General features: G+C 46.9%; 46 protein-coding genes (1 of these 46 running past the window's edge). 28 read left to right on the top strand and 18 right to left on the bottom strand.

The features are described from left to right. From HZF10_RS04280 to HZF10_RS04255, 6 genes are all read left to right on the top strand, one after another. Positions 1-1,857 carry the 3' portion of a DUF4175 family protein gene (locus HZF10_RS04280; protein WP_176004951.1) on the top strand. 1,557 nt of this gene lie to the left of the window's left edge, so 1,857 of the gene's 3,414 nt are visible here — the last part of the coding sequence; its start codon lies off the left edge, out of view; the stop codon is at positions 1,855-1,857. Then, positions 1,844-2,263, top strand: coding sequence for an rRNA maturation RNase YbeY (gene ybeY / locus HZF10_RS04275; RefSeq protein WP_176004950.1), 420 nt, complete (start codon positions 1,844-1,846; stop codon positions 2,261-2,263). The genes HZF10_RS04280 and ybeY overlap by 14 nt, the downstream gene beginning before the upstream one ends. A gap of 45 nt (positions 2,264-2,308) precedes the next feature. Beyond that, positions 2,309-4,180 carry a tRNA uridine-5-carboxymethylaminomethyl(34) synthesis enzyme MnmG gene (mnmG, locus tag HZF10_RS04270; RefSeq protein WP_176004949.1) on the top strand — a complete coding sequence of 624 codons (1,872 nt, stop codon included), beginning with the start codon at positions 2,309-2,311 and terminating at the stop codon, positions 4,178-4,180. 84 nt (positions 4,181-4,264) lie between these two features. Beyond that, entirely contained in the window at positions 4,265-5,113 is an 849-nt protein-coding gene (locus HZF10_RS04265; RefSeq protein ID WP_176004948.1) for a class I SAM-dependent methyltransferase, read from the top strand. 94 nt (positions 5,114-5,207) lie between these two features. Next, the gene (locus HZF10_RS04260; RefSeq protein ID WP_176004947.1) at positions 5,208-5,810 is read left to right on the top strand and encodes an OmpH/Skp family outer membrane protein; all 603 of its coding nucleotides are present in this window, start codon (positions 5,208-5,210) and stop codon (positions 5,808-5,810) included. Positions 5,811-5,921: 111 nt separating this feature from the next. Beyond that, positions 5,922-8,204 (top strand): helix-turn-helix domain-containing protein, encoded by a 2,283-nt coding sequence (locus HZF10_RS04255; protein WP_176004946.1) that lies wholly within the window; start codon positions 5,922-5,924, stop codon positions 8,202-8,204. Here the strand turns inward: HZF10_RS04255 and HZF10_RS04250 are convergent. Together HZF10_RS04250 and HZF10_RS04245 are read right to left on the bottom strand one after the other, a co-directional pair. After that, the gene (locus HZF10_RS04250; protein WP_176004945.1) at positions 8,179-8,559 is read right to left on the bottom strand and encodes a DoxX family membrane protein; all 381 of its coding nucleotides are present in this window, start codon (positions 8,557-8,559) and stop codon (positions 8,179-8,181) included. The two genes, HZF10_RS04255 and HZF10_RS04250, sit on opposite strands and share 26 nt — an antisense overlap. A gap of 4 nt (positions 8,560-8,563) precedes the next feature. Further along, the gene (locus tag HZF10_RS04245; protein ID WP_176004944.1) at positions 8,564-9,712 is read right to left on the bottom strand and encodes a DNA polymerase III subunit; all 1,149 of its coding nucleotides are present in this window, start codon (positions 9,710-9,712) and stop codon (positions 8,564-8,566) included. Positions 9,713-9,838: 126 nt separating this feature from the next. Between HZF10_RS04245 and HZF10_RS04240 the strand changes: the two genes are divergently transcribed. The 6 genes from HZF10_RS04240 (at position 9,839) to HZF10_RS04215 (ending at position 16,869) form a co-directional block, all read left to right on the top strand. Further along, positions 9,839-10,927: a sensor histidine kinase gene (locus tag HZF10_RS04240; RefSeq protein WP_176004943.1), complete on the top strand. Its 1,089-nt coding sequence runs from the start codon at positions 9,839-9,841 to the stop codon at positions 10,925-10,927. After that, the gene (locus HZF10_RS04235; protein ID WP_176004942.1) at positions 10,924-11,625 is read left to right on the top strand and encodes a LytR/AlgR family response regulator transcription factor; all 702 of its coding nucleotides are present in this window, start codon (positions 10,924-10,926) and stop codon (positions 11,623-11,625) included. The genes HZF10_RS04240 and HZF10_RS04235 overlap by 4 nt, the downstream gene beginning before the upstream one ends. Before the next feature lie 266 nt (positions 11,626-11,891). Then, positions 11,892-13,079: a phosphoglycerate kinase gene (locus HZF10_RS04230; protein ID WP_176004941.1), complete on the top strand. Its 1,188-nt coding sequence runs from the start codon at positions 11,892-11,894 to the stop codon at positions 13,077-13,079. 284 nt (positions 13,080-13,363) lie between these two features. After that, positions 13,364-15,412 (top strand): LysM peptidoglycan-binding domain-containing protein, encoded by a 2,049-nt coding sequence (locus tag HZF10_RS04225; protein WP_176004940.1) that lies wholly within the window; start codon positions 13,364-13,366, stop codon positions 15,410-15,412. Positions 15,413-15,451: 39 nt separating this feature from the next. After that, positions 15,452-16,420, top strand: a complete 969-nt coding sequence (locus HZF10_RS04220; protein ID WP_176004939.1) for a DUF4837 family protein — start codon at positions 15,452-15,454, stop codon at positions 16,418-16,420. A gap of 2 nt (positions 16,421-16,422) precedes the next feature. After that, positions 16,423-16,869, top strand: coding sequence for a GNAT family N-acetyltransferase (locus HZF10_RS04215; RefSeq protein WP_176004938.1), 447 nt, complete (start codon positions 16,423-16,425; stop codon positions 16,867-16,869). On the opposite strand, the gene HZF10_RS04210 is transcribed toward HZF10_RS04215, so the two are convergent. The 4 genes from HZF10_RS04210 to rnpA are packed head-to-tail and all read right to left on the bottom strand — an operon-like array spanning position 16,870 to position 20,641. Then, on the bottom strand, positions 16,870-17,688 hold the full coding sequence (locus HZF10_RS04210) for an OmpA family protein (RefSeq protein ID WP_176004937.1): 819 nt from the start codon (positions 17,686-17,688) through the stop codon (positions 16,870-16,872). Position 17,689: 1 nt separating this feature from the next. After that, on the bottom strand, positions 17,690-19,327 hold the full coding sequence (locus tag HZF10_RS04205; protein WP_176004936.1) for a S41 family peptidase: 1,638 nt from the start codon (positions 19,325-19,327) through the stop codon (positions 17,690-17,692). Between the two features lie 3 nt (positions 19,328-19,330). Further along, on the bottom strand, positions 19,331-20,200 hold the full coding sequence (locus HZF10_RS04200) for a DUF4349 domain-containing protein (protein ID WP_176004935.1): 870 nt from the start codon (positions 20,198-20,200) through the stop codon (positions 19,331-19,333). A 60-nt stretch (positions 20,201-20,260) separates the two neighbouring features. Continuing rightward, positions 20,261-20,641: a ribonuclease P protein component gene (gene rnpA / locus HZF10_RS04195; protein ID WP_176004934.1), complete on the bottom strand. Its 381-nt coding sequence runs from the start codon at positions 20,639-20,641 to the stop codon at positions 20,261-20,263. Between the two features lie 247 nt (positions 20,642-20,888). Between rnpA and HZF10_RS04190 the strand changes: the two genes are divergently transcribed. Then, positions 20,889-21,140: a hypothetical protein gene (locus HZF10_RS04190; RefSeq protein WP_176004933.1), complete on the top strand. Its 252-nt coding sequence runs from the start codon at positions 20,889-20,891 to the stop codon at positions 21,138-21,140. A gap of 380 nt (positions 21,141-21,520) precedes the next feature. Here HZF10_RS04190 and HZF10_RS04185 read toward each other — a convergent pair whose 3' ends face one another. The 5 genes from HZF10_RS04185 to HZF10_RS04165 form a co-directional block, all read right to left on the bottom strand. Next, positions 21,521-22,762, bottom strand: a complete 1,242-nt coding sequence (locus HZF10_RS04185; protein WP_176004932.1) for a WG repeat-containing protein — start codon at positions 22,760-22,762, stop codon at positions 21,521-21,523. Between the two features lie 42 nt (positions 22,763-22,804). Next, positions 22,805-23,842 carry a patatin-like phospholipase family protein gene (locus HZF10_RS04180; protein WP_176004931.1) on the bottom strand — a complete coding sequence of 346 codons (1,038 nt, stop codon included), beginning with the start codon at positions 23,840-23,842 and terminating at the stop codon, positions 22,805-22,807. 138 nt (positions 23,843-23,980) lie between these two features. Further along, a complete protein-coding gene (locus HZF10_RS04175) occupies positions 23,981-24,289 on the bottom strand; it encodes a hypothetical protein (RefSeq protein ID WP_176004930.1) in 309 nt (102 codons plus the stop codon). Further along, positions 24,286-26,574 (bottom strand): zincin-like metallopeptidase toxin domain-containing protein, encoded by a 2,289-nt coding sequence (locus tag HZF10_RS04170; protein WP_176004929.1) that lies wholly within the window; start codon positions 26,572-26,574, stop codon positions 24,286-24,288. The genes HZF10_RS04175 and HZF10_RS04170 overlap by 4 nt, the downstream gene beginning before the upstream one ends. Positions 26,575-26,622: 48 nt before the next feature. Then, complete coding sequence (locus tag HZF10_RS04165; protein ID WP_176004928.1) at positions 26,623-30,249, bottom strand: hypothetical protein; 3,627 nt, start codon at positions 30,247-30,249, stop codon at positions 26,623-26,625. Between the two features lie 305 nt (positions 30,250-30,554). On the opposite strand from HZF10_RS04165, the gene HZF10_RS04160 reads away from it, so the two are divergent. Then, positions 30,555-31,253 (top strand): S24 family peptidase, encoded by a 699-nt coding sequence (locus HZF10_RS04160; protein ID WP_176004927.1) that lies wholly within the window; start codon positions 30,555-30,557, stop codon positions 31,251-31,253. Here HZF10_RS04160 and HZF10_RS04155 read toward each other — a convergent pair whose 3' ends face one another. The 4 genes from HZF10_RS04155 to HZF10_RS04140 all read right to left on the bottom strand — a co-directional run bounded on the left by HZF10_RS04155 (position 31,254) and on the right by HZF10_RS04140 (position 36,495). Then, complete coding sequence (locus HZF10_RS04155; RefSeq protein WP_176004926.1) at positions 31,254-31,970, bottom strand: hypothetical protein; 717 nt, start codon at positions 31,968-31,970, stop codon at positions 31,254-31,256. A 52-nt stretch (positions 31,971-32,022) separates the two neighbouring features. Beyond that, entirely contained in the window at positions 32,023-33,888 is a 1,866-nt protein-coding gene (locus HZF10_RS04150; RefSeq protein ID WP_176004925.1) for a M1 family metallopeptidase, read from the bottom strand. A gap of 60 nt (positions 33,889-33,948) precedes the next feature. After that, the gene (locus tag HZF10_RS04145; RefSeq protein ID WP_176004924.1) at positions 33,949-35,550 is read right to left on the bottom strand and encodes a S8 family peptidase; all 1,602 of its coding nucleotides are present in this window, start codon (positions 35,548-35,550) and stop codon (positions 33,949-33,951) included. An 87-nt stretch (positions 35,551-35,637) separates the two neighbouring features. After that, the gene (locus tag HZF10_RS04140; protein WP_176004923.1) at positions 35,638-36,495 is read right to left on the bottom strand and encodes an MBL fold metallo-hydrolase; all 858 of its coding nucleotides are present in this window, start codon (positions 36,493-36,495) and stop codon (positions 35,638-35,640) included. Positions 36,496-36,697: 202 nt separating this feature from the next. Here HZF10_RS04140 and HZF10_RS04135 point away from each other — a divergent pair, with 202 nt between their 5' ends. Genes HZF10_RS04135 through sufD form a run of 5 tightly spaced genes read left to right on the top strand, consistent with a single transcriptional unit; the run spans position 36,698 to position 41,014 of the window. After that, on the top strand, positions 36,698-37,027 hold the full coding sequence (locus HZF10_RS04135) for a HesB/IscA family protein (protein WP_176004922.1): 330 nt from the start codon (positions 36,698-36,700) through the stop codon (positions 37,025-37,027). Between the two features lie 37 nt (positions 37,028-37,064). Then, positions 37,065-38,513, top strand: coding sequence for a Fe-S cluster assembly protein SufB (gene sufB / locus HZF10_RS04130; protein ID WP_176004921.1), 1,449 nt, complete (start codon positions 37,065-37,067; stop codon positions 38,511-38,513). 35 nt (positions 38,514-38,548) lie between these two features. After that, entirely contained in the window at positions 38,549-38,899 is a 351-nt protein-coding gene (locus tag HZF10_RS04125; protein WP_176004920.1) for a four helix bundle protein, read from the top strand. Between the two features lie 50 nt (positions 38,900-38,949). Further along, entirely contained in the window at positions 38,950-39,696 is a 747-nt protein-coding gene (gene sufC, locus HZF10_RS04120) for a Fe-S cluster assembly ATPase SufC (RefSeq protein ID WP_176004919.1), read from the top strand. Position 39,697: 1 nt separating this feature from the next. After that, on the top strand, positions 39,698-41,014 hold the full coding sequence (gene sufD, locus HZF10_RS04115; protein ID WP_176004918.1) for a Fe-S cluster assembly protein SufD: 1,317 nt from the start codon (positions 39,698-39,700) through the stop codon (positions 41,012-41,014). 73 nt (positions 41,015-41,087) lie between these two features. On the opposite strand, the gene HZF10_RS04110 is transcribed toward sufD, so the two are convergent. Together HZF10_RS04110 and HZF10_RS04105 are read right to left on the bottom strand one after the other, a co-directional pair. Further along, a complete protein-coding gene (locus tag HZF10_RS04110; protein WP_176004917.1) occupies positions 41,088-42,524 on the bottom strand; it encodes a serine hydrolase in 1,437 nt (478 codons plus the stop codon). 14 nt (positions 42,525-42,538) lie between these two features. Next, complete coding sequence (locus tag HZF10_RS04105) at positions 42,539-43,879, bottom strand: serine hydrolase domain-containing protein (RefSeq protein ID WP_176004916.1); 1,341 nt, start codon at positions 43,877-43,879, stop codon at positions 42,539-42,541. A gap of 210 nt (positions 43,880-44,089) precedes the next feature. Here HZF10_RS04105 and HZF10_RS04100 point away from each other — a divergent pair, with 210 nt between their 5' ends. The 8 genes from HZF10_RS04100 (at position 44,090) to HZF10_RS04065 (ending at position 50,178) form a co-directional block, all read left to right on the top strand. Further along, positions 44,090-45,073 (top strand): DUF2157 domain-containing protein, encoded by a 984-nt coding sequence (locus HZF10_RS04100; RefSeq protein ID WP_176004915.1) that lies wholly within the window; start codon positions 44,090-44,092, stop codon positions 45,071-45,073. Beyond that, complete coding sequence (locus HZF10_RS04095) at positions 45,070-46,221, top strand: hypothetical protein (protein WP_176004914.1); 1,152 nt, start codon at positions 45,070-45,072, stop codon at positions 46,219-46,221. The genes HZF10_RS04100 and HZF10_RS04095 overlap by 4 nt, the downstream gene beginning before the upstream one ends. 89 nt (positions 46,222-46,310) lie before the next feature. Continuing rightward, the gene (locus HZF10_RS04090; protein ID WP_176004913.1) at positions 46,311-47,525 is read left to right on the top strand and encodes an aminotransferase class V-fold PLP-dependent enzyme; all 1,215 of its coding nucleotides are present in this window, start codon (positions 46,311-46,313) and stop codon (positions 47,523-47,525) included. Positions 47,526-47,536: 11 nt separating this feature from the next. Next, positions 47,537-47,971 (top strand): hypothetical protein, encoded by a 435-nt coding sequence (locus HZF10_RS04085; protein ID WP_176004912.1) that lies wholly within the window; start codon positions 47,537-47,539, stop codon positions 47,969-47,971. Further along, positions 47,971-48,396, top strand: coding sequence for a SufE family protein (locus HZF10_RS04080; RefSeq protein WP_176004911.1), 426 nt, complete (start codon positions 47,971-47,973; stop codon positions 48,394-48,396). Before HZF10_RS04085 ends, HZF10_RS04080 begins: the two co-directional genes overlap by 1 nt. A gap of 1 nt (position 48,397) precedes the next feature. After that, positions 48,398-48,721 carry an SUF system Fe-S cluster assembly protein gene (locus HZF10_RS04075; RefSeq protein WP_176004910.1) on the top strand — a complete coding sequence of 108 codons (324 nt, stop codon included), beginning with the start codon at positions 48,398-48,400 and terminating at the stop codon, positions 48,719-48,721. A 1-nt stretch (position 48,722) separates the two neighbouring features. Then, positions 48,723-49,232 carry a DUF2480 family protein gene (locus HZF10_RS04070; RefSeq protein WP_176004909.1) on the top strand — a complete coding sequence of 170 codons (510 nt, stop codon included), beginning with the start codon at positions 48,723-48,725 and terminating at the stop codon, positions 49,230-49,232. Positions 49,233-49,293: 61 nt separating this feature from the next. Next, the gene (locus HZF10_RS04065; protein ID WP_176004908.1) at positions 49,294-50,178 is read left to right on the top strand and encodes a DUF3078 domain-containing protein; all 885 of its coding nucleotides are present in this window, start codon (positions 49,294-49,296) and stop codon (positions 50,176-50,178) included. An 85-nt stretch (positions 50,179-50,263) separates the two neighbouring features. Here the strand turns inward: HZF10_RS04065 and hflX are convergent, their stop codons facing one another. Further along, positions 50,264-51,487 carry a GTPase HflX gene (gene hflX, locus HZF10_RS04060; RefSeq protein ID WP_176004907.1) on the bottom strand — a complete coding sequence of 408 codons (1,224 nt, stop codon included), beginning with the start codon at positions 51,485-51,487 and terminating at the stop codon, positions 50,264-50,266. Positions 51,488-51,669: 182 nt separating this feature from the next. Here hflX and HZF10_RS04055 point away from each other — a divergent pair. Next, the coding region (locus HZF10_RS04055) for a choice-of-anchor L domain-containing protein (RefSeq protein WP_176004906.1) at positions 51,670-57,671 on the top strand (6,002 nt) is incomplete at its 3' end.

Here is a 57,671-nt window from a genome sequence, read left to right as displayed (position 1 = left end):
GAGCTCGATAAGCTACGCAATACGGGCAGGGAAAAGGACGACCTTGAATTCAAGGATCAGCAGAAAGTGAACGAGTTCATCAAACGTCAAAAGCAACAGGACGAAATGATGAAAGAGTTTACGAAGAAGCTCGAGGACAATCTCGAGAAGTTCAAATCTGATAAGAAAGACGAGTTCAAAGAAGAGTTGCAACGCCGCTTGGAGAATCAGGAAAAAGAGATGGAGAAGAACCAAAAACTTCTTGATGAACTAAAAGAACTCAACGACAAAATCAATAAAGAAGAATTGTTCGAAAAGATGGATCAATTCAAGCAAAATGCTAAGAATCAGTCTAAAAACCTCGAACAGCTTGTCGAATTGACCAAGCGTTATTATGTCGAGAAAAAGGCAGAGCAAATTGCTGATAAACTTGAAAAATTGGCAGAAAAGCAAGACAAGCTTTCAGAAAACGAGCAACAAAACAAGCAGGACAAGCAAGAAGAAATCAATAAAGAATTCGATAAGATTCAGGAAGAGCTTAAAGATCTTCAAAAAGACAATCAGGAGTTGAAAGCTCCAATGGATATTCCGAAGACCGAGAACCAGGAAAAGAGTATTGAAGACGATCTGAAGAAAGCCTCGGATGAACTCCAAAAAGGAAGTCAGAAAGGCGCTAAACCCAAACAAAAAAGTGCTTCCAAAAAAATGGAGGAAATGGGCAACAACATCATGCAAAGTATGGGCGGAGGCCAAATGGAGCAGATGGAAGAAGATGTGAAAATGCTACGTCAGATCTTGGATAATTTGCTTGCTTTTTCTTTTTCGGAAGAGAGTTTGATGAAGGATTTCAAAAACCTCAAACGCAACGCGCCTTCGTACAACAAGAACCTCAAATTGCAACAGGATTTGAAATTGCAATTCAAGCATGTCGATGACAGCCTTTTTGCGATGTCGCTCCGCAATCCGAAAATCACAGAAAATGTGACCAACGAGATTGGCAATGTGCATTACAACATGGATAAGTCGTTGGACGCATTCGTTGAAGCACAAGTAGCAAAAGGAACTTCCCATCAGCAATACGCGGTTTCGTCTGCAAACAAATTGGCCGATTTTCTAAGTGAAATCATGAACAGTATGCAAATGCAGATGTCGATGCCAGGATCGGGTGGAAATGGAAAACCGTCACCGGGTCAAGGACAAGGAATGCAGTTGCCGGATATTATCCAAAAACAGCAAGGCCTCGGACAAAAGATGAAAGAAGGTATGAAGGACGGTGAAAACCCCGGTGACAAAGAAGGAAATGGCGAAAAACCCGGAGAGAAAGGCAAACCCGGTCAAAAAGGCCAGCAAGGAAAAGGCCAAGGGCAAGATGGTAAAGGCCAGCAAGGCGACAAAGGCAAAAGCGGAAACGGCGGGAAAAGCAATGGTCAGGGTGAAGGTTCACAAGGTGACGACGGTGAAGGAGACGCACGCGAAATAATGGAGATTTACAAAGAGCAACGCCAATTGCGCGAAGCCTTGCAAAACGAATTGAACAAACAAGGATTGGGCGGACAAGGCCAGAATGCCATCGACCAAATGAAACAGATCGAAAAGCAATTGCTCAACAAAGGGTTTAATAACGAGACGTTGCAGAAAATCCTGAATTTGAAATATGAGTTGCTCAAGTTGGATAAGGCCGTTCAGCAGCAAGGCGAGGAGAAGAAACGTCAGTCTGAAACCAATAAAAAGGAGTTTAATAATCAATCGAATGCGCTTCCTAAGACTTTGCAGGATTATTTGAACAGCATTGAGATATTAAACAGACAAAGCTTACCTTTGCGCTCCAATTATAACCAGAAGGTTCAGGAATATTTTAAAGGCAATGATAAGCTTTAACTACGAGACCGAATTCGAAATCGACAACGAAATTGCTTATGAGAAGTGGATTTCGAGCATCATCGTTTCCGAAGGAAAAAGAGAAGGTGACATTAATTATATTTTTTGCGATGATGAATATCTGCTCGAAATCAACCAAAAGTATTTGGATCACGACACGTTGACCGACATTATCAGCTTTGATTACAGTGTAGGAAACGAATTACATGGTGATATTTTCATATCAATCGAGCGAGTGAAGGATAATGCACTAGATTTCAACGTCGATTTCGATATAGAATTGAAACGTGTGATGGCTCACGGCGTTCTGCATTATTGCGGATACAAAGACAAATCGGAAGCCGATGAAGTTGTCATGAGAACCAAAGAGGAAGAAAAGATGCGAATGTTCCACGTGGAACCTTAAACATCTGAATGTAGAATTTGAATTACGTGTTTCACGTGGAACATTATGTTTGAAAATGTTTATGATGTTATAGTGGTCGGCGCGGGCCACGCAGGATCTGAAGCAGCGGCGGCTGCAGCCAACATGGGCTGCAAGACGCTTTTGGTCACGATGAGCTTGCAAAACATAGCGCAGATGTCGTGCAATCCGGCTATGGGCGGAATCGCGAAAGGCCAAATCGTGCGCGAAATCGATGCTTTGGGCGGGTATTCAGGAATTGTTTCAGACAATACCGCAATCCAGTTCAAAATGTTGAACAAGTCGAAAGGACCGGCCATGTGGTCGCCTCGTGTCCAAAGCGACCGTATGCGATTTGCAGAAGAATGGCGTCTCATGCTCGAAGCAACCCCGAATCTCGATTTCTATCAAGAGATGGTTCGCGGTCTGATAATCGAGAACGGAAAAATTGAGGGAATCAAAACTTCTCTCGGTGTCGAGATCAAAGCGAAAACCGTCGTGCTCACGAACGGAACTTTTTTGAACGGGTTGATCCACATCGGAGAAAAACAATTCGGTGGCGGAAGGGCAGGCGAGAGTGCCGCATTCGGAATCACCGAAGATTTGGCCAAAGCCGGATTTGAAGCCGGACGTATGAAAACCGGAACGCCACCACGCGTAGACGGCCGCTCGCTCGACTATTCTAAAATGAATGAAGAGAAAGGCGACGCAAACCCACAAAAATTTTCATATTCCGATATGACAAAGCCGTTGACAGTTCAACGGTCATGTTATATGACCTACACATCGCCCGAAGTCCACGATATTTTGCGTGAAGGGTTTGATCGTTCGCCCATGTTCAACGGAAGGATTAAAAGCCTAGGGCCGAGATATTGTCCATCAATCGAAGATAAAATCAATCGTTTTGCGGATAAGGAGAGACATCAGATTTTTGTCGAACCCGAAGGATGGAATACGGTCGAAGTATACGTGAACGGATTTTCGACATCACTTCCAGAAGATATTCAATACAAAGCCCTTAAAACGGTTGCCGGATTCGAGAATGTCAAATTCTTTCGTCCAGGTTATGCAATCGAATACGATTATTTTCCGCCGACACAACTCAAACACACTCTTGAAACAAAATTAGTCGAAGGATTGTACTTTGCTGGTCAGATTAACGGGACGACGGGTTACGAAGAAGCCGCTTCCCAAGGATTGATGGCGGGAATCAATGCAGCGTTAAAAGTAAAGCAGCAAGATCCGTTTATTTTGAAACGCGACGAGGCTTACATCGGTGTCTTGATCGACGACTTGATTACCAAAGGAACCGAAGAACCGTATCGCATGTTTACCTCAAGAGCGGAATATCGTACGTTGCTTCGCCAGGATAATGCCGATTTCCGTCTTACACCAAAATCACACGCCATCGGATTGGCTTCAAACGAACGTATGCAACGAATGGAGCATAAGTTCAACGAGAGCGAAAAGATGGTGAATTTCTTCAAACAGACGAGTGTGTCTGTTGAGGAAGCAAATCCGATTCTGCAAGAAAAGGAAAGCGCACTCATGAGCCAGTCCGATAAAATGTTCAAGGTTTTCTCGCGACCGCAAATCGAATTGGAGGATGTTCTTAAATTCGACAAGGTAAAAGAATACATTGCCGAGAACGATCTCGACATGGAAATCATCGAGCAAGCCGAAATCCAGGTGAAATATTCGGGCTATATAGAAAAAGAACGCAATAATGCCGATAAGCTGACGCGTTTGGAAGATGTCAAGATTCCCGAAAATTTCGATTATGAGAAAATCAAATCGATGTCTATTGAAGCAAAACAGAAACTTTCGGCAATCCGCCCGATAAATATTTCTCAAGCATCGAGAATAAGTGGCGTTTCTCCAAGCGATATTTCGGTGTTATTGGTTCACATGGGCAGATGAGTTTCACGTGGAACGAATGTCGGAAAGCCTTATAAATAAAGAGATTGCTGTGTTTTTCACGGCAATTTTGTTTTAAAAACAAGTATGAATTCAACTGAAAAAAAAGCATTTTTGACCGTTAAAGATCATTCGGTGTCTAAAGAAACTTTCCAATTACTCAAAGATGAGCGGTTAGATTTGCTTTACACATTTCCAAAACCCGAAGGAGAGAAACTCGCGGCTTATTACGAAAGCGACGATTATATTTCGCATACCGACGGAAAACGTTCGCTTTTTGAAAAAGTTTATCAGTTTATTAAAAAAATAGCGCTCAAAAACAAGTTGAATCTTGTAAACACGCTTCAACCGTCAAAAGGACGTCTTTTGGATATCGGGGCGGGAACTGGCGATTTTTTGTCGGTTGCAAAAGAAAATGGCTGGAATGTTTCGGCGATAGAACCTAGCACTAAGGCAAGATCGATTGCAGAAGCAAAAGGAATCCAATTTTCAAATGGAACTGAAGATTTTGAAAACGGTTCATTCGACGCCATCACCATGTGGCATGTTTTGGAACACGTTCCCGATCCGTCGGCTCAACTTTTGGAATTGAACCGCCTTCTTAAACCAAATGGCGTCATCATAATAGCTGTTCCTAACTTCAAATCGCACGATGCGGAATTGTATGGGGAATTTTGGGCAGCTTACGACGTGCCACGACATTTGTGGCATTTCTCGAAGTCAGCCATTGCAAAATTGAGCGAAAATGCAGGTTTGAAGCTCGTCGACACACGGCCGATGCCGTTCGATGCGTTTTATGTCAGCTTGTTGTCTGAAAAATACCGTTCGGGTGCGATGAATCCGATAAAAGCGTTTCTTAACGGTTTGAAATCCAACAATAAAGCTAAAAAAACGGGCGAATATTCGTCTTTGATTTACATAATCAAGAAAGCATAAACCATCAGAGCCCGAAATTTGGGACAAAACTTCTGCGCTCGCCTAATTTTTATACTTTTACGCAAACTTTAAAAAACCGAAATACAGATACAGAATGAAAAAGACGCTGGCAATATTGGCAATCGCAATCACTTTCGCTTCGTGCAACAAATCGGCCGAGCAAGCACAGTTCAAAACCGCTTACGTAGACACCGAGCAACTCATGAAGGATTACACCGAAATGAAAGACCTCGAAGCGAAATACAAAGCAAAAGGCGAAGAAATGGGCAAGGAATTGAAAGCCGAAACCGATCGCTGGAAGCGCGATGCCGAAGCTTTCCAACAAAAAGCACGCGCGCTGGGCGAAATCTGGGCGCAACAAAACAGCGGGCCGCTTGCCCAAAGACAACAGCAGTTGCAATATGCACAACAAGCGTTACTTCGTCAATTGCAGGAAGAGAGCGGAGTGGAGCAGGATTCTGTAGTGACTAAAGTCGAGAAATTCCTAAAAGATTACGGAAAAGAAAAAGGCTACGATTATATTTTCGGAACAGGCGCTTCTGCTTCTGTGCTTTACGCGAAAGACCAATATGATATCACCAAAGATGTGGTAAAGGCCATGAACGAGAAGTACGAAAAAGAAGGCAAAAAAGAGACCGCTAAGCCAGAGGCGAACGATCAGGCGAAAGCCGAAACTGCTCCGGCCGAGAAAAAATAAGTCGAATGAAATGCCATGAAAAATGCTTTCCATACGGGAGGCATTTTTTATTTATGTGCGCTGATTTTTAACGAATTAATTTGTATTTTTCCGAATCCAATACACGCCAAAATGATACTGTCTGAAGCCGCATCCTACGTTTTGCGATTCATCAACCAAACGAATCGCTCGATCTTCCTCACCGGAAAAGCCGGTACCGGAAAAACCACACTCCTTCGCGAAATCATCCGGACCACACACAAAAATACCGTCGTGGTCGCACCAACGGGAATTGCTGCCCTGAATGCGGGCGGCGTCACGATCCATTCGATGTTTCAGTTGCCGTTCGGGGCTTTTATTCCCGATTATTCCACGCCGACGTTTTCCGATTCTGTAAAATTCGAGACGCGCGACAGCCTAAGACGCCATTTCAAGATGAATGCGGTAAAACGCAGCGTCATCCGGAACATGGAATTGCTGATCATAGACGAAGTCAGTATGTTGCGTGCCGATTTACTAGATGCGGTCGATTTCATGATGCAGTCCGTGCGCAAGAAAAGCGCTCCATTTGGCGGCGTACAAGTTTTGTTTATCGGTGATTTGCTGCAACTTCCACCTGTGGTCAAGAACGAGGAATGGGATACGCTCCGCAAATATTACCGCGGCAAGTTCTTTTTCCATTCGCATGTCGTGCAGCAGCATCCGCCTTTGTACATAGAGCTTACCAAGATTTTCCGCCAGACAGACGACGTTTTCATCAACATCCTCAACAATCTGCGCAACAACATTGTTTCACGTGAAGACGTACAAGCTTTGAACGCTCATGTGAAACCCGATTTCAACCTGCGCGACAATCCCGGTTTCATCACGCTGACGACGCACAATGCCAAGGCCGATGCGATCAATTTCGCGGCTTTGGAGGTTTTGGACCAAAGAACGTTCGAATATTCGCCCGAAATCACCGATGATTTTCCCGAAAAGATTTATCCGATCGAAGAAAAACTGCGGCTCAAAGTCGGGGCGCAGATCATGTTCGTGAAAAATGATTTGTCGGCCGAGAAATTGTTTTATAACGGAAAAACCGGAACTGTGGCGGCTTTGTCACAACAGGAAATCCTCGTCCACTTTCCCGAGGAAAACAAAACTATCCCTGTAGAGCGATACGAATGGCAAAACATCCGCTATGTCGTGAATCCGAATACGAAAGAGATTACCGAAGAGGTTTTGGGTACGTTCGTGCATTACCCGATCAAGCTTGCGTGGGCAATTACCGTCCATAAAAGCCAGGGATTGACGTTCGACAAAGCTGCGCTTGACGTAAGCCATATTTTCCAGCCCGGACAAGCCTATGTCGCTTTTTCGCGACTTCGTTCGTTAGACGGCCTTATTTTGCTTTCTCCGCTAAAGATGAATGGCCTCGAGAACGATCCCGATGTCATGCAGTACGCCGAAAACCGAGCCGATTTTGACATTCTCGAACATTCTTTAAAACGCGAGAGCCAAGGTTTTGTGCGCAACGTTTTGAAAAACAGCTTCGAATGGCAGGAATTGGCACAGCAATGGCGCAACCACAAATTCAGTTACACGCAAGAAACCGCGAGAAGCGAGAAAGGAAAACACAAAACCTGGGCCGACGAACAATACGCAACCCTTGAGAAACTGCTCGATCCGGCCGCGAAATTCATGATGCAACTCGACCGGCTATTTGATTCTGAAACTACTGATATCCAATTCATTTCGGAGCGCATAGAGGCGGCGATCAATTATTTCCTGCATCCGATGGATAAACTCGTAGGAGAACTTCTGCTTAAGATAGAAGAGGTGAGACGCGTCAAAAAAACCAAGGAATTTTACTCGGAACTTATAGAGCTTGAGGAAGAACAGACCAAAGCCGTACTGCAATTGCTGCGCATGAAACGCTTTATGGAAGTGGTCGCTTCAGGAGCGGAAATTTCCAAAGAAAGCCTTTCGACTGTCGCGGCCAAAAATTATCGCGACGACAAAATCCGCGAAATCCGCGAACTGTTCACGCAAAAATTCGGCGAAGTTATTCCGGATGACGCGCCAATCGGACGCACCTCATCCAAAAAACAGAAAAAAGAGCCGAAGAAACACACCGTTCAAGAGACGTACGAATTGTGGCAACAGCAAATGTCGGTCAAGGAAATAGCCGCGCATCGAAAGCTTACCAAGCAAACGATTTATACGCATTTGGCAAAGCTGATCGAGAACCAATCAATCCTGATTTCAGATGTTTTGCCGCAGGATAGATTGGATGCACTTGCCGAAATCTTCATCGGATTTAATCCGGAAGATGCCGTCGGAACTTTAAAAGAGAAACACGGAGACGAATTCACCTGGGACGAACTCAAGCTCTACCGCGCCACGCTTAGCCTAGCCAATACACAGCCATGACCGCGGGAATAAAGTAAATCGCAATGGTGCGCGCGCCGTCATAATCTTTGGCGATGCGTTGCCCGAACAAAAGGAAAATCAACGTGATGCACGCGAAAACCGCTCCGTAGAAACCGTAATTGCGTTCGCCGTTCGTTAAGAGCTGTATGCTTCCGACGACGCAAAAAATACCGGCCACGAGTTCTAGCGCCAAAATGATGAACAAAGCCAAAGGCACGCTGTTGCGCAACAAAGTCTGGGCGAAATGTTCCTTGAGCCAGCCTACGTTGCCTTTCCAATCGGAGACTTTGTCGTAGCCCGATTGAATGAAAGTCACGGCCAAAAACAGCAAGATCAGTATGGATGCGTAGTTCATGGGGTTATTTTTTGTGGATGAGACGTGTGAGTTTTATCGATAGGTCGGTCAATACGATTTTCGCGTTCCCGTTGCGTTCGATGTGATAGATCGCGTCCGAAAGTTCGGCAAAAATTTCCGAAATGTTCTTGTCGTTCACAAAAGGCGCGAAGTTCTCGAGTTTGAACTTATCGACTTTCGGTTCGAAATAAACCAACGGTGTCGCCTGGTAATTGAGCAACAGCGCCTGGCGGAAAATATCGATGCAGAAATTCAGGAATTTTTTCTGTGTTTCGCGCCCCAAGCCGGCAATCGTCTCGCTCCAGACGATCAGGTCGGTTATCGCGGCCGCATTTCCTTTCGCTCGAAAAGCGGCACGTACCCATTGCACGAACCATTCCTCGAAAGGCGTATCTTCTCCGTCTTCGTGCAGCAAATGCAACGCTTTGTTGAAATTTCCCTGTGCCTGTCTGGCCAAGCGCAACGCATCGCGCGGCACCATATTTTCACGGGAAACCAATGCTTCGGCGATCACTTTTTCGGGCAACGCGTTGAATTGCAATACCTGGCAACGCGAATGTATGGTTTGCAAAATATCTTCCTCGTTTTCGGTAATCAGGATGAAAACGGTTTGCGGTTCTGGTTCTTCCAGCAGTTTGAGGATTTTGTTCGACGCCTCGGTGTTGAGTTTGTCGGCCATCCAGATGATCATGATCTTGTAACCGCCTTCGAACGATTTGAGTGCGAGCGATTTGAGGATTTCCTTCGCATCTTCAACCCGAATCTCGCCTTGCTTATTTTTCACACCGAGCATTTGATACCAATCGAAAAGGCTCGCATACGGATTCGTTTTGAGGAAGTCGCGCCAATCCGTCAAAAAATCGACGCTTTTCGGTTTGGTCTTGACGTCTTCGGTGGTCACCGTCGGATACACGAAATGCAAATCCGGATGCGCAAAATGATCAAATTTGAGGTTGCAGGCTTCGTTTCCGCCCGAATTTTCGGTTCCGGAATTGTTGCAGAGGATGAACTGCGCATACGCGATCGCCATCGGCAAAGTTCCGCTTCCTTCAGGTCCGACGAAAAGTTGGGCATGCGGAATGCGTCCCGAAGAAGCACTTTTTATCAGATGGCTCTTGAGATGTTCCTGGCCTAGGATTTCGGAAAACTGCATGTGGCAAATATAGCGTATTCGGCCAAAGCGACAAGCCGTGAAGCGCCATGTTTGAGCCAACTCCGCAGGAAATGTTTAATTTACCGCTTTAATTTCCGTCAGGTTTCACCAAACCGTACTTTCGCCATGAGAATGGGATATTTCGCCAAAATGAACTTCGCTTTTTATGCGACGCATGCGTGTTTGTGTGTGGCATTTTTGCTGCTTCCGTATATTTTTACGGCAGAAGGCGGGTTCATGCGCAGCCCGAACCTTTCGTGGAACGGGCACGACCGCACGTACTTTGGCGTGTATGTGTTCCTGCTGCTTTTCTTTTACCTGAATTATTATTTCCTGATCCCGAAATTGTATTTCGCACAGAAAAGGACGTTGTATTTCTTTATCGTTTTCCTGTTTTTGTGCTTCTTCCTGGCGATGGCGTTCTTGTTCGACAGGCCCGAAGTCTCGATATTGGGCGATGGTCCGAAATTCGGTCCGCCGCCCGGAATGCTTCACAATTTGCCGCCGCCTCCCGATTTCGAACCCGGATTCGGTCCGCCGATGATGAAACCCAACCAGAACGCGCACACGATCCTGATTTTCCTCACGGGTGTTCTGGCGAGTCTTTTCCTGTCGATAAGCCGCCGTCTGCAAGCCTCGGAACGCGATCGCATGGAAGCCGAACTTTCGCTGTTGAAAGCCCAGATCAACCCGCATTTTTTGTTCAATACGCTCAACAGTATTTACGCGCTGGCCATCCGAAAGGACGACAAGACCGCCGATTCGGTCGTGCAATTGTCCGAACTCATGCGGTATATCATGAACAATGCGAACAATAACGTGATCGGGCTCGACAAGGAAATCAACTACATCGACAATTTCATCGCGCTTCAAAGATCGCGTCTCGGCGATACGGTGAAGATCGATTATGTGTGCGTCGGCACGCCTTTCGGAAAACAGATTACGCCTTTGATCCTGATTTCGTTCATCGAAAATGCGTTCAAGCACGGTGTGAATCCCGATGAAAATTCCGAAATTCAAATCAGCATCGAAATCCTTGGCGATAAACTGAGGCTTTTCGTGTCGAACAGAAAAGTACATTCGGTGCATAATGAAGGTGGAATCGGCGTGGCGAATACACGCGAAAGGCTCGAAATGTTATACGCCGGACGTCATACCATCGATATCAAGGAAGACGAAGAGCATTATTCCGTAACGCTAACACTCGAATTATGATCCGCGCGATCGCTCTTGACGACGAACCGCCTGCGCTCGAAGTGCTTAAAGCTTTGTGCGACCAGGTCGATTATGTCGCTTTGCAGAAAACCTTCAACAAGGCCGATGAAGCGATGAAGCATTTGCGCAAGTATCCGGTCGATCTGCTTTTTCTCGACATCAACATGCCGTCAATTTCAGGTATCGATTTTTATCGGAATCTGCCGCACAAGACAATGGTGATTTTCACGACTGCTTATTCCGAATATGCCGTGGAAGGCTTCAACCTCAACGCCGTCGATTATATCATGAAGCCGTTTTCGCTGTCGAGGTTTACACAAGCCGTCGAAAAAGTGAAGACGCAATACAAGTACCAAAACCAGAATGCCGAACAGCAATTCTTGTTCATCCGCGCCGATTATAGCCTGATCAAGATTCCGATCGCCGATATTTTGTTCATCGAAGGGCTCGACGATTATCTCAAAATCCACATCCAAAATCAAAAAACGGTCGTGGCGCGCATGACGATGAAAGCGATTTTGGAAAAATTGCCGTCTTCGGGATTCATTCGCGTGCACCGTTCGTTTATCGTATCGATCCCGAAAATCGAGAAAGTCCGCAACAAAATTGTGCACATAGGCGAGGAGGAAATCCCGATTTCGGCGAGTTACGAAAAAGAATTCCTCGCGGCGATCAACAAGGACGAACAAAACGTCTGAAATCTGCGCTTTACGAAATCGATTGCGTTGAAAATCCACCTCAATATTTTTCGAATTTACCTCTTTAAGTTTCAGACTGTGTGGCTTTTGCGTTCATTTGTGACGGACTGTGATGCGATGCGAAAACAGTCCGACCGACTCAATTTTTACCTGTTTTACGAAAAAACCTCTTTTGTCTGCGCCTACTAGGACAATCGAGGTTTTTTGTTGGGTTTTCGGGTCGTCGGAAAAACCTATATTTGTGCTTCTCTTAAAATCAGACACGAATGAAAACCGTAGACAATTTCGATTTCAAAAATAAAAAAGCCTTGATCCGCGTGGATTTCAACGTTCCTTTGGACGACAATTTCAACGTGACCGACGACACGCGCATCGAAGCCGCAAAACCGACCATCGACAAAATCCTCAAAGACGGCGGAAGCGTCATTTTGATGTCGCATTTGGGTCGTCCGAAAGGCAAAGAAGAAAAATATTCGCTTAAGCACATTTTGGATAAAACGTCTGAAATTCTTGGCGTTAAGGTGAAATTCGCCGAAGATTCGAGAGGTGAAGTCGCCAAAAAAGCGTCCGAAGATTTGAAACCCGGAGAAGTGCTGATGCTCGAGAACCTGCGTTTTTACAGCGAGGAAGAAGCCGGAGACGAAACGTATGCGAAAGAACTTGCGTCTTTGGGCGACATTTACGTGAACGACGCGTTCGGAACGGCTCACCGCGCGCATGCCTCGACGACGATCATCGCGAAATTCTTCCCGAACGACAAATGTTTCGGGTACTTGCTCGCCAAGGAAATCGACAGTCTCAACAAAGTTTTGAAAGACAGCAAAAAACCGGTAACCGCGGTTCTTGGCGGATCGAAAGTTTCGACCAAAATCACCGTAATCGAAAACATCCTCGACAAAGTCGACCACATGATTTTGGGCGGCGGGATGACTTTCACGTTCATCAAAGCGCAAGGTGGCGAAGTCGGCGATTCGATCTGCGAAAACGACAAACTCGACCTGGCGCTTGAAATCCTTGAAAAGGCCAAACAAAAAGGCGTCCAGATCCATATTCCCGTAGATGTGGTTGCCGCGGATTCGTTTTCGAACGATGCCAAAACGCAAATCATTGACGTGACTAAAATCCCGGCGGGCTGGCAAGGGCTTGACGCGGGTCCGAAATCTTTAGAGAATTTCAGGAAAGTGATCCTCGAATCAAAAACAATCCTTTGGAACGGGCCGCTTGGCGTTTTCGAGATGGAAAATTTCGCAAACGGAACGATCGAACTCGGAAATTACATTGCCGAATCGACCAAAAACGGTGCATTTTCACTTGTCGGCGGCGGAGATTCGGTTGCGGCAGTGAAACAATTCGGACTTGAGCCGAAAATGAGTTATGTGTCTACGGGCGGAGGCGCAATGCTCGAAATGCTCGAAGGAAAAACCCTTCCCGGAATCGCAGCGATTTTGGAATAGAATAGTATCGCGATACTGTAACAAGACGGTCCATTCGACCGTCTTTTTTGTTAATAATGTTGATGAGAATGTTAAAAAGTATACTGTTAGAATCAATTTGAAGTTATATCATTAGCGAATTTTGTTATAGTATTATTATGTTTGCAAAATCCCAAAAAGTTGTAAAATAGCTTTTTGGCAACGTTCTGGTAAACAGTGCGACAAAATTTTCAAAGAAAACAAATCACGAATTGAAGCCGCGATCACTGAGGATTTCCCGTATCGCGGTCCTAAAAACGTAGAGAATGAATTTAAGAAATGCCACACTTTCTTTGCTGCTTCTCCTCTCGGCCTCGACCTTTGCACAAGAGTCGGCTCAACTTGAAACAGCTGTAAAACCTGAGATCAAACTTTCGTACCTCGATTCCATCAAAGCCACTTTCGTTTACGATAACATGGCGGCCTGCGTAGACAGCCTTTGGATGAAAGAGCTAACAAATCCCGAACTTTTCAATGATCTTTCGGCAGACATCCGCAACATCGACCTCGATCAAAAGGTAGATTACAGCGAAGGATGGTCGACCGAACTTTTCAAGAAGCGTTTGGCCGAGATGGATACGAAATCGCCGTTCAACATCGAGTACAATCCGGGGCTTGAAAATCTCACGAAAAATTTCCTCAAAAACAGAAAACGCGCCTACGAACGCCTTATGGCCATCTCGGAATATTATTTCCCGATGTTCGAGGAAGCGCTTGCGAAATACAACGTTCCGCTAGAAATCAAGTATCTGGCGATCGTCGAATCGGCATTGAACCCGAAAGCGGTTTCAAGAGTCGGCGCGACCGGACTTTGGCAGTTCATGTACCAAACCGGTAAACAGTACAATCTTAAAATCGATTCGTATGTCGATGAGAGAAGCGACGTACTCAAAGCCAGCGAAGCCGCGGCCCAATACATGGCGAACATGTACCGTATTTTCGGCGATTGGGATTTGGTTTTGGCCTCTTACAATTCCGGGCCCGGAAACGTAGCAAAGGCGATCCGTCGTTCGGGCGGAAAACAGAATTACTGGAACATCCGTAAGCACCTTCCGCAGGAAACCGCAGGTTATGTGCCGGCTTTCCTGGCCACGATGTACATTTACGAATACCACAAGGAACATGGAATCGTTCCGAACCGCGCGCTCGTCAAGCATTTCCAGACCGATACGGTCATGGTGCGCAAGCAGCTCACGTTCAAGCAGCTTTCCGATTTGTTGGACATTCCGGTTTCACAATTGCAATTGCTGAATCCGTCGTATAAACTCAACACGATTCCGGCCTACTTCGACAAGGCGCATTATTTGAGATTGCCGAACGACAAGATGGCGATCTTCACCTCGAACGAAGAAAAAATCTATGCGTATGCCGAACATGAAGGCAGCCGTCGCGAGCGTCCTTACAGCGTGATCCAATCGGCTTTGGCCAGAAAAGATTCGACCAAACAGGCAACCGATGCCGAAGACGGTTATGTTTCCAAAACCCGCGTGCGTTACCACAAAGTGCGCAAAGGCGACAGCTTGGGCGAGATTTCAGACAAGTACGGCGTTTCTATCGCGAGCATCAAAAAATCGAACGGATTGCGCAAAAATGTCGTACCTCTTGGGCGAACTTTGAAAATCGTGACGACCGAATCGGTAGCCGTGAATTCGAAAAAATCGAAACCGGAACCGAAAGAAGAAACTGCGATCGCATCGAACGACAAAAAAGAAGAAACCACACCGGCAACTTCAACAACTGTTACAGCTAACGAAAACCCACAATTTTACGTAGTTGAAAAAGGCGACAACATTGCCGGAATCGCACGCAAATTCAACGTGAGCGTAGACGATCTCAAGAAATGGAACAACCTTTCGGACAACACCGTGCGTTTGAACAGCAAGCTCAAGATTTCGGATATCATCAACGGAAACGAGGACGCCGCGAAATCGGAAGAACCGAAATTCAAGAATGTCGAATACGTAGTCGTCAGAGGCGACAATTTGAGTACGATCGCCAAGCGCAATAACGTGTCTATGGACGATTTGAAAGAATGGAACAACCTTTCGGACAACAACGTGATGATCGGTACGAAGCTTATCGTGGCGAAAACGGAAATCGCGAACGATATCGCATCTGTCGAAAAACCGTCGAAAAAAGACCGATTGGCGTCGTCTTCCAAGAAATTGGATGAACACTATTACGTGAAGAAAGGCGACTCGTTGTTCAGCATCGCCAAGAAATATCCGGGCGTGAGCGTTTCAGACATCAAGAAATGGAACGGCATCAGCGGCAACAACCTCAAGCCAGGCATGAAGCTCAAGATTTCGGGCTGACGAAAAAATATTGATTACTTTTAGGGCTTTATTCAACTCATGAAGAAAGCCCTTTTTTTATTGCCGATTTTGACGCTCGTGCTGATCTGCTGCGAAAAAAAAGAGCCGTTTGCCGACGCGCAGCAAAACTACAACCAGGTTTCCCTCATCATCGACGATTTACTTTGGAACGGCGAGATCGGAGATTCGCTGCGCAACAAGTTCGCCACTCCGGTTTTGGGCCTGCCGCAGGAAGAGCCGTTGTTCACGATCAACCAATATCCCGTGAAATTGCTCGAAGGCTATATGACCAACAGCCGAAACATCATCGTGGTCAAAAAAACCGCGACGACGAGTTTCGAAATTCGTCAGAACCAATACATGACACCGCAAAACGTGGTGTACATCAACGGCAAGAACACGGCCGACATCATTGCGCTCATAGAAGAACACGCGCCCGAAATCATAAGCCGGATCCGCAGCACCGAAATCCAGCAGGCACAATTGCATCTTCGAAAATCACTCGAAAGCGACAAAGCCGTAGAGAAGAAATTCAAAGTCGCCATAGACATTCCGCCCGATTATCGTATGGTCATGCAACGCAAGCGCTTTTTGTGGTTCAAAAAGGAAATCGTGAGCGGCAGCACGAGCATCATCATTTATCAGATTCCTGAAAAAATCATGGGTACTCCGGGAGTCGGGAAAATCGTGAAGATGCGCGATTCCATCGGAAAGAAATACATACACGGTACGAAGCCCCAAGCCGATATGATGACCGAGAATTCGTATACGCCGTATTTTTCGTCTATCGCAATCGACGGACATCGCGCGTTCGAAACCCGCGGCACCTGGCAGCTCAACAACGATTTCATGTCCGGGCCATTCCTCAATTACTGCATTTACGACTCAAAACGTCGCGTGTATATCATCGCCGAAGGATTCTGTTACGCACCTTCGCGTGAAAAACGCGAACTCATGTTCGAACTTGAGGCGATCTTGAAGACGTTGCGTTTCCCATCCAAAAAATAAAAATGGAACTTAAATTCAAAATAAAGCGATTTGACGCACTTTCTGTGCCCGAACTATACCAAATCCTGCAATTGCGGTCTGAAGTGTTCGTAGTGGAGCAAAATTGCGTCTATCAGGACATCGATGGAAAGGATTCGAAAGCATTGCACCTTTTTGGCGAGGCAGATGGTAAAATCGTGGCTTACGCGCGGCTTTTCGACAAAGGCGATTATTTCGATGAAACGTCGATCGGAAGAGTAGTCGTATCGCCAAATTCACGCGATAAAAAGTACGGACACGATTTGATGCGCGAAGCCATAAACGCGATTTCAGAAAATTTCGGTACGACTGAAATCACGATTTCCGCCCAACTTTACCTCAAGAAATTCTATGAATCCCACGGGTTTGCGGCAGTTGGCGAAACGTATCTCGAAGACGATATCCCGCACATCAAAATGAAGCGCAAGTGATTATACTTTCGTGATTACCAATTCCACGCGGCGGTCGTATTCGGTTTCCTTGCCAAGCGGCACTTTGTTCCCGTAACCTTTGAACGTCATGCGTTCTTTTGCGATTTTCTTGAAGATCAGATATTTATAGACGGCTTCGGCGCGATTCGTGGATAGTTTGCGTTTTCGCGTGGCCAAATCGATGGCTTCGTTCTGATACGGCGGCACACAACACACATGGCCTTGCACCTCGAATTCGAGGTTTTTGTTCTTTTGGAGGATTTTCGCCAACTGGTCCAATTGGGTTTTGGCTTTAAATGTCAATTTGCTGCTGCCACGCTCGAACAACAGGTTCTCGAGATAGATGTGATCGCCGATTACCGGATTTTTCGGAATCGACGTATACATGCCCGGAAGCTGTATTTTCGGCAGCGGACGCAAATTCAAAACCACATCGACGCGTCGGTTTTTCGAGCGTTTTTCGGGAATCTTTTCGGGTTCCAGATCGTCCTCGATCATGATTTTCCCCTTGCCTTCGATGGTCACGATGACTTTGCTTTTGATACCGGCCGCGACGATGCGTTTCTGGACTTCGGCCGCGCGTTGCGTAGAAAGTTTGGTGTTGTAGGCGTCTTTTCCGCGGTCGTCGGTGTATCCGAAAATTTCGATGGACTCAATCCGCGTGGAATCGGCTTTTTTGATGAAATCGACCACTTCCTGGCCTTGTTTGGCGTCGAGCGCGAATTTGTCGAATTGGAAATAGACCGATTGTACGACATTCTCCTGAGCATGGGCAAAAGCGCAAAGGAAGAGCAGCGGAAACAGGAATTTCAGGCGCATTTTAGATTTTAAGTATCTTGTTATATTCGGCCGGCGCGTTCAAGATCGTCACGGCTTTCTTGATTTCTGAATTGTTCTTGGTGTAAAATTGGTACAAACCTTCCTTGTACTGATAGCGTTTGATGGCCTCGTCGCGGATAAGGTCTTTGATTTCTTTCTGATTCTGCGTGATTTGCGCGTCCTCGCTTCTTTGCAAAGCCGACAGCAACGATTGGTATTCGGCCGTGATCGCGGCATCGACTTTCTCCTTTTTGGCGGCTTCGAGCGTTTTTTTGAGTGCGACTTCGGTGTCGGTGTCGAAAGAGAAATTCGTGCGTTTCAAATAAGCTTTGAACTCGGCGAAATCGGCATCGGAAATCGCCGGGACGGTCTTGTCATTGCCCGGATGTTTGTAATAATACTCGGTCACGTAGTTGAAAATCCCGTCGTTGCGTACCAAAGCGTCCGAAATCGGGCTGGTTTTGGTTTCCGAAAGTTCGACGTCGGGCATGATCCCGCCACCGTCGTAAACCGTACGGCCTTTGCGCGTCTTGAACGCATTGTATTTGGCGGCCTCGGTGCGGATGGCTTTCCCGTCCTTGTCACGGTGCGCGTAATCGAGCGCCTGGATGCATCGGCCCGAAGGCGTGTAATAACGCGAAATCGTGATTTTCAACTGGGTTCCGTAAGTCAAGTCGATGGGACGTTGCACAAGCCCTTTTCCGAAACTTCTGCTTCCGACGATTACCGCACGATCCAAATCCTGCAAAGCGCCGGCCACGATTTCTGAAGCCGATGCCGATTTTCCGTCGACCAAAACCACAAGCGGGATTTCGGCATCGATCGGATCGCGCATCGTCTTGTACGTATTGTTGTGTTTTTCGAGTTTCGATTTCGTCGTCACGATGGTTTCGCCTTTGGGAACGAACAAGTTGCAGATGTTCACCGCTTCGGCCAAAAGTCCGCCCGGATTGCCTCTCAGGTCGAGAACGATGCGTTCGGCACCGTCGCGTTTGAGTTGTTCGAGCGCTTCTTTGGTTTCCATCGACGCGCGTTTGTTGAACTGCGAAAGCACGATATATCCGGTTTTGTCGTCGATTTTAGAGAAAAACGGTACGGCTTTGAGCTCGACCTCATCGAGAACCAGTTGTGTCGTCATGATTTTGCCCTGACGTTTGTACTTGAGTTCGATTTTGGTGTTTTTCGCGCCTTTGAGCAATTGTCCGGCGTCTTCCTTGAAATCCTCGAGGTTCACGTCGCCGATCTGGATGATTTCGTCTCCGGCTTTTAGTCCGGCCTTGTCCGCAGGATAATTTTTATACGGCTCTTTTACGATCAAAACGCCGTCTTTTCGCGTAATCAAAGCGCCGATTCCTGTGTACTCGCCCGTGTTGTTGATTTTGAATTTTACTACGTCGGCTTCGTTGAAGTAAACCGTATACGGATCCAAATCGGCGAGCATGTTCTTGATCGCGTGATCCATAAGTTCGCCCGGATTCGTTTCGTCGACATAGTTTTCGTTGACGGCCTTGAACAATTCGGTGAAAATCTCGATTTGTTTGGCGACTTCGAAAAAATCCTCCCTAAAACTCGCGCCGACGAACAAAAGCCCCGCGCCGACTGCCGGAAGGATATATCTCTTTTTGAGGAAAGTGTACATGATTCAATTCTTTTGCCTCCTTCTCCATCTCTTGCGGAAGAACACGATGAGGGCGACTAAAATAATAATAAAAGGCCACATTTCGAGCAGCCATATAAAGAAATCAAGTACGGCGTTCACACCCGATTTGAGTGCGTTCCCGATTTTGCTTCCGAACGGCACCGACGCACTTTCTTTTTGCGGCATGTTTTTGTAGAACGTGATCGTGAACGAACTCATGTCGACCTGAGTTTGCAGGTAATTCAAGCGTGCCTGCTTGGATTCGATCTCTTCGCGGATTTCTGAAAGTTTCTCTTCGATTTCGAGCATTTCCGAAACCTTGTTCGCTTTTTTGAGCAACTCCAAATAACGGTTTTCGAGCGCTTTTTGGGTTTTGACGCGCGATTCGTTGTCGATGTATTCGTCAGTTACATCTTCGGAAGAGATGTTTTTTTCGTCGAAATAATCTACGCCGTCGGAAACATCCTTCAGGAAATTGTCGAAATCTTTAGAAGGGATGCGCACCTGAATCATACGCGAAACCTCTGAATATTCCTTGGCTTCACGATCGTTTTGCAGATAACCGCCGTATTTCTTGACCGAGGCGATGATGCGGTCGTTGGTCTTTGCGAGGTCGTCGCACTGGAATTTCAAATCGGCCGAGCGGATGATTTTCTGCTCGGTCTTGTTTACGACAGGCTGGACGAATTTGACGGCATCGATCCGCATAGTAGAAGCGGCCATTTTCGGAGCATCCTCGTCTTTCGATTTGTAATCGGCGTATTTCGAGGCGGCGGGCAAGCTGACTGCCGCAACCGTTTCGTCTGATACCGCTTCTTGTTTATTGCAGGAGACGATGGCGCCCAAAATAAAAGTGTAAAAGATTGTTCTCATATTCGTCTGGTTTTGTGATAGAACGAAAACAATCGTACGAAAAGTATGGCAACCGAAATGTTATTCGGGTTTGGGCAGGTCGCGCGCGTTGAATTTCTCGAAAAGCTGGATGGTTTTGTATTGGATCTGTTCCGACGTCAGGCGTTCGTTCGATTGATACAGCAACATGAACGCATGCGGTTTTTCCAGTTTTTCAACAAGGATGTGCTTGTTCAACCGATAGGCCTCGCGAAGACAGCGCTTGAAGTAATTGCGGTCGTGCGCCCTTTTGAAATACCGCTTGGAAACGGAAACGCCGAGTTGCAAGATTTCGGTTTCGGACGGATTTTGGACATAAACCAACCTCAACGGGAACTTCGACACCGATTTTCCACTGGTGAAAAGCAGCTCGATGGTTTTTCGGCTTTTGAGTTTTTCGGATTTCGGATAGGTGAAGGCCATGTCGCGCAAAAGTACGAAGTCTGGATTATATGTTTTCTACAAGATTTTCGGGGAAATTGGTCTCGGATTCCACAAATTCCACAGTTTGAAAAAAAGGCTTATCGGAAATGGTATTTACCAGGATAGTTTCAAATTTGTTGATTATTAATGATTTAGGTACATTTGTCTGGCATCGGATTCCAAATCGCGACATTCGGCATCAAACTTGCCAAATCAACGGCATAACAACAACAAATAATCGACAGTCATGAAAAAATTACTTTTCTGCGCGATGCTTCTGACCGGAGCACTCGTATCGGCCCAAGAAACCAAAAAAGAAACGAAGAAAGAAACCAAAACCGAAACCACTACCAAGACTCCTGAGGCCACCAAAACCGAGAAGAAAGAAGTGAAATCGGAAACGGCTACGCCAGCAACACCGGCAACTCCAGCTACCCCAGCCAAATCGGAAGCCACAACGGCAGAACCAAAAAAAGAGCCGACTCCTGTTACCAAATAAGGAATGTGTGACAACCAATTCTGAAAAATGCCCTTTTGTGACGCAACGAACTCAAGGGCGTTTTCTTTTCAGGAATCGACGATATGAAAATCATGTAATTCTTGATTAAAATGCTGAAACACAAACGCTAACCGAAACTGTAACTTTACATCATAGAAATTGGTTAGTTAAAAGATATAAGCGGATCCGCAGGTTGAAGAAACAACTGCTAAAAGAAAGCGGATAACTACTACAACTCAACACAACGACAACAAAGACCTGAGATCAAATTTCAGGCGCATTTCAGGGAAAAGCCGATTTTTCTTGGCATACCTGAAAAAGAAACCCTTCCAGAATATGACTTGGAAGGGTTTTTAGCTTTTTAGAATAATCCAACCTCATCACGGTTCGTAGAATACTTTGCCGTTGCTTGCCATGTAAAAATGTGAACCGTCGGTTTTGGTTATAAGAATGATTACGAGTCCGTTATCGCGATTGGCTTCGATCGCTTCGGCTACGTCGTCTACATCGGCTTGCGCCGGATTTTTATAATAATTCATCAGAAAACGCGTCGTTTTCCCTTTTCGCGCCATGACAGCTTGGTCGCCGGTCAAGATTTCGTCGTATACGATAGGAAGTATTTCTGCAGATTCGCTGCGAAGCCCGAATTTTCCGTTTTTCATAACGATGAATTGAGCGGGTTCGTTCCATCTTTCGCATACGAAGACATTGTCATAAATGGGTTCGACGAGCACTTTGTGTTGGCCGTTTGCCGTTTTGACGACCCCGAATTCATGTGTTTTGATGTTTACGATGCGCTTGAAATCCGCGAAACAATAGCCGTCAAAAGTGTATTTTTTCTTTTCGGGCGATTTGAATTCTCCCGCATCGGCGCTACAATTTCTCAAAAACGATTTTGCATTTTCCTTGTAGGCGACACTCGCGTGGACTGACGTCGAACCGTAAAGGCCGCGATTGGTGTTTTTCTCGGTAGGCGTGAATTCTACGGGTATCGGCTTGAAATAGAGGTCGAGCGCGAAATACTTTTTGGATTTGTCGCGGATCAGGAAACTTTGCACGAGCTTACCCAGTTTTTTATCGTATTCCTTTACGGTTTCGTAAGAGATGTGTTGGATGTCGTACTGTTTCGGGATGATGTATTCGCCCGATCGCAAATCGATGATGCCGCTCGAAAACGGTTCATTTCCTTCTACGACAAGGATCTCGATTTGGTTGCCTTCGCGCGAATGTTCGCCGTGGACGTCTTTTTGGTTCTCGGCTAACATTTTGCCTTTCATGTCGATGTAGGAATCACCGCCTCCTTTCTTGGATAACAAATAACCGTTGTAATGGCGATATGCATTGTCGTATTCTGCGGGAACGAACTCTTTAGCGGGCGTTTCTGGATTCGATGAAAACAGTATGCCGGCTTTTTCGTTGCGGTAAAAGACCGCGCGTTTCCAATGCTCGGTCCTTCCGACGCTATCGTAAATCACCTCGCTTAACAATTTTCCGGTTTTTGGGTCGGCGTAACCCCATTTTTCACCTTTGCGATACGGAACGGCGTCTTCGATGAGGTTTTCCTGGGCGAAAGACGTAAACGAAACGGCCAGTGTCGTAAAAAGAAGGATAAAATTGCGCATACTCTATTTTGGTTGAGCCAAATATAGAAATACGTTCGGGAATTATTGATTCTTGATCAGTTTGCGCGCTATCTCGCTTAAAGTCTCTCGGTTTTTGTCGACGAACACAAGTCCGGTCTGGATCAATTCGTAAATGTTTTTTGCGCTGACGTTGTCCATTTCGGGAGATGCTTTCCCGAGTTGAGGCACCAATCGATAGTAATTCTGGCGGTTTCGTTTGCCCAACGATTCGTACATTTTGAGCAAGTGATAGTCTACCGTTTCGGCATTTGCGGAAAGTAAAATGTCGATCAGTGGTGCGATCCATCGGATTTTCCCGGCGTTTTCAAATTTTTCGAACGAATACGGCTTGAGCACTTCGCCTGTGCCGATAGAGACCAATAACATGTCGTTAATACTTGGAAAATCGGGTTTTTCCTCATCTGCCAAAATCGTTGAGAACCGAATTTTTCTGGCTTCGGCATATGCACATAACGCCGGATTGTTCGCAAAAACACCTCCGTCAATCAGCGTGAATTCCTGCCCGTAAAGCGATTTGATTCTTGCAGGCTCGAAATAAGTGGGTGCGGCCGATGTAGCGCGACAAACGTCTTTTACGAAAAAATTCTCGAGCGAAATGTTGGCTTCGTGACTCGAAAAGAATTTCGCCTTGCGGTCGAAAATGTCGTAAGACGTTATTAGACAGGGTTTTGTAAAATCTTTCAATTCAAGGTTTCCGAAAACTTCGTCGAGACGTTTTTCAAGATTGCGCTTGGAAATTTTTTCGTTGAACAATCCGAAAATGTTGAGTGTGTGTTCCCAAAACGAGACGTTGAAAATAGTCTCACCGTTTTTCGCGTACAAATCCAAAGCTTCCTGAACCGAAAAGCGAGCTTTGCCTTCTTTTCCTGGAAACAGTAAAATTGAGGCGAGTAAACCGCCTGTGCTGCTTCCGGCAACCAAGTCGAAATAATCGCCTAATTTTGCTTCTGGATGATCGAAGCGTTGAATTTGTTCTTCTATGTATTTTAGGATTACGCAGGTTATGATACCGCGAATCCCGCCTCCGTCGAGCGATAAGATGCGTATTTTCTTTTTCATGATTTCCTTAGATTTGGTATTCAAATATAAGAAAATAATCTAAATAATACAAGAAAATAATCAAATCAAATCAAGCGTTTTTTGACATAAAAAAACCGCTCTTCTTTTCAAGAGCGGCTTTAAACTAAGCGGCGTCGATCAAGCGGCCGATTTTTTATAAGTGCCGTCTTCTCGTTTTTCGATTTCAAAAACTGCCGTATTCGAATTTTGGTAGTGCAAAGGCTCTCCGGATTCGTCGGCAATCGCCAAAAAATCGACCTGTCCGAAAGCGTTTCTGATGGTAACCAGCCAGCTAGGCGTTATTTTGTCTTTGTCCTGTCCGCGAAGCGGTTTGTAGTCGGGAATAAATTTGGCCTGCTCAACCTTGTCGAAATCGAGAGCCTTCGGGTCGAGATCGGTGATTATCTTTTTTGCAAGCGCAATCACTTGTTCTTCAGTTCTTTTCATAATCCTTTTACCGTTATTAGTTTTTTATTATTTGAAAGCATGAACGAGTTGATGTAATTCAAGCTGTCAATCAATTCTTCTTTCGTCCAAAGATGGCGATTTTTTAAGATTTGTTCCCACACGTACGTCTCTTTTGCGAGATCGGTCAAATCGGAATATCTCTCTTTTGCCATTTTCCAATGGTTGAAATGCGCCAGTTCGTGAAACGCAACGATTTCGGTGGCATCCGACCGCAAAAAGAACTGTTTGGTCACGGCATTGAAACCGCCCGGATATCCTTTCGAACGCATGTAGAACCACATATCCTTGAATTTCTTGGTTTTGGCTCCTTCTACGATGAGTTCGACACCGTGTTCGGACAAGATCTTGCGCAATCGCCTTAACTGCTGCACAGACAATAATTTACCGCCCAAATTGCCGACGGTTGTTTTGCGGTTCATCCAATCCATGTCTTCGGGTGTCAAATCGGCTTCGGACGCAAGTTCTTTTTTACGGCTGTCATACGCTTTCTTAGCAGAGGCCGAAAGCCGTAAAACCGTGTAGATATAGGTGAAGTAGTTGTAGTATTTCACGAATTCGGGATGCTTTCGTTCGATTTCGGGCACCGAATTCACCACAACACCTCCAACACCAACCACGATATCGGTGACGCCCAATACTGCGGCCGCGACGCTTCCTGCCCTTACGGCCGACACGATGCCTCCAACACCGGTAAAGCAAAGCGCTATTTGAAATGCGATGTTCAAAGTAGTCAACCACGAGTTTTTGGTATCGTCCTTGAACAAGCAATACGCCATACATGCGGGCATCAGGTAGGTTTCGCCCGCTACGAAATCTTTTTCTGCGAACGTAAAGTCGGCGACCGGTACGATGACCACCAAATCAAGCGGTTTGTATTGCCGTTCGGGCGTGAGCGAAGTCGGGAAGGTATCCGTACCTTCTTCAATGAGCGCACGTATCGGGCTCGTTTCGTCCAAAAGTGAAAGCAAACGGTTCGTCTTGATCTCGAATGTGATTTTTTTGTTCTCGTCGTCAAAGCCTTCCTTGTTGTGCGTTCCGAACAAATTGGTGTTCAAATACAATCCGTGGCCTTCCTCGATATAAGTGTTCACGAGGCTTTCTTTGTCGGCGATGCTTTCCATGAAAGTATTTCCGATCAAATACGCCAGTTGATTGAAGCAATCGAAATAAGAAAGTGACAGTAATTGGTAAAGTTTCTCATCGGCCTCGAGAGATTTTATGATCGCCAAACGTTCGGCTTGATTGCAATAATAAAACAATACCAGAACGATGTCGCCGTCCGAAAGATCGGAATTGATCGAAGCCCGGGATGTAATCCGCTCGTCGGCGTCCACGAACAGCAGGATCAATTTTTCGCGTTGCTTTTTACTGAGTTTCAGGAACGGATAATGTATCAGGAAACGCATCGAGCTGTTTTTTGCCGCAAAAAAGCGGTTCACGTGATCCACGAGTTCCTCGGCCGTTTTGAAGTCGCCGTTCTTGAATTTTTCGGTGGCATTATCCGAGGCCTTCAGCTGTTTGTATAACCGCTGAAGGTCATCGAGTGAAAACGGGCTGTTGTCGGCATACAGATAGTTGTTCCGCCAAGGGTTGCTGGCCTCTTCGGCAATGGCGCTTACGGTCGCACTGGCCTCGATGCTCATCTGTTGCGTAAGATCGAGGATTTTTGCTACGAGTTCAAGACTTTTCGGGTCGTTCGGCTTTTCGAGATTGTTGTACAACTGATTGACGTGTAGGGCATAGGTTTGACGCCGCTCTTGAGGAACGTTCGCCAATATGAAAGTACCGTCTTGAATTTCTTTTTGGAAAGCCTTGAAAATCTCATCGGCCGTAAACGCGAAAGTTTTATCGTTTTTGCGGCAAAAAGCATGAATTATCCGGATGGTTTCGTTAAGGCCCGCCGATGTCTTGTCTTTCAGATAGTAAAAAAGCTTACTTCCAAGGCATACAAAAAGTGCGTCTTTACGGCCAGAAATGTAGTGCAGTTGACAGCCCATCGGATCGACATCGAAACGGCTTTTCAGATAACCTTTGGATGCTGAAACCATGTCGTTGTAATCGTATCTGCCTACGTAAATCACGATTTTTCCGGGATCGGGATCCACATCGGGCTCGTTCGGTGACAGGGCGGCAACACCGGGAGAACCTTCATGGGACGGCTCTAAAAGATCGGCAGAAGAGTCGTCTGGAAACAAATTCTCGAACAGTGCGCCGTCGTTTGAGGACTGCCAATCGAACCCATTGTTTTGGTTTATGAAAGTCATAAGATTAGAGTTTAAAAACGCGGAGAAGTTGCCTCCTCCGCGCTGTGGTTATTCTGCTATATTTAAAGCGTCTTTGATTTCTTCGATATCTTCCTGTATGGCTGTGATACTTTCCTGTATCGCCTCCTGATCTTCTACGACATTGCCTAAAGAGACATTGTCGCTTTGTGAAATCGGATTTGTCGAAATCGGATCGCCGTTCGAATCGAGTACCGGATGGCCGTCCGAATCGAATTGTCGGTAATCTTTGCAGTCGTCGTCACAAGGCAGACCTTCAACGTTGAGACCGATGGTTCCGGCCTGGATTACGGTAAGCGATGTCGGAACTCGTGTTTCCCATTCGCCTTCCACAGCACCTTCGGGCTGACGAATTTCCTCTATAATAGACAAGAACAACGGATCGTCTATGGTCGGGACTTGACCTCCGTTCCAGATTTGGCCTGTCGCCATATACCAGTTCACGACTTCTTCGAATCCCGGGCGAACGGTTACGATCACGCGCGCCATTCCGCTTTGCAGGAATGATCGGAACAAAGGATCGTCGTTCTGCTCGAGGTATTTCTCCTGCCACTTGTCCTTTTGCGACCAATAGAACGGGTAGAAATGATAGCTCATCAAATCCCACTCAAAGGCCTGCTCGAAGAACTTGACGGTAGCCGCATAGGTTTCCAATTTGGCATCGTCGTACGTGGCGCGGATATCTTTTAGCAAGGTTCCGGTAACGAAAGGCGTTTTGCCCAACGCGTCGTGGCTTACCATGTATTCGATACAGTTCTTGCGCAACACGGTGTTCTCGATTTGTCTGTAGAACATCGGGTTCAATCGGATTTTTTGATCGCGCAAGGCCATGAGTTCTGCGTACTTGGCATTGTATTGGTCAAGTTTTGTCTGGTAGGCGTCGATGATCGCATTGAAAGCTTCCATCTGCCATTGCTCTTTGGTTTGAGCGGTCGGCGCACAGAATGCGGTAACGTTCAAGGTTACGGGTTCGGCATCGCTGACCATGATCGACACCGGAAGCGCCGTTCCGATATACTTGGTGAGCGGGTAGTTCGAAACCTCTACTCTTGCCCCTTTGTAGGTGTTGTTGAAATCGTATTTCTGCGTGAAAGTACCTACGTTGACAACCATGAAGGTATGGGCGTCAGATCCGCTGCCTTCCATGACGAAACCGCCGGTTGCCGAAAATTTCGTGCATTCGTATCCGTCTTCGATGTCGACTTTGAACGAATAGCCGTTCTTGTGCATCGTGTGTACGCCATCACGGTCGTTGACGGTTCCGAATTCCTTCGAGAAAGACTTTTCTTTTGGCGGAGCGGCCACTTCGGCATTATAGGCTTGAGCCCAGTATTTATAACGGCTTTCGAAGTTGTCTCCGAGCTCAAGTTTAAGCGTTCCTGAACCTTCGCGCGGATCGATCGGCTTGATAAGATCGCCGTCCTTGTCTGAATTCTCGACCGCCTTGTTGTGGAAGAAAGCCGGTTCAGGGATCATGAATTCATACATCAAACGCTTTCCGTAATTGAGGATGCGGTTGCGGTACACTTTATCGACCCAACGGAACACGCCCGAAACGTGCTTGTCTCCTTTGCGGTTGTCGAAACCGTGTTTGTTGTTTTCCTCGAATTCCTCGATGATTTTGCTCACGCGTTCTTCCTTGACTTTCGTGACCACGCGCTCCAAAGCTCTTTCGGTGAGTTCTTTGGCGTGTGTGATGGCCTGGCTGTCTGAGACTTCGGATGAAGTGTTGTTCGCAAAATCGGCACCGGCTTGAAGCCCGTATTTCGTACCGGTATCCCATTCGGCACTGAACGAGGCATGTGCGCCTATCGAAGTGTCTTCGGCAATTACCGAGGCGACTTCCTGGTTCATTTCGAAACGGTCGGTCGAGGTGGTATCGGTGAGTTTTTCGGTTTCCTTTTCGGTAGACGAGGTCGTGGTGTTTTCGGTACGGCGCATTCTTCGGGTGGCCTTTTCTTTGTACTCGCGGGCCATGACGTTCTCGATATGGGAAACTTCACCCGGAACGTAGCAGCACACTTCTTGCTCTACCTTGCGGTAATCAGCGATTCCAAGTCGTTTGATTCCAAAACCCGACGGAATGTAATCGGCTGCGGGAACATTTTCATCACCTTCTTCGGGATGTTGGCCTTCGTCCAAAAGCAATTCACGAGTATAAGTTCCGGAACCGTTCGAGGTGCAGAAATTGAGGAACATGATGTCTTTGATCTTTACGATAGCACTTCCTTGGAAATGTAGCAAAGAGTTGTCACTGAGCATCAGGTCTCCTTCGAGCGTGAATGATGCCTTTCCGGCAACATTGAGTTTTTCAAGGAAGATCGTAACCTGCAATTTCCCATCTAAACGATTTTGGTTGAAAGAAGTGCCGATTACCGGTGTTGTTTGTCCGTTGAAAATTACCGAATAGGTATTGGCAGGTGCATTGATGACTGTCGGAGCGACATTGTCGAACAACAATGCAAGAGAATGCAATCCATTACGGCTTGATCCCGTGATCGTAAAATTTTGGGAACCATTAGCGGCGCCAATTCGCGATTGCGATCCCGTTGGGAGAACCACACCGCCCGTTGTGGCAAGACGTTGCTGCAACGGTGTGCGGGCGAACAATTGTTGTGTTGCGGTATCCACTTGCTGCTTCAGGTAATTTTGGATGTCGTCGAGCGATTCGAATCCGTTTTCGTCGGAAACTTCGGAAAGCTCCAGGATTTGGCTCTCAGACAGGATTCCGCTCGTTTCCAGGAATTCGATTTGTGAATTCGGGGTGTAACTGAACGTCGGCAAAACCAAACCGACATATTCGACTACCACAGAAGTCGCTCCTGTAACAGGATCAGTGACCACGCGTTCGACCTTTTCGGCCTGGGCATATGCTTGCTGAACTTGGCCATTATAAGCGTCGTAGGTTTTTTTATAACGACCAGCTTCCGATTTGTCGTAAAGTGCCTGAACACGCTCGATGGATTTGCTAAGGGCGATGTTTTCATCGATTTGCGAAGACAGGATGATGTTTTTCGAATCGCTTTCCAAAATGGCTTTCGCTTCATGTGATGTTTTCTTGACACCTTTCTGATCGCCAGAAACCAACGCAAGATCAAAAAGTCCTTTCGGCATTACGATACGTGCTTGCGCAAGTTTTTGCATGCTTTTGTCTGTTCTTTCTACTTGATCGAACGTCTTCAGAAAAAAGTCGGCCGTCAGCACAGACAGGATCCCGTCTCTTACATAAGGTGATTTCGACGTGATGATTTGGTAAAAAAGGTTGTCCCAAAGGTGTACATATAAAGAGCCTTCTTGTTGCGAAAGCACCTTCATCGATGGATGGGCCGCAATTTGTTTTGCCACTTCATCGAACTTCAATTTGGTGCGGTTTACGGTAAGCCAAATTGCAAAGTCATAAAGTGGTCCGCATTCTTCCGCAATTTTTTGTTTAAGGTTCTCACGAGAGGCAATTCCTTGGAAGGCTCTGGCATGCTCATTCAGGCGATCACGGCGATCTCTTCCGATAGTGTTACCAATACCTGCAATGAAGCTGCTGTGCGCCCACAAATTTTCGGGAAGTTCGACAAATGACTTTACGATGTCCTTTTTTTCTAAAAGTTCCGGTGCACGCATGGTGACGAATCGGAACAAAGTATTTTTTAACTCTGTACTCATTTTGTAAAATTTTAAAGTAATAGATTATTTTCTGTCAAACCGTAGGTGGAAGTAGTAAATCACAGCTTGTTTTCCGGACAACCAGCGTGATTTTTAGTCCTAAAGATTAACAATACAAATATATAAGAATATAATCTACTAAACAAATAAAATAGAAGATTTTTTTCTTCTTTTCTGATTTTTTTAATACCTTTTTTTGTAACCTTTTGATTCTTATTCTCTATGCCTGGACTATTTTATGTAGATATTCAACAAAAATCTTTTATATTCGATTTTTTTCTTAATTTAGCAGAAAAATAACGATCATGGTTTCCGAAAGAGTAGGTCAGTACATCGAAAAGAAAGGCATCAGCTATTATGCATTTGAAAATAGTCTTGGCGCGAGCCGCGGAAGTATCTCAAAAGCCGTCAAGGAAGGAAAAAGCATAGGTTCGAACGTGCTCGAGAACATCATGGGTATTTATACCGACCTAAATCCGAATTGGCTGCTTACGGGACACGGTGAAATGTTTATCGGCAGTGCCGACGCATCGGTTTCAAGAGAAGTACAGACATTCCGGCTTAAAACCGACAATTCTTTAGAGCAGCAACAAATTCCGCTTTACGATATCGAGGCATTCGCCGGATTGGTGCCTTTGTTCCAAAACGCCAAATCGAAAGACCCGATCGACCACATCTCGATCCCGCGCCTGCCGAAATGCGACGGCGCTGTGTATGTAACCGGCGACAGTATGTATCCATTGCTAAAAAGCGGCGATATCGTGTTGTATAAAGAGGTTCGCGACATCCGCAACGAGATTTTTTGGGGAGAAATGTATTTGTTGAGCATCGAGACGAGCGAAGAGGAATATATTACCGTAAAATACATCCAAAAAGCCGAACGCGAAGGTTATGTGCGTTTGGTGAGCCAAAACCAGCACCATCAGGACAAAGACGTCGAACTGAGTAAAATAAAGGCACTTGCGCTGATCAAGGCAAGTATCAGGATCAATGCGATGCGCTGATCAATCGGCAGAATCGACATAAACCCGCATCACATCTTTCCCGACTTGAGAAAAAGTAAAATCCTTGCTTCCGCCTTGGTAAAGCATATAAATCCCGATCGAGTCTTTCCAGATTTTGTAATCGATGTCGATTAACGCATTTTCGTTGTTGTTGATGTGCAAAACCGTGTCTTTTTTGGGCAGGTTCGCGAGCCAATACGTCGCGTCTTCGAACTCTTTCGAAAGCGCATATTCAATGTAGGCTTGCTCGATCGTCTTGTTTTTGATGACGGCTTTTTCGGTGAAACCCATACCTTCTTCGGTGACTTCGGCAATTTTGGGCACTTCGATCTGGCACCATTCCACAAGGTCGTCGAAGAGTTTTTCGTTCAAGTGCATTTTCTTCGGATTTTCTGGATCGGCAGAAATGTCGAACAGTTCTTTAGACGACGGAATGAGTTTGAGCCAAGCGATCGTACTCTCGTTTTTCTGTTCGTTTTCGACTTCATTTTCAACATAAACCTGAATCGTGACGTTGTCGTCTTCTTCCGATTCGATGCGCACGAAAAACGTCTTGTAATCCGTTAGATCTAAGCCCGATTGCAGCGCGACCAATCTCAGCACTTTATCGCAATTATCCTGAGCTTCTTGCTCGGAAGGCGCGGGCGTTTCGTCGGTTTTTGTTTTTTGGCAGGAAACCAGCGCGATTGAAACGAAAAAGATGAGGAGTTTTTTCATGTCCGTAAATAAAAAAGCGGACCGAAGCCCGCTCTAAAATATAAAATCGAAATTACTTTTTCCACGAATTGTTCTCGGGTTTCACGTCGGCCATCAAGCCGCTCGGATCGATCTGTATCGATTTGATTTTGCCCGATTTCGTCGGAATCTTGAATTCGTAAGTAGGATACGCCCACGCCCAATCGCCTAAAACCGTGCGTTTCAAACTCGGATACGGGCTCGGTTTTTCGTAACTCATCATGCGAAGCGGAACGTAGAAATATTCTTTCGTGCCGTTTTCGAATTCTACGATGAGGTCGATCGGCATCGGCATCCTTCCGATTCTTTCTAGTGTTACCGACATGGCATCCGCGCTTTCGTTTACCGATTTGATGCTGTAGTCGATCGTGTTCGTGGTTTCGGTCCAATCGACCAAATACCAATCGAGCACCGCGCCCGAAACCTTTTCGGCTTCGCGCTTGATGTCGTTCGGCGTCGGATGCTTGAATTTGAAATCGGCGTAATAGCGTTTGACGGCTTTCATGAGGTTTTCGCGACCGATCACGTAAATCAGTTGCGACAGGAAAATTTCGCCTTTGCTGTACGAAGTGATGCTGTACACGCGATTCTGGTCGAAACGGTCGGCGTGCGTCGATTGCGGCTGCTCGAATCCGGAATTGGCCATCGATAAATAACCGCGATACGCGCCAAACCAAGGATTGTCGGCTTTCTTCTCGGCGATTTCATTGAGCCCGTAATCTTCGAGGAAAGATGTGAATCCTTCGTCCATCCAGCCGTGTTTGCTTTCGTTCGAAGCTAGGACATGCTGGAACCACGAATGTGCCATCTCGTGGGCCGTAACGCCCAAAAGGCCGTCGAATTTGCCCGTTCCGAGGATAAGTGTACACATGGCATATTCCATTCCGCCATCGCCGCCCTGGATCACGCTATATTGCTTGTATGGGTAGTTGCCGACGGTTTTGTTGTAAATGTCCATCAATTGTGCCGTCGCGGGCTGCAATTTCTTCCAGTTTTCGTTTATTGCAGCATCGTTAAGCCACAAAAAATGCAGTTTCACGCCGTTCGGTCCGTCGTAGACATCGTGGTTGTAGTTCGGATCGGCGGCCCAGGTGAAATCGTGCACCATAGGCGCGACGAAATGCCAAGTAAGGGTTTTGGCTTTTTTAGGATAAGTCACGGTAACGCCCTTGTCTTCATAACCGTGACCGATTTCGTTCGGATTCTGAAGATAACCCGTTCCACCCAAAACGTAAGTCTTGTCGATCGTGATCTTCACGTCGAAATCGCCCCAGACGCCGTGGAATTCTCGTGCGATGTAAGGATCGGTGTGCCAGCCTTCGAAGTCGTATTCGGCTAGTTTCGGATACCATTGCGCCATCGAAAGGTCGACGCCTTCCGAATTGTTTCGTCCGGAACGACGGATTTGTACAGGAACTTGTCCTTCGAAATCGAGCGTAAAAGTCGATTTGGAATTCGGAAGGATTGGTTTTGCGAGCGTCACTTCGAGGATCGTCCCGACGGTTTTCGCATCCGCGGAAGCGCCGTCCTGCTTGAAATTGTTGATTTTCAGATATCCGATCTCGTCGGGCTTCAAAGCGGCGATGCGACTTTTTACGATGTCCTTGCCGTCTGCGCCTTTGGTTTTGGTAACCATGCGCCCGTCTGGATCTTTGATGGCCTGGAGTCGGGCGTCCATCTCGCTTCCGGGCTGGAACGCGTTGTTGTACAGATGATAGAACACGCGCTTCAGCGTATCGGGCGAATTATTCGTGTATTCCAAAGATTGCGAGCCTTTGTATTTGTAGGTTTTCACGTCCATGGAAACATCCATCTTGTAATTGACGTGCTGTTGCCAGTAACCGTTTTGCGCTTGGGCCGAAATGCAGCCGAACAACGCCAGAAGGATAAATTTTTTCATATCACCAAAAATAAAAAAAACGGAAGGGTTACTTCCGTTTTCAATCAAAAAGGGTTTGGATTAGTTTTTTGATAACTGTTCTGCCATGATCAAAGCGTTGTAAGCGTTGACCATTTTGCCCGAAACGCTCGCATTCGTGAACGGACGCTTTTCTTCTTTTTCGCCCAAAGTCACCTCGATGCTTACCGGCACTCCGGAATCCATGATGATTTTCTTGACCTGAGCAGCCGAAAGTTTCGGATAATACGAACGGATCAAAGCCGCTACACCAGCCGCGTTAGGCGCTGCCATAGAAGTTCCTTGTTCGTATTTGTATTTGTTGTTCGGAACCGTTGCGTAGATTTTGGATCCGGGAGAAAAAATATCGACGTTCTTGCTTCCGTAGTTCGAGAAATTCGCGACGAGGTTTTGTCCGTACGTGTTGTTCAAAGCACCGATCGTCAAGACGTTGTCGGCAATTTCGGAAACACCGTTGTTGTCTGTGTCGTTCGGCCAGTTCGCGTTTTCGGCATCGTCAAGGTCGTGTCCGTCGTTTCCGGCCGCGTGAACGATCAGAACATCTTTGCTCGCAGCGTATTTGATCGCGTCGAAAACCCATTGTTTGTGAGGTGAATAGCTTTTCCCGAAACTTCCGTTGATGACTTTAGCGCCGTTGTCTACCGCGTAACGGATCGCCAAAGCGACGTCTTTATCGTACTCGTCACCGTTCGGAACGGCACGCACCGACATGATTTCGGCAGTCGTAGCGACACCGTCTCCGCCTTTTCCGTTACCGCGGACTTGCGCGATGATACCGGCTACGTGCGTCCCGTGCATCGAATCTTCTTTGTTCGGAGCGTAAACGCGGTTGTTTCCGTAGTTTTTGTCGTTGATGTCTTCCGGGTTGTCGCCTACGATTTTGCGTCCGTCGAATTCGAGGTTGAGGTTGTAGTTCAACTGGTCTGAAACCTGGTTTTTGTAATCGTTCAAATCGTCGTTGAAACCTGGCCCGACTTGTTGGATCACGCTCATCATGACCATTTTGCTGCGGCTCACGTTAGGATCGGTCGTATTCAAAGCCTTGAGTTCGTCAAGCGTATAGTTGTCTTTTTTAAGCTGATCCTTGATTTGCTGGTTTGCGGCGAAAATGAAATCGACTTGTTGCTTTCCGGCAAGGGCTTGTTGGTATTCCTCGTCGTAAGCGGCTTTCATTTTCTTGTATTCGGCCGAACCGTCGTCGCCTTTCTTCAGGATACGCGTCAATTCGAGGTTTTCGTCGTTCGCGTCGCCAAGGAAATTCCATCCGTGGATGTCGTCGATATAACCGTTCTTGTCGTCGTCGATCCCGTTTCCGGCGATTTCTTTCGGATTCGTCCAGATCATACCTTTCAAGTCTTCATGATCGATATCGACACCCGAATCGATGACGCCGACCACGACTTTCTGGCCTTTTTTGTTTTTGAGGATTTCGGCATAAGCGCGATCTACGCTCATTCCCGGAATCGAATCCTTAACAGGGTCAAGGTCGCTCCAGCGCTGCAAAGCCGGTTCTTTAAGGGTTGCTTTTTTGGCTACGATCGTAGATGAGGCAGTAATCGGGGCGACAGCGGTTTTAGATGCGCCACATCCCGTCAACATGGCCGCGATCAATGCCGTCGCGACGTAAGGAGTGTATAATCTCATTTCTAATTCAGTTTATTTTGAGTAAAAATTGGTCTAAAAGTATTGGGTTTCGTTACAGTGAACGGGTCGATTAACAGAAACTTGTGATTAAAAAATATCGTCGCAAGTGAACGTTTCCTTCAGTCGGATGCCGCGTTCGGTCTGCTCTACGGTTATGATTTGGTTGTGCGCGTCATGTTCCAGAACGATGTAAAAGTCTTTTTGTAACGCATCGGTCAGAAACTTGTTCTTTTCGGGCATCGTGAGCAGTGGACGCGTGTCGTAACCCATCACGTAATTCACGGGAATATGTCCCGCGGTCGGAATCAAATCGGCCGCATACGCAATGGTTTTCCCGTTGTAATTGATGTAGGGAATCATCATTTTTTCGGTGTGTCCGTTCACGTAATAAATGCCGAAACCCAGTTCAGAAGATTGCTGGAAATCCGAATCTGGATTTTGGATGAAATGAAGCTGGCCGCTTTCCTGCATCGGCAATAAATTCTCTTGCAAGAACGACGCTTTTTCACGCGCATTGGGCTTCGTCGCCCATTCCCAATGGTTTTCGTTCGTCCAGAATTTCGCGTTTTTGAAAGCCGGCTCGTAACCTGTTTTGTCTTTGTTCCATTGGATCGATCCGCCGCAATGGTCAAAATGCAGGTGCGTCATGAAAACGTCGGTGATGTCGTCTTTCGAAAACCCGTGTCTGGCGAGGGATTTTTCGATGGAATGATCGCCCCAAAGCGAATAATAGCCGAAGAATTTCTCGGATTGCTTGTCGCCCATTCCCGTATCGATCAAAATCAACCGGTTTCCGTCCTCGATCAAAAGACAACGCGCGGCAATGTCGATGAGATTGTTGGAATCGGCGGGATTGGTCTTGTTCCAGATGGTTTTTGGGACAACGCCGAACATCGCGCCTCCGTCGAGTTTGAAATTTCCGGCTTCTATCGGATACAATTTCATATTTCGGAAAAATTTTGCAGAAGTGAGTCGCAAATGTAACGAATCGAAAACGATAAGCCAACCCGAGGCAAAGCCGAATTGAGCGAAGCTAAACCATTGCCGAATTCTATCGCCGGATTAGTTATAAAAATGTTGGCGCATGCGGCAAAAAGTTCGTTTTGCACTATCTTTGCGCATTAATTTAGACAAAATCTACTTTATCATGATCAAAGTTTCTGATACAGCGCGAACTAAACTAGTTCAATTGATGACGGAAGAAGGATTTGACGCGGCCAAGGACTATGTTCGAGTAGGCGTGAAAAGCGGCGGATGCTCAGGGCTTGAATACGTTTTGAAGTTCGACAATGCGCTTGGCGAAACCGACAAGGTTTTCGAAGACAACGACGTGCGCGTCGCCGTCGAGAAAAAGTCGTTTTTGTACCTGGCTGGGACTACGCTTGAATTCTCGGGCGGACTCAACGGAAAAGGTTTCATCTTCAACAACCCGAACGCGAGCCGTACTTGCGGTTGCGGCGAAAGCTTCTCGCTTTAATGTTTTGAGCCGAAAGGCTTGTTAACCAAGACTTTATATGTCAAAATATACAGAAGACGACCTCAAGGTCGAACTCGAAAACAAAGAATACGAATACGGATTTTATACCGATATAGAATCCGAGACGTTTCCCGTCGGCCTCAACGAAGACATCGTGCGCGCGATTTCCAAAAAGAAGGAAGAGCCCGAATGGATGACCGAATGGCGACTCGAAGCGTTTCGTGCGTGGAGTGAAATGACCGAGCCTACGTGGGCGAACGTGCATTACACCAAACCTGATTTCCAGGCGATTTCGTATTATTCAGCACCTAAGAAAAAAGATAAATACGCCTCTTTGGATGAGGTTGATCCGGAACTTTTGGAGACGTTCAAAAAACTCGGGATTTCGATAGACGAACAAAAGAAATTGGCCGGAGTTGCGATGGACATCGTCGTCGATTCGGTTTCGGTCGCGACGACTTTCAAGAAGACGCTCGCCGAAAAAGGCATCATTTTCTGTTCGATTTCCGAGGCGATCAAGGAACATCCGGAATTGGTGCAGAAATATCTCGGCACGGTCGTTCCGCAGAAAGATAACTTTTACGCGGCTTTGAACTCGGCGGTTTTTTCCGACGGTTCGTTCTGCTACATCCCGAAAGGCGTGCGTTGCCCGATGGAATTGTCTACCTATTTCCGAATCAACCAAGCCGGAACGGGCCAATTCGAAAGAACGCTCGTCATCGCAGACGAAGAAAGCTACGTATCTTACCTCGAAGGTTGTACCGCGCCAAGCCGTGACGAAAACCAATTGCACGCGGCCGTTGTCGAGCTTATCGCTTTAGACGGAGCCGAAATCAAATATTCGACCGTACAAAACTGGTTTCCTGGAAACAAAGACGGTCAAGGCGGCGTGTTCAACTTCGTGACCAAACGCGGATTGTGCGAGAAAAATGCGAAAATTTCGTGGACACAAGTCGAAACGGGTTCTGCCGTGACGTGGAAATATCCTTCATGTGTTTTGAAAGGTGACAATTCGGTCGGTGAATTCTACTCGATCGCCGTGACGAACAATTTCCAGCAAGCCGATACGGGAACGAAAATGATCCATTTGGGCAAAAACACCAAATCCACGATCATTTCGAAAGGTATTTCGGCCGGAAAATCGCAAAACAGTTACCGCGGATTGGTACAGATTTCATCGAGAGCCGAAAACGCACGCAACTTCTCCCAATGCGACTCGCTTCTGATGGGAAACAATTGCGGCGCGCATACGTTCCCGTACATAGAATCTAAAAATCCATCGGCTAAAATCGAGCACGAGGCGACGACTTCGAAAATCGGTGAAGACCAGGTATTTTATTGCAACCAACGCGGGATTCCGACGGAAAAGGCAATCGCTTTGATCGTAAACGGATTCTCGAAAGAGGTTTTGAACAAACTCCCGATGGAATTCGCTGTCGAGGCTCAAAAACTGCTTGAAATTTCACTCGAAGGTTCGGTTGGATAATTAATTTGAAAATGAGGTAATTTGGAAATTTGAAAATGGAGAACAAGGACAACATCATCGTCAATTTGACATTTCAGTTTGCCCTTGACATAATCAAATACACCGAAGAACTTCAAGAAAATAAAAAATTTGTCATTGCGAATCAGCTTTTAAAGTCAGGAACTTCTATAGGCGCGAATATCCGAGAAGCCCAAAACGCTGAAAGCAAAGCCGATTTTATACACAAGTTCAAAATTTCGGCTAAAGAGATTGAACAAACGTTTTACTGGTTAGAGCTTTGTAAGTTTTCGGATAATAATTTTCCATCGGTGGAAAGCCTAATCAATCAATTGGAAAACATATCAAGAATAGTAAATAAGATAATTATAACATCGAAAAATAAGTGATTTGGACGGAAGCGAATTTCCAAATTTCCAAATTTTCAAATTCCAAATTCATGCTAGAAGTAAAAAATCTACACGCCAAAGTCGAAGACAAAGACATCCTCAAAGGAATCAATCTTTCTGTTAAAGCTGGCGAAGTACACGCTATAATGGGGCCGAACGGTTCCGGAAAATCGACGCTTTCTGCGGTAATCGCTGGAAACGAGCACTACGAAATGACCGAAGGCGAAATCATCCTCGACGGAGAAGACATCACCGAATTGGCACCCGAAGAACGCGCTCACAAAGGCGTTTTCCTTTCGTTCCAGTATCCGGTTGAGATTCCGGGCGTTTCGGTGACGAATTTCATGAAAACGGCGATCAACGAATCGAGAAAAGCGCAAGGCTTGGAAGAAATGCCGGCGAATGAGATGCTCAAATCGATCCGCGAGAAATCGGAACTTTTGGAAATCGACCGCAAATTCTTGTCGCGTTCTTTGAACGAAGGTTTTTCGGGCGGCGAAAAGAAAAGAAACGAGATTTTCCAGATGGCGATGCTCGAGCCGAAACTCGCGATTTTGGACGAGACCGATTCAGGCCTTGATATCGACGCGCTCAGAATCGTCGCGAATGGCGTGAACAAACTCAAGTCCGAAAACAACGCGATCATCGTCATCACGCACTACCAAAGACTTTTGGATTATATCGTGCCAGATTTCGTACACGTACTTTACAAAGGGAAAATCGTGAAATCGGGCGGGAAAGAACTCGCTTACGAGCTTGAGGAAAAAGGGTACGATTGGATTAAATCGGAGAACTAAAATGGAGTTGAAAGAGAAGCTTATTTCGTCGTTCATGGCATTCGAAGAACAAATCGATACGGAAACCGATTTGCACGACATCCGCATGGAGGCGCTCAAGAATTTCGAAGAAAAAGGTTTTCCGACCAAGAAGTTGGAAGGCTGGAAATACACGTCGTTGAACGCGGTTTTGAAGAAGGATTTCACCGTGTTCCCGAAAACGGACTCGGCTTTGGAATTCGCCGACGTCAAAAAATATTTCCTCAGCGAAATCGACACGTACAAAGTGGTTTTCATCGACGGCGTTTTCAGTTCGTTCCTGAGCTCGACGACGCACGAAGGAATCGACGTTTGCCTGATGTCTTCGGCGCTGACCAAACCGAAATACAAGATGATCATCGACGAGTATTTCAACAAGATCACCTCGAAAGAGGAAAGCCTCACGTCTTTGAACACGGCTTTCGCGAGAGAAGGCGCATTCATCAACATTCCGCGTAGCAAAGTCGCCGACAAACCGATCGAGATCATGTATTTTTCTACGGGAAACGAGGCCGCGCTTATGGTGCAACCGAGGAATTTGGTGATCGCGGGAGAGAATTCGCACGTCCAGATCATCGAGCGTCACCAAAGTCTTTCCGAAAATGCGGTTTTGACGAATTCGGTGACCGAAATCTATGCGAAGAAACGCGCCATCGTTGATTACTACAAGCTTCAGAACGACAGCAATGAAGCGTCTTTGATCGACAACACCTACATTTCCCAACGCGAAATGAGCACGGTGAAAGTACACACGTTTTCTTTTGGCGGAAATATCACGAGAAACAACCTGAATTTCTTCCACGAAGGCGAGCATATCGATTCGACGCTTAAAGGCATTACGATTTTGGATGGCACACAACACGTCGACCATCACACTTTGGTGCGTCACGCGACTCCTAATTGCGAATCACACCAGAATTACAAGGGGATTTTCGCCGACAAATCGACCGGGGTTTTCAACGGCAAGATCTATGTCGAGAAAGAAGCCCAGAAAACCGACGCTTTCCAACAGAACAACAACGTGCTTTTATCGGACAAAGCCACGATCAACGCCAAACCGCAACTCGAGATTTTCGCCGACGACGTGAAATGTTCGCACGGTTGTACCGTCGGACAATTGGACGAAAGAGCGATGTTTTACATGCAATCGCGCGGCATTCCGAAGAAAGAAGCCAAAGCGTTGCTTATGTATGCGTTTTCGAACGAAGTCATCGAAAGCATCAAAATCCCGGAACTCAAAAACCGCATCAACAGATTGATCGCGATGAAATTGGGTGTGAATATGGGGTTTGATTTGTAAAAAGCCACGAATCGCACGAATTCCACAAATAATTTCGTGTTGATATTATAAGCACTGGGAAACCGGTGCTTTTTTATTTAGTGTTTTGGAGCGATTGGAGCTTTTTGACGGCATCGGCGTCTTCGGGTTCGCGTTTCAAATACAGTTCGAAATTGCGGATTGCGTCGTCTTTTTGGCCCGTCAGACGATAGGCTTCGGCCAAATTGTAAATCGCATAAGCCGAATCTGGAAATTGGTCGACATTGGTTTGGAAAAGTGCGATAGCGGCTTGGTTTTTCTTCTCGAACAGACATTTGAAACCGTAGCGTTCGATCAGGCTTTCGCGCAGTGCGTTTTTGCCCGAATTCTGTTGGATTTTTTGCGTACCGCCTTGCATCCCCGAGTTTATGATGGTATTTATGACGTCTTTCGTGTAAAAGAAATTGTCGATGGCAGGTGTCGACCCGACGAGCTGTTGTTTGATCAGGTTGCTCGCTTCCCAATAATTCTCGACTTCGCCGTTGGTCAGGATGACGATCGTGTAACCAAGGTCGGGAATCATCATGAGTTCGTTCGCGATGCCGAAATGGCCGCCCGTGTGACCGATGATGCGATGTCCGTTGACAATGTTTTCGATAATGCCGTAACCGTACATGCCGTCGCGGTATTTGACTCTTCCTTTGGTGTAATTTTCGGTTGAAGACTTGTCGAGCAAAATGTTTTTCTGCAATGCGTTTGCGAATTTGAGCAAGTCTTGAGCCGTCGAGAATCCGCCGCCTGCCGGCGTTCCTTTTATTACGTTCGAATAGGTGTTGTTTTTCCAATGACCGGGTTTTTCGACCGACATGGTGTAGCCCGTGGCCAAATTCGGGATCGCTTCATCGAGTTCGTATGAATCGGTATTGGACATTCCCGACGGCACGAAAATGTTTTTTCGCACGTACTCGTCATACGACATGCCAGACACTTTCTCGATAATAAGCCCAAGCACCATATATCCCGAATTGCTGTACAGCATTTTTTCGCCGGGTCTCGAGACCAGTTTTTTGTCGGCGAACAACGGCAGGTAATCTGAAACCGACTTGAATTTTTCCTTTGGCTGTTTGTCCAGTTCTTCCCAAAAGCTGCTCATTCCCGAGGTGTGCGTGAGCAAATGTGCGATGGTGACGGAATCCCTGACGGACTTGTTCGGGAAATCGGGCAGGTATTTACCCACTTTTTCATCGACCGAAATCTTTGATTCGCTTGCCAGTTTCACGATCGCCAAACTCGTGAACATCTTGTTCATCGAAGCCAGATTGAATTTGGTGTCGATGCGGTTCGGGATGTTGTCGGCACGGTTCGAAAAGCCGTAAGCATGCTCAAAAACCGTTTTTCCGTTGTGCGCGATCAGCACGACTCCGCTGAAATAGTTATGTTTCTCGAGCGTTTTGAGGTGTTCGCCGATGCGGTTTGTCTTTTGGTCAGGCGATTGCGCCAAAGCCGAAAATCCGCAAAGCAAAACGATGTGGGCAATCCTGAAATATTTCATGTGATTGATGATTATTATTTGATTGATAACAGAATATCGCTCAGGAAATTGTCGAAGTCGAATTTCTTTCCTTCGGTCAATCCCATGCGCACGACCACCAAATCCTTCGACGGAATAATGAAAACACGCTGTCCTTGAAAACCGTTAGCCGAGTATGTGTCGCGCGGCACATTGGGTAAAAATCCACCTCGATTGAGCCAAAAATGCCCGCCGTATCTGCCTTCGGAACCTTTTGTCGGAGTCGTGACGAAGTCGAGCCAATCCTTGTCGAAAATCCGGTCGCCGTTCCAATTTCCGTTGTGCAGATACAGAAGCCCGAATTTCGCCCAATCGCGAGCCGTGGCCCATGCGTACGAAGATCCGACATAATTTCCGGCCATATCGGTTTCGACGAACATCGAATGCATGCCGATCCTGTCAATCAAAGCCGAATACCAAAAATCGAGGTATTGCTGATGCGTCTTGAATTGTTTGCGTAAAATCCCAGAAAGCAAATTGCTCGTTCCCGACGAATAATTCCAATTTTCGCCAGGATTGGCAATCGCCGTTTTTTCCAATTGTACGCGACCCATGTCACGGGAATTGAAAAGCATCGTCGTCGCGTCCGAAATGGTTTCGTAATCTTCGGTCCATTCGAGTCCCGAATTCATCTGCAAAAGGTCGCGGACCGTGATTTTTTTACGCCTGTCGTGTTGCCATTCTGCAATAGGAGCGGGTTTACTGATGTCGAATTTGTTTTGTTTCTGTAAAATCCCGAATAGGGTAGCCGTAATACTTTTGGTCATCGACCAACCTAATATTTTCGAGTTTTTCGAAAAACCGGGCGCGTATTTTTCGGCGATGATGTGGTCTTTGTAAATCACGATCACCGCACGCGTACGTTTGCGTTTCTCATTTGATGTGTCAAAAGCCGAATCGACCGCAGTTTGTAGCTTTTTGTAGTCGATGTCGGAAAAAACGGTGTTCTTTTGAGGGAAATCGCCATATGGGAAAGGAAGGTTTGTCGCGATCTGGCGTCGATGCGGGACTTCGAATTTTTGATGGATGTCGAAATCGTCGTCGATGAGTACCGAACCTAATCCGTCGCGCCAAATCGCCTTTCGTTTCTTGAGTCCGAAAACGGAAGCCGTGGCAAAACGGTTGTCGTCGTCGATCGCATTCGTCGCGAGATTCACCAACGGGATATCATTGTCCTCGCATTCGATGGTTCGCAGCGAACGCGCATCGGCAAAATGACAGGAAGCGGTGTTTTTGGCCGCGAATCCCGAGATGAGGTCGAGTTTTGGGTAATTCCAGAATATGGCGATCGACAGTAGTACGAATAAAATCGACAGTATCCAATATCTCTTTTTCATGAAAGTCGGTTTGGTAGAAAAATTTATGAAAATAGGCAGAAAATCTGTACCGATGATGGGTTTTTGCGGCCGACCTTTGTAGACCTAACAGATTTTCAAAATCTGTTAGGTCTTACAACCTTCCAAAATTGATGGGTTTTTTCGTAACGCCTGACAAAACCACCCAAACCAAAAACCTGCTATATTTGAACTAAACCAAACCGATAAATCGTGCACAGCCAAACCGAAAAAACGGCCGAAATCCTTTTTGAAAACGAGATCATTTCCAAAGATGAGCTCGTGTCGGTCAAAGCGTATCGTTCGCTCAAGATTTTCTCGTTGCACCATGAATTGCTGTTTTTGTTGTATATCGCCGTACTGTTATTATCGGGCGGAATCGGGATTCTGGTCTACAAAAACATCGATACGATAGGCCATACGATCTTGATCGCGCTTGTGTTTTTGGCAAGCGTCGGCTGTTTTTTCTTCAGTTTGAAGAAAGCACCGAAATTCTCTCGTGAGGAAACGTTTTTCGATCATCCCGCATTCGATTACCTCGTGTTGTTCGGGACGTTGCTTTCGGGAACTTTTTTCGGATATCTGCAATTCCAATACAGCCCGTTCGGGAATGGTTTCGCGTTGGCGTCGGCCTTGACGAGTATAGTCGGTTTCGCGGCTGCCTATCGTTTCGACAACCGCAGCTCGCTTTCGATCGCGATCACGACCTTGGCTGCGGCCGTCGGGATTACGATGACGCCGAAGGCCGTAATGGAACTCGACGTTTTCGAAAACCTGCCGATGTTTTACATTGGCGTCGTTCTCGGGATCGTGTTGATCGCTTGGGGCGAATATTCCGAACGCACCCATCTTAAAAAACACTTTTCACCCGTTTTCTATGGTTTTGCCCAGCATTTGATCGGGATTTGCTGCATCGTAGGTCTCGTGCAGGATTTCTGGTTCGTGTTCGCGCTGATCGTCGCGGCATCCACCTACTATTTCTTTAGGAAAAGCCACGAACTCGAGTCGGCCGTGTTTTTCGTTTTTACGATTTTGTATGCGTATATCGCGGTGAACATAGCCATCGTGCGCCTTTTGATTTTGACCGAATCGGAGGACCTGATGCTGCTTTGCGCGTACATCGCACCCATATTTTATTTGGGATCGATCGTTTTCTTCATCCAGACCGTCAGGAAATTTAACAAACAGCACAAATGATAGCATTCAACCGCCAATTGCTCGAGAATACGTTTTTGGTGGATTCCGCCGAAGAGTTATATGACGCGAAATTCATTTCCAAAGACCAGCTCAAGGCGGCCAAAGAAAAATTTCCGGCGCTCAAAACGCATAACAACCTGTTTATCAGGATCGCGTTTTTCCTGTTGGGCTGTTTTTGTTATTCTTCGGCAAGCGGGACGGTCGCGCTGGTATGTTCACCTTTGATGGATCAATACCAGATCATCCTTTTTTTGCTGGCCGCGCTCGGCATTTTCGCAACCGAAAGTTTGGCGCGCCATCATTATTATGCACATGGGCTCGACGATTCGGCCATCCTGGGCATGCAAATCTGTATCGTCGGCGCATTCGGAGTGACTTTCGAATCGATACCGGTGGCGCTGACGATCGCAACCGTAATTTCGGCGTTAAGCGCGATTCGATATCTGCACACCATTTCGGTCGTGATCTGCACAGGTTCGATAGTTGGCCTTATTGCCAATCTGGTGATCGAGTATCAGGTCATTCCCGAATTGTATCTCACGTTCGTGCTTTTCATTTTGGCGATCGGCTTATTTGTCGTGCACCGCAAACTATCCAAAACCGAGCAGGCGCGATTTTATGCGAATCCGTTGCGCGCGATGCAACTTTGCAGTCTTTTGGTCGGATATTTCTCTGTAAATTATCTCGTCGTTCGCGAATTGGCGCAAGATCTTATGCAAATTGAAGTGACCGAGGACAAAGACATCCCGCTCGCATTCGTGTTTTATTTCCTCACATTCGCGATTCCGATTGCCTACTTGATCTGTTCGATTAAGGAAAAAAACCGATTGATGCTTTGGACAGGCTTGTTCACGCTCGGTTTTTCAATTTTCACGATCCGATATTACTATCACATCATGCCGCCGGAATGGGCGTTGTTGTTCGGCGGAATTCTACTTTCGGCCGTAAGTTTGGTCTTGATCCGCAAACTCAAACACCGTGAAACCGGAATCACTTTCGAAAAGGACCGCATGCATCCGTCGCAAGCCTTGTCGCTCGCGCAAACGGTCATCGTGAATTCGCATGCGATACCGAACGTGCCATCAAAAGGACCGATGGAGTTCGGAGGCGGCGGTTTTAGCGGAGGCGGAGCAGGTGAAAACTATTAAACCTGCCTATCGCGTCATTTCATTTTAAGATTTATTTATTCTAAATCGTAAGCAAACAAGCCGTAAATTTGCGTCAAACTTGAATCAAGATGTTTGATGTCTGGAAAGTAAGGGCCGATTTCCCGATTTTGACCCAAAAAGTCAACGGAAAGCCATTGGTCTACTTCGACAATGCCGCCACTTCGCAAAAGCCGCAAATCGTGCTTGACGCGATTTCTCAATATTATTCCGAAATCAACGCGAACATCCATCGCGGCGTCCATAAATTGAGCCAATTGGCAACGGATGCCTACGAACAGTCGCGCGAGAAAATCCGCAATCATATCAACGCCGAACACGCGTATGAGGTGCTTTTCACTTCGGGAACTACGCATGGCGTGAATCTGGTCGCTAACGGATTCGCCTCGATTTTGAAACCGGGCGATGAGATTATGGTTTCCGCTTTGGAGCATCACAGCAACATCGTGCCTTGGCAGATGCTTTGCGAACGAACAGGTGCGATCTTGAAAGTAATTCCGATGAATCTCGACGGCGAACTCATCATCGACGGATTCGTGAAACTGCTTTCGGAAAAAACCAAAATCGTTGCCGTAAACCATATTTCGAACGCGCTCGGAACCGTGAATCCGATCAAGTTCATCATCGAAAAAGCACACGAGGCCGGAGCTGCCGTATTTATCGACGGAGCACAGGCCGTACCGCATTTGAAACCCGACGTCCAGGATCTGGATTGTGATTTCTACGCGTTTTCGGGACACAAGATCTGCGGTCCGACGGGCACGGGAATTTTGTACGGAAAAGAAGAATGGCTCGAGAAATTGCCACCGTACCAAGGCGGAGGCGAAATGATCAAGGAAGTCACGTTCGAAAAGACGACCTACGCCGGACTGCCGCATAAATTCGAAGCCGGAACGCCTCACATAGAAGGCGGAATCGTTTTGGGAACGGCTATCAATTACCTGAATTCGGTCGGATTCGAGAATATCCAGAAATACGAACACGAACTTTTGGAATATGGGACGAACAAATTGCTCGAAATCGACGGCCTGAAGATTTTCGGCACGTCTAAAGACAAGACTTCAGTGATTTCGTTCAATTTGGAAGGAATCCATCCGTACGACGTCGGCGCGATAACCGACAAAATGGGGATCGCCGTAAGAACGGGACACCATTGCGCCCAACCGATCATGAATTTCTTCGGCATACCTGGCACGGTTCGTGCATCTTTCACGTTCTATAACACCAAAGAAGAAATTGACGCCTTGGCGGCCGCGGTCAAAAAAGCGCAATTGATGCTTGCTTAAAAACACCAGTCATGAAACTATTCTCGATGATTTTGCTCACGTTGTTGCTCGGAAAAGGGTGCGACAGCCAACAAGAAAAAGATTTAGCCACCGCCGTGGTCGAATATTCGGCCAATACGCGTGGATTCTATTACAAAATTACGATACAGGACAAGCAGGTTCTCGTTTCGCGTGACCGCAACGGATTGCAGAAACCCGAGGCCAAAGTCATTCCTGAAGCCGAATGGAAAGCGCTTGTCGCCGAATTCTCGAAAGTGGATTTGGACAAATTGTCGACTTTGAAAGCGCCGACCGAAAAACGTTTCTACGACGGAGCGGCCATCGCCAACCTCAAAGTGACCTACAAGGAAAAAGAATACGCCACGACCGATTTCGACGATGGTTTCCCACCGGCCGAAATCGCGACGATGGTCAATAAAATCACAGCTTACAAGCCATCCAGATAATGACGATAAAACAGATTCAGGACGAGATCGTAGACGAATTCTCGATGTTCGACGAGGAAAATTGGGACGAACGTTACCAATACCTGATCGATCTCGGGAAATCGCTTCCGCTGATCGACGAAAAATACAAGACCGACGACAATATCATCAAAGGTTGTCAGTCGCGCGTTTGGCTGCATGCCGAAGAGCACGAGGGCACGATCGATTTTACGGCCGATTCTGACGCAATTCTGACCAAAGGATTGATCGCGATTTTGATTCGTACTTTTTCAGGTCAGAAAGCTTCGGATATCTTATCGGCAAACACCGAATTCATAGACGAAATCGGACTCAAGGAACATTTGTCGCCAACACGCGCCAACGGATTGGTATCGATGATCAAACAAATCAAAATGTACGCACTGGCATTCCAGTCACAGCAATAATATGGAAACAGAAATGGACACCGCAGAACTCGGGGAGAAAATCGTAAAAGTGCTCAAAGGCATCTACGATCCGGAAATCCCCGTAGATATATACGAACTCGGATTGGTTTACGACGTGATGGTCAACACCGATCAAGAAGTCAAGATCCTGATGACGCTTACTTCGCCGAATTGCCCGGTCGCGGAAAGCCTTCCGAAAGAAGTGGAGGAAAAGATCGCCAAGATTGAGGGAATCAAATCGGCTGAAGTCGAGATTACGTTCGATCCGCCTTGGAGCAAGGATTTGATGAGCGAAGAAGCCAAACTCGAACTCGGAATGTTGTAAGATGCAAGACGAAGAAATCATCAACCGCGTCGCGAACAGTGTGCTCGAAGTCTTTGACCTTGAAGATTATTATCCGAAAGGGCAGAGGGTCGAAATCGATTTGTCGCAATGGCTTCTCGAAGGTTTTCTGCTTCGCGAGAAAGACTTCCGCGAAAGCCTAAAAAATCATGACTGGGCGCAATATCAGGATGCATACGTGGCAGTTTATTGCAGCACGGACGCAATCTTGCCCTCCTGGGCGTCGGTTTTGGTAACGATGCATCTCGCGCCTTACGCCAAGAAAATCGTCTCGGGAAGAATCGAGGACATCGACACGGCCTTGTACGAGGAAATCCTGCCGACGGTCGATTATTCGGCCTATGAAAACAAACCCGTAATCATTAAAGGTTGTTCCAGGAAACCCGTTCCGATGAGCGCTTACATATTGGCCGCGCAAAAACTTCAACCCGTGGCCAAAAGCATTATGTATGGTGAGGCGTGTTCGGCCGTACCGCTCTACAAACGCAAGTAATCGCCTAATTTGTTAAAATACAATGGTATATTTGTCTTACAAAACCTAAAGTAAGACGAATATGAGAACCAAAGCATTATGCCTGTTGCTCTTGTTGGGCGCAGTCGGGCTTCGCGCCCAGGACACCACGGCGGTAAAACCTGCCGATACGATCAAGGCATGGACGTCGAAGGGAAATTTCTCTTTTCTTTTCAACCAATCCACATTCGACAATTGGGTTGCGGGCGGCGAGAACAACATCTCCGGAAATGCCGGCGTCAACTACGACTTCAACTACAAGAAAGGCGTGTGGTCGTGGGACAATAAAGTGATCGCGTCTTACGGATTGGTCAAAACGCGCACGAGCTCATTCGCCAAAAAAACCGACGACCGCTTCGAGTACAATTCGTTGCTCGGGAAACAGATTACCGATGTGTGGAACTATTCGTTCTTCCTCAATTTCAAAACCCAGTTTACCAAAGGTTATAAATACGACAAAGACGAGAATGGCGTAGAAATCCGTACCGAATATACCGATTTCATGTCGCCGGGTTATTTGTCTTTCGGACCCGGAATCGCCTGGAAAAAGCGCGACGACTTTAAGTTCAACCTTTCTCCGGCCGCGTCAAAGCTCACTTTCGTGGATGCGGGACGAACGCTTCCGAACGAGGAATATTTCGGTGTCAAGGAAGGCAAAAGCGTACGCTATGAGTTGGGAGCGAACTTTTCGGGTATGTACAAGTTTGTTTTGCTGGCCAACGTCCAAGTGGAAAACATCCTGAATTTATACAGCAATTACCTCGAAGATCCGCAAAACGTCGATTTGGATTACCAGTTGAACGTCGTCTTGAAAGTCAACAAATGGCTTACGACGAACATCATGTTCCAGACGATTTACGACGACAACGCTTTCCGCGGATTCCAGATCAGGCAGGTGTTCGGGGTTGCGGTCAACTACGGCTTCTGATAGAATAGATTAAGCCACGAATTGCACGAATAACACTAATGTAAGTATTAGTAAAATTCTTGTAATTCGTGGCTTTTAATTTTGGCTATTCCTTGTCCTCGGCGTCTTTATAATCCGGATACAGGAAATTGTTGTACGGAAAACGCGCCGTATGGATCTTGCGCACCGCTTCGTAAACCGTTTCGCGGAATTGCTCGAAGTTCTGTTTGTTCGTCGCCGAGATGAAAAGCGCGTTCTTGTCGCCTACGTTGTTCATCCACGTCGATTTCCATTCGTCGAGCGTGTAATGGCGCTTGGTCTTTTCGGTGATGAGATCGTCGTGTTCGATCGTCAAATGCTTGTACGCATCGATTTTATTGAACACCATGATTGTCGGTTTGTTGTCGCTTTTGATGTCGCGCAGAATATTGTTGACCGATTCGATGTGGTCTTCGAAATCGGGATGCGAGATGTCGACTACGTGAAGCAAGAGATCGGCTTCGCGCACTTCATCGAGCGTGCTTTTGAACGATTCGACGAGTTGTGTCGGCAATTTGCGTATGAATCCTACGGTATCCGACAACAAAAACGGCAAATTCTTGATGACGACTTTGCGCACGGTCGTGTCCAGCGTCGCGAACAATTTGTTCTCTACGAACACGTCGCTTTTGCCGATCGCGTTCATCAAAGTGGATTTCCCGACGTTCGTATATCCGACCAAAGCCACGCGTACCATGGCGCCGCGATTACCGCGTTGGATCGACATCTGTTTGTCGATGACTTTTATCTTCTCCTTTAATAAAGAGATGCGGTCGCGTACGATACGGCGGTCGGTCTCGATTTCGGTCTCACCCGGACCGCGCATCCCGATACCACCTTTTTGGCGCTCCAAGTGCGTCCACATACCCGAAAGACGTGGAAGCAGGTATTGGCATTGGGCCAATTCGACCTGGGTTCTCGCATAAGAGGTTTCGGCCCTTTGCGCGAAAATGTCAAGGATGAGGTTGGTGCGGTCGAGAACTTTGCAGTTCAGTATCTTGGAAATGTTCTTTTGCTGGGAAGGCGAGAGTTCGTCGTCGAAAATCACCGTACCGACTTTGTTCTCAATGATATATTCGCGGATTTCTTCCATTTTACCCGTTCCGACGAACGTACTCGGGTTGGGTTTGTCCATTTTCTGCGAAAAGCGTTTTACGACATTGCCGCCGGCCGTGTGGGTGAGAAATTCGAGCTCATCGAGATACTCGTTCAATTTCTCTTCGGGCTGGTTTTGGGTAATGATTCCTACAACGACCGTCTTTTCAATATCTAATGTCTGTTTTTCTAACATCTGAAAAATTTGGCAACAAAAATACGCATTAAAACCTATAAAAAATGCTTTGTTATCCTACTATCGACGGGGATTGTTGAGAATTTTATGCAAAAATTGGGAAAACCCTGCTTTTTCCAAAAATTTGGTTAAATTTACGCCTCAAGCTACTAACATTTTATTAACAACCAAATTTCAACTCCATGAAAAAAATTACTTTTTTTCTTGTACTGTTCCTCATTGGTTTCGCGGGCAAAGCACAGCTCCACGAGACTTTTGACGGCGGAAGTGTTGCGGCTCCAACCGGATTAGGAGCCTGGAACCTTCCCAGCGGTACCTGGCAAGTGTTGGACAACGGCGTAGGAAACCTGAACTGGACGATAAGTTCCACTTCGGTCTATCCGGCCAACACAGATCCGAACGCGGCTTACATCAACCGTCAAAACATCGGATCGGGCAACACTTCTCGAGATTATCTGGTTTCGCCGGCATTTCCGGTCCCTGCGAACCCACAATTGCGATTCCAGACGAGAACCACCCTCGCCGGTTTCCAAAACACCGTTTTTGAGGTAAGAGCCGCTTTAGGCACTTCAGATCCGACGGACCAAGCCAGTTATACGTATGTGCTTGGTACCTGGAATGACGACCTTATTAACACGGGCGCTTTCGATCAATATGAAGAAAAGGTTATCGATCTTCCGGATTTTGGAGGCGCGGCGACCATCTACATCGAGTTCGTCAAAATCACTACACAATCAACCGGAGCCCAAACGGGTGAAAGATGGTTGGTTGACGACATCCACGTTGTAGAGAAATGTCAGGATGCCGATGTGGAGACTTTGGTTTCCAACGCATCTACTGCAGACAGCATCACCCTTGATTGGGACAGCACCGGCAACAACCAATGGGAAGTACACATTCTTCCTGTAGGTGTGGCTTTGACCGATGCCGGAACACCAATTATCGTCAATGGAGCGCCGACTCTTACCGTGACAGCTACCACGGAGCAGACGCCTCAAGCTTTGACACCACTTACATGTTATGTCTTTTATGTGCGATCGATCTGTTTCGCACCTGGAGAATGGGTAGGACCTTCGGGCTCAGTTTGTACACAGGCATTACCACCAGACTGTGGAGGTAATTATGTAGACAGTGGCGGCGGCGATGGCAACTACTCGAACAATGAATCTTCTACTATTACCATCTGTCCTGAAAATGTCGGCGATATCGTAACGGTTACTTTTACGGCGTTCAGCACGGAATCAGGATGGGACGGAATGTATGTATACGACGGAAACGGAACGGACGATCCGTTGATCCCGAGTGAGAACGGTGCCGGATTCAACGGCGACCTTAGCGTTCCGGGAGCTTATTGGGGCAACGTCGTACCTGGTCCTTTCGAGGCATCGAATGCCGACGGATGTTTGACGTTCCAATTCTTCAGCGACGGTGTCATCAACCAAGCGGGTTGGGCGGCGAACGTGACGTGCGGACCGGCTCCGACATGTCCTAAACCGACAGCGGTTACCGCGATTTCAGCCACTGATGAATCTATAACAGTAACCTGGACTCCGGTCGGCACGGCGACTTTGTTCGAAGTGCTTGCGGTACCTGCGGGTTCTGCGGCTCCTGGGCCAGGTGATTCGGGAATTGAAACTTCTGAATTTCCATTTACATATCCGGGACTTGCTTCCATTACCTGTTTCGATATCTATGTACGCGCGAAATGTAGCGACACCGATATCAGTAACTGGAGTTTGAAGGAAACCTATTGTACGCAAATCACTCCGCCAGATTGCGGTGGCGTATTTGTTGATCAAGGTGGTCCTGACGGTAACTATCCGGGTAACTCAGATTCAGTAGTAACGATCTGTCCTGATAACGTTGGCGATATCGTAACGGTTACCTTTACATCGTTCAACACCGAAGCCAACTGGGACGGTATGTATATCTACGACGGAGATTCTGTCAACGATCCGCTTATCCCAAGTAACAACGGACCTGGATTCAACGGTGATTTGGATACTCCGGGAGCTTATTGGGGTAACACCAACCCGGGTTCTTTCGAATCTTCGAGCCCGGACGGATGTTTGACCTTCCAATTCTTCAGCGACGGATTCTTCAACACCACAGGTTGGACGGCTAACGTAACCTGCGGACCGGCTCCTACATGTCCTAAACCGACTGCGGTGACACTTGGAGAGCCTACAGCGTTTACTATTCCAGTTTCATGGACGCCTGTCGGACCAGCTACTTTGTGGCATGTATACGCGGTTCCTTGCGGATCTGCACCTCCGACATCGGCCGATCCTGGATTCCAGGAAGCGACTTCTTCTACAGGTTTCGAATTGACCGACCTTGATTCGGCTACCTGCTACGATATTTATGTATTTTCTATCTGTTCCGATACCGACGCTAGTAACGGTGCCGGACCAAGAACAGCCACTACATTGGTTGCACCGCCTGAGTGCGACGGTATTTTCATCGACGATGGTGGTCCTGCCAACTATCCGAACCAATCGGATTCTGTAGTTACGATCTGTCCTGACAACGAAGGCGACCAGGTAACGGTTACTTTCACGATGTTCGATACAGAGACGAACTGGGATGGTATTTATGTTTTCGACGGAGACTCTGTAGACGATCCGATGATTGCCAGCGACAACCCTCCGGGATTCGGACCGCTTACACAGCCAGGTGCTTACTGGGGTAACACGATCCCTGGTCCGTTCACTTCTTCTAGCGCCGACGGATGTTTGACTTTCTGGTTCTTGAGCGACTTCTCGGTCAACGATCCGGGATGGACTGCCAACGTAACTTGTTTGCCTCCGCCTACATGTCCTAAACCGACAGCGGTTACTATCGTAGATACGACTCCAACGACAGTTACAGTAAGCTGGACTGAAGTAGGTTCTGCCACACAATGGCACGTATTGGTGTTGCCGGCTACAGATCCTGTTCCGGATGCCAACACTCCAGGATGGGAAGTTGCCAACGCAACTACTTATACGTACGGTACTATCACACCATTGACGCCTGCTACACAATATAAAGTGTACGTCCGCGCTTTCTGTAGCGAAGACGACATCAGCTTGTGGTCTAACCCTAAGTCGTTCTCGACTACTCCTGAAAACGACGAGTGTCTTGCTGCTATCGAAGCTCCGGTCAACCCGACAGCCGACTGTATGCAATCTGTTCCGGGAACTTTGATCGGTGCTACCGCATCAACACAAGAGAACACCTGTACCGGTACAGCCGATGACGACGCTTGGTTCCAGTTCACAGCACAAACATCGACACACGCGATTACGTTGAGCAACATCCAAGGAAATGCGTTCAACTTGCAAATGTCATTGTTCTCCGGAAATTGCGACGGCGGTCTTACACTTGTTGACTGTTCGCCAGCATTCTCGAACCAAATGATCGTTAGCCCGTTGGAACCGGGAACTGTTTATTACATCAGAGTTTGGTCTGAAACAGAAACGCCTAACCAAAATTCGACGTTCGATCTTTGTATCACGACGGTTCCACCTCCAATCTATACCAGCACGACTGACTATACGGTTGAAGAATTAGTTACGGATATCCTTATCAATTCTGATTGTGCGAGCGTTTCTAACATTACCTATTCTACAGGAACGAATTTCGGGTCTGTAAATGGTATCGGATATTTCAACAAAAACGGATCTACATTCCCTTACGAAGAAGGTATCGTACTATCTTCCGGAAATGTCGACAACGCTCCTGGTCCGAACACCACTAACTTGAGTGAAGGTGATTTCAACTGGACAGGAGATGCCGATTTGGAAGCGATCATCCTTGCCGCAACAGGCCAGCCGATGAACTCACGAAACGCTTCGATCATAGAATTCGACTTTATTCCGATCATCCCGAACTTGAGCTTCAATTTCTTGTTCGCTTCAGAGGAGTACGGTACGTTCCAGTGTTCGTTCTCGGATGCGTTCGCGTTCTTGTTGACTGACATGACCGACATGACAGCGCCACAAAACCTTGCGGTATTGCCTAACTCGAGCACTCCGGTTTCGGTTGTGACCATTCGTGATCAAGCTTACAACCCAGGTTGTGCTTCGGTTAACCCTGAATACTTCGACGAATATTATTTGTTGCCGGAAGGATCTGATCCAATCGGTGCGCCAATCAATTACAACGGTGTGACTGTTGGTTTGACTGCTGCAGCTACTGTTATTCCAGGCCACACTTATCACATCAAACTTGCGATTGCCGACCGTTCGGATACGGCTTACGATTCTGCCGTATTCCTTGAAGGAGGAAGTTTCAACATCGGAGATATTGAACTTGGACAAAACTTCCTTGAAGCCGACGGTACCGCTCTTTGCGACGGATCATCGTTCACTTTGGATACAGAATTGGATCCTACGCTCTACACGTTCCAATGGACATTGGGCGGACAGGTTATCCCAGGAGCTACTGGTCCGACACTTGTAGTTACAGAAGGCGGTATTTACGGAGCTACGGCTACCTATAACAACTCTACTTGTAACGCTACAGATGAGGTTACAATAGAATTCTATCCGCCGGTTCAGCCTGGTACGCCAGAGAACTTGGTAGAGTGTAACAGCTCTGGTTTCGCGGAATTCACGCTTTCAGATGCAGATGCTGCGATCGTAGGAAGTTTGAACCCGGCTGTCTATAGTGTCACCTATTACGCTTCAGAAGCCGATGCGAACGGACAGGTCAACGCACTTCCGAACCTTTATACGAATGTCGTACAGTTCGACCAGACTATTTGGGCTAACCTGCACACGCCTTCGGGATGTTTCGCAGTTGTATCGTTGCATTTGATCGTCCAAGATTTGGCGCCTCAATTCACGATGACCGAGAACTTCTCTATGTGTGAAGGCGCGACCGGTACGATTTCCGTAATTCCTGGAAACTTCGACCCGAATGCGGTTACATACTCATGGACTGTCGGCGGACAACCGTTGCCGGACACTACGCAAACCATCAGCGTTACAGAAGCTGGAGTTTATCAGGTTACAGTTAACAATGCGGGTTGTACAGGAACAGGAAGCACCGAAGTGACGCTTACTCCTGGTCCAGTTGCTCCAGATGATGTTACGGTGTGTGATTCGTATGTTCTTCCTACGCTTCCATCTGCAGGTAACTACTTTACTCTGTCGGGCGGAAACGGAACGCCATTGTTCGCGGGAGATACGGTTACTGAGACACAGACTATTTACGTGTACTCGGCCAACTGTCCGAATGAGGATAGCTTCTTGGTAACGATCAACCACCTGACTGCGTTCGTTCCTGAAATCACTAACGGATGTAGCCAATACGTCTTGCCTGATCCGGGAGCCAATAATACATATTACACGGCTGCAGGCGGACCTGGCGGAGGTGGAGCAGTAATGAATCCTGGTGATATCATTACTCAGGACAACACTACTGTTTATGTCTATGCTAACGACGGTATTTGTACGGCAGAAGCCAGTTTTGTCGTGACTATCGGAGATATTACGGCGATCACGATGCCAGATGTTACGGTATGTGACTCGTATACGCTTCCTGCTTTGCCAGCGAACCACACATATAACACTGCGGCTGATTGTTCAGGTACAATTCTTAACGCTGGCGCAACAATCACTAGCACGCAAACCGTTTATATTTGTGCGGTTCTTGGAACATGTTCTGACACAAGTGAATTTTTGGTTACGGTCAACGTGACGCCTAACGTAGGTAATTTCCAAAATGTGGTGGCATGTGATAGCTATGCACTTCCTACGCTTACAACGGGAGCTTATTACAGCCAGACTGGTGGAGTTTCCCCAATCACCGGCGGTGATTTGACTCTCGGTGTAGGCACGCACACGATCTACGTGTATGCTTCTGTAGGTACGGCACCGAACACCTGTACGGACGAGGCCAGCTTCACCGTTACGGTGACGGCTTCCCCTGTAGCTGACGTCCTTACCGACGTTACTCAGTGCGAAGGCCAGCCTTATACGCTTCCTGCGCTCAGCGCAGGTAATGCCTACTTCGGAGGTCCTGGCGGAACGGGCGCAAGCTACGCCGCAGGCCAGCAGATCAGCCAGACCACGCAGCTTTACATCTACGCTGTCTCTCCGGATAACTCCCAATGTACGGACGAGTCGAGTTTCACGGTTACGATCACGGATTCTCCGGAGTTCACCTTGGCTGGCGGCTGCCAGGGCAACGCGTA

Source organism: Flavobacterium agri (genome assembly GCF_013401995.1).
Taxonomy (GTDB): Bacteria; Bacteroidota; Bacteroidia; order Flavobacteriales; family Flavobacteriaceae; genus Flavobacterium; species Flavobacterium agri.
The sequence above is the reverse complement of the archived record's forward strand: the minus strand, read 5'-3'. Positions and strand labels throughout refer to the sequence as shown.

Coding starts and splice junctions, on each gene's coding strand:
- sufB (WP_176004921.1), top strand. CDS start 37,065: ATGTCAAAATATACAGAAGACGACCTCAAGGTCGAACTCGAAAACAAA.
- HZF10_RS04200 (WP_176004935.1), bottom strand. CDS start 20,200: ATGAGAACAATCTTTTACACTTTTATTTTGGGCGCCATCGTCTCCTGC.
- HZF10_RS04215 (WP_176004938.1), top strand. CDS start 16,423: ATGGAACTTAAATTCAAAATAAAGCGATTTGACGCACTTTCTGTGCCC.
- HZF10_RS04110 (WP_176004917.1), bottom strand. CDS start 42,524: ATGAAATATTTCAGGATTGCCCACATCGTTTTGCTTTGCGGATTTTCG.
- HZF10_RS04125 (WP_176004920.1), top strand. CDS start 38,549: ATGGAGAACAAGGACAACATCATCGTCAATTTGACATTTCAGTTTGCC.
- HZF10_RS04135 (WP_176004922.1), top strand. CDS start 36,698: ATGATCAAAGTTTCTGATACAGCGCGAACTAAACTAGTTCAATTGATG.
- ybeY (WP_176004950.1), top strand. CDS start 1,844: ATGATAAGCTTTAACTACGAGACCGAATTCGAAATCGACAACGAAATT.
- HZF10_RS04160 (WP_176004927.1), top strand. CDS start 30,555: ATGGTTTCCGAAAGAGTAGGTCAGTACATCGAAAAGAAAGGCATCAGC.
- HZF10_RS04205 (WP_176004936.1), bottom strand. CDS start 19,327: ATGTACACTTTCCTCAAAAAGAGATATATCCTTCCGGCAGTCGGCGCG.
- rnpA (WP_176004934.1), bottom strand. CDS start 20,641: ATGGCCTTCACCTATCCGAAATCCGAAAAACTCAAAAGCCGAAAAACC.
- HZF10_RS04245 (WP_176004944.1), bottom strand. CDS start 9,712: ATGCAGTTTTCCGAAATCCTAGGCCAGGAACATCTCAAGAGCCATCTG.
- HZF10_RS04230 (WP_176004941.1), top strand. CDS start 11,892: ATGAAAACCGTAGACAATTTCGATTTCAAAAATAAAAAAGCCTTGATC.
- HZF10_RS04170 (WP_176004929.1), bottom strand. CDS start 26,574: ATGACTTTCATAAACCAAAACAATGGGTTCGATTGGCAGTCCTCAAAC.
- HZF10_RS04220 (WP_176004939.1), top strand. CDS start 15,452: ATGAAGAAAGCCCTTTTTTTATTGCCGATTTTGACGCTCGTGCTGATC.
- HZF10_RS04255 (WP_176004946.1), top strand. CDS start 5,922: ATGATACTGTCTGAAGCCGCATCCTACGTTTTGCGATTCATCAACCAA.
- hflX (WP_176004907.1), bottom strand. CDS start 51,487: ATGTTAGAAAAACAGACATTAGATATTGAAAAGACGGTCGTTGTAGGA.
- HZF10_RS04265 (WP_176004948.1), top strand. CDS start 4,265: ATGAATTCAACTGAAAAAAAAGCATTTTTGACCGTTAAAGATCATTCG.
- HZF10_RS04075 (WP_176004910.1), top strand. CDS start 48,398: ATGGAAACAGAAATGGACACCGCAGAACTCGGGGAGAAAATCGTAAAA.
- mnmG (WP_176004949.1), top strand. CDS start 2,309: ATGTTTGAAAATGTTTATGATGTTATAGTGGTCGGCGCGGGCCACGCA.
- sufD (WP_176004918.1), top strand. CDS start 39,698: ATGGAGTTGAAAGAGAAGCTTATTTCGTCGTTCATGGCATTCGAAGAA.
- HZF10_RS04155 (WP_176004926.1), bottom strand. CDS start 31,970: ATGAAAAAACTCCTCATCTTTTTCGTTTCAATCGCGCTGGTTTCCTGC.
- HZF10_RS04090 (WP_176004913.1), top strand. CDS start 46,311: ATGTTTGATGTCTGGAAAGTAAGGGCCGATTTCCCGATTTTGACCCAA.
- HZF10_RS04095 (WP_176004914.1), top strand. CDS start 45,070: ATGATAGCATTCAACCGCCAATTGCTCGAGAATACGTTTTTGGTGGAT.
- HZF10_RS04240 (WP_176004943.1), top strand. CDS start 9,839: ATGAGAATGGGATATTTCGCCAAAATGAACTTCGCTTTTTATGCGACG.
- HZF10_RS04175 (WP_176004930.1), bottom strand. CDS start 24,289: ATGAAAAGAACTGAAGAACAAGTGATTGCGCTTGCAAAAAAGATAATC.
- HZF10_RS04165 (WP_176004928.1), bottom strand. CDS start 30,249: ATGAGTACAGAGTTAAAAAATACTTTGTTCCGATTCGTCACCATGCGT.
- HZF10_RS04260 (WP_176004947.1), top strand. CDS start 5,208: ATGAAAAAGACGCTGGCAATATTGGCAATCGCAATCACTTTCGCTTCG.
- HZF10_RS04105 (WP_176004916.1), bottom strand. CDS start 43,879: ATGAAAAAGAGATATTGGATACTGTCGATTTTATTCGTACTACTGTCG.
- HZF10_RS04150 (WP_176004925.1), bottom strand. CDS start 33,888: ATGAAAAAATTTATCCTTCTGGCGTTGTTCGGCTGCATTTCGGCCCAA.
- HZF10_RS04085 (WP_176004912.1), top strand. CDS start 47,537: ATGAAACTATTCTCGATGATTTTGCTCACGTTGTTGCTCGGAAAAGGG.
- HZF10_RS04140 (WP_176004923.1), bottom strand. CDS start 36,495: ATGAAATTGTATCCGATAGAAGCCGGAAATTTCAAACTCGACGGAGGC.
- HZF10_RS04180 (WP_176004931.1), bottom strand. CDS start 23,842: ATGAAAAAGAAAATACGCATCTTATCGCTCGACGGAGGCGGGATTCGC.
- HZF10_RS04190 (WP_176004933.1), top strand. CDS start 20,889: ATGAAAAAATTACTTTTCTGCGCGATGCTTCTGACCGGAGCACTCGTA.
- HZF10_RS04250 (WP_176004945.1), bottom strand. CDS start 8,559: ATGAACTACGCATCCATACTGATCTTGCTGTTTTTGGCCGTGACTTTC.
- HZF10_RS04185 (WP_176004932.1), bottom strand. CDS start 22,762: ATGCGCAATTTTATCCTTCTTTTTACGACACTGGCCGTTTCGTTTACG.
- sufC (WP_176004919.1), top strand. CDS start 38,950: ATGCTAGAAGTAAAAAATCTACACGCCAAAGTCGAAGACAAAGACATC.
- HZF10_RS04225 (WP_176004940.1), top strand. CDS start 13,364: ATGAATTTAAGAAATGCCACACTTTCTTTGCTGCTTCTCCTCTCGGCC.
- HZF10_RS04145 (WP_176004924.1), bottom strand. CDS start 35,550: ATGAGATTATACACTCCTTACGTCGCGACGGCATTGATCGCGGCCATG.
- HZF10_RS04080 (WP_176004911.1), top strand. CDS start 47,971: ATGACGATAAAACAGATTCAGGACGAGATCGTAGACGAATTCTCGATG.
- HZF10_RS04065 (WP_176004908.1), top strand. CDS start 49,294: ATGAGAACCAAAGCATTATGCCTGTTGCTCTTGTTGGGCGCAGTCGGG.
- HZF10_RS04210 (WP_176004937.1), bottom strand. CDS start 17,688: ATGCGCCTGAAATTCCTGTTTCCGCTGCTCTTCCTTTGCGCTTTTGCC.
- HZF10_RS04070 (WP_176004909.1), top strand. CDS start 48,723: ATGCAAGACGAAGAAATCATCAACCGCGTCGCGAACAGTGTGCTCGAA.
- HZF10_RS04235 (WP_176004942.1), top strand. CDS start 10,924: ATGATCCGCGCGATCGCTCTTGACGACGAACCGCCTGCGCTCGAAGTG.